This is a genomic window from Chryseobacterium sp. FR054, from assembly GCF_056844565.1.
This window is the reverse complement of sequence record NZ_JBXDSA010000006.1, coordinates 173,015-230,685: the sequence shown is the minus strand read 5'-3', so window position 1 is coordinate 230,685 and position 57,671 is coordinate 173,015. Positions and strand designations below refer to the sequence as shown.

The following is a 57,671-nucleotide window of genomic DNA, read 5'->3' as shown; positions in this document are numbered from 1 at the left end:
AGATTTCCAGCTGAATCCTGAAAATGAGTTCGATCCCGGAAATCTTTATATGAACGGGCCTGAGATCTTTAATTTCACTATTGAAAATATTCCGGGACTGGTAAAAGAAACGCTGGAAACCAACGGGCTTACTATGGACGACATAGACTATTTTGTTTTTCACCAGGCCAATTCTTTTATGCTGAACTATTTAAGGAAAAAAACTAAAATTCCCGCAGAAAAGTTCTATATTAACATGGAGAATACAGGAAATACCGTGTCGGCTACCATTCCGATTGCGCTGAAAGATATGATGGATAAGGGAATGCTGAAGCAGGGAGACCGTGTCCTGTTGGCCGGTTTTGGAGTAGGATACTCCTGGGGAGCCACTATTATTGAAATTTAATGATAATATATAAAGCCATAAAATAAAAAATATGAAGACATCCGTTTTTTTAGAAAAATTACAGGAAGAACTGGAAGAAGACCAAACGCTTACATTGGATACCAATCTGAAAGAGCTGGAAAGCTATGACTCTATCAGCCTGCTTTCCGTTATTGCATTTGTTGACGAAAATTTTAACAAGAAAATTGATACCAAGCAGTTTAAAGATATAGAAAAAGTATCGGACCTGGTAGACATCATCGGTAAAGAAAATTTCGAAGATTAATGAATCGGTTTTCGTTAAAAGATAAAACAATTCTTATTACAGGGGCTTCTTCCGGAATCGGGAGAAGCTGTTCTGTAGAATGCAGTAAGGCCGGGGCAGATCTTATCCTGATCGCAAGAAATGAAGAAGAGCTTCAAAAAACGGTATCCATGCTTTCTCCTGACATTAAAGCAGAAATTATTATCGCAGATATTACCCTGGCAGAAAATCTGGAGGAACTGATTGCCGGGAAAACAGCTGTTTTAGGAAAAATTTCAGGATTTATCCATTGTGCAGGAATAGAAAAAACACTGCCGCTGAAAAAACATACGCCTCAGCTTTATCATGATATTTTTGCAGTGAATGTGATCTCCGGTTTTGAAATTGCCAAAATTCTGTCCCTTAAGAAATATAAAAACGAAACCTCTGCTTTTGTATTCATTTCCTCGGTGGCCGGAATGGTAGGGGAAATAGGTAAGGCTGCTTATTCTGCCAGCAAAGGAGCCGTTGTTTCCGGGGCACGCTCCCTGGCAATGGAACTTTCAAGAAGCGGTGTGAGAGTAAACAGTATCAGCCCTGCTATGGTAGATACCCCTATTTTGGAAAAAATGTTCGAAAATATAGGTGAAGAGGCAGCGGAAGAGATCCTTAAAAAACATCCGCTGGGAATAGGAAAGCCTGAGGATGTAGCCAATGCCTGCATTTTCCTGCTATCAGATGCTGCGAAATGGATTACAGGAACCAATATGGTGGTAGACGGAGGGTATTCTGCCCAGTAATTATTTTTTTACCAGGCCTTCAATGATTCCTTCCACGGCATCAAAAATTTTCTGATTATCAAACTGATCTTCTATGGTTTCAAGATTTTTTCTGATTCCGGCAACAAGCTCTGGGTCAGTCAGGAAAACTTTCATGGCTTCATACATTTCATTTGTATCATAACTGATGAGGTATCCGGTTTCACGGTCTCTGATCATAACTCCTACATCTCCGGTATCCGTAGCGATAATCGGTTTTTGCAGTATCAGGGCCTCGGCAATCACCAGAGGCCAGGCTTCAGATTCGGAAGGAAGAATAAAGTAGTCGGCATTTTTAATGTACGGATAAGGATTCATTCTGTTGCCACCTAAAATAAAGGTATTCTGAACGTTATTAGCCTGAATCTGTTCCGTCAGGTTTTTCATTTCCTCACCATTGCCCAGGATAAGGATACTGTGATGAAACCCTTCGTCAATAAGCCTTTTATGAGCGTCGATAAGTTTATGGTAGCCTTTTCTGCCGTGAAGCCGTCCTACGGAAACAAAGACAGGTCCTTCAGGAAGGTCTTCAATTTTTTCTTCGGCCTTCTTTTTTATTTCTTCAATAGGAATGGCGTTGATCACTACGCTTTCAGCCGGGTAGGGCAGGTCCGGGTAAGACCGGTGCATAATATCTTTGATTTTCTGGGAACAGTAGATCATGTGATCAAACTGCGGGAAATTTTCAAGAATATCAGGAACCAGAGGTTTCATCCCGGGGATATTGATCTCCGAGTGAAACCATCCTATTTTTTTGGAGTCTTTATTGCTGGAATGGATCACTGATGAAAAAGCCGAGTAAGTAGGAGCAATTTCCACATCGAATCTTTTATTTCCCAGAATACGGTCGGTTATTTTATGATTTTTCTGTGCTTTGGCAAGTTTCAGCCTTCTGCGGATCAGCTGCAGTTTGTGAATCAGAGGATTTTGAGAGAAATCTTCTCTGCCGTCTGCAAGATATACCTTTCTTACATGTTGCGGAAACTCATCTCTGAGCTCGCCCTGATTGAGATTCAGGCATACCGTAATGTCGAACTTTTCAGGATTGAGATTCCTGATGATACTGAGAATTACTTTTTCCACTCCGCCCATTTCCATGGAACGGTGTCTGAAAAGGATGTTTATTTTTTTATTTTCTTCGGGCATTACCTGAAAATTTTCTGTAAAGTAATGGAGATTTTTCTTTTTATCCTATACGGAATGGTATTCTGATATTCCAGAAGAGCGAAAATTTCCTGATGACCGGAATAGGTTTCAGGTACTTTTTTACCATTGATTGTCCTGATTTTTCTCCTTTTCAGTGCATTAAATACAACCTGGGCAAAATATTCGTAGGATCTGGATTTGTTGTCGTTTTGGGAAATACCTCCTGGATGGGTCCTGTAAAGATAATTGGTGTCATCAATGAAGTAAACATCTCCCTTTTCGTACATTTTTAAATAGAGATCCTGATCTTCTGAAATTTTAAGCTCAGTATTCATCTTTTCTGTCTGCTCGTAAATATCTTTCCGGAAAGTCACAAAATGGGCAATCTGAATAGGATAATTGAAAAAATAAGGATCCTTATTCTGTACCTGCATGGCAGATCTGAAGGGAGCGATAGGTTTAAGATCTTTATCACAGCTCATAAAACGGGAATAGGCCAGGACTACATTTTTCTTTCTTGCGAATACCTCCACGGCTTTTTCGATCGCGGTAGGGAGAATAGCGTCATCAGGATCTACAAAACCACAGATTTCGCCTGTTGCCAGTTCTATAAGTTTACTCTTGGTAACCCCTACGCCGCAGTTATTTTCATTTTCAAAAAAACGGAACTGTTCATCTCCGGCAATTATGGTACGGATCTGTTCTTTTTCTTCTTCGGAGGAAGCATCATCCAGAATAACCGCCTCCCAGTTTTTATAGGTTTGCTTTTTCAGGGAACTGTAACAGTCTTTGAAGAGAGCGGCATTGTTGTAGTGAGCAATAAGTACGGAAAATTTCATTTTACAGTGTATTGAAAACAAGATCCTGTTTATTGACCACCTGCGTATTGGCAGGAATGTCTTTATATATGGTGCATCCGGCTCCTATAATGCAGTTGTCTCCGATCGTTACACCTTTCAGTACGGTAACATTGCTTCCGAGCCAGCAGTTATTTCCTATTTTTATAGGAGCTTTTGTAAATTCTGAAGGGTGTACTTTGAACTTGGGAGAGGTTTCATAGGTATGATTATGATCGTAAAGCTTTACGTTTTCGCCAAATAAAGTATTTTCACCTATTGAAATATGTTCCAGGCAATTGATCGAGCAGAAATTATTCATGAAAAAATGATCACCAATCTCTAATGTGGCGTTTTTCAGTACAAGCATACAGGTGTAATTCCTGAACTCTACCGATTTTCCGATACTTACTTTTTTCAGATCCTGTGCAAGAACAAAGCGCCCTCCAACGCCGAGTCTGATATTTTCAAAAAATACGGCAGGGTGTTTTTTCAGGATAGAAAGCTGCTGCCTTCTGTATATTTTCTCGAAAAGATTGTAAAACATATATGGTTTTTATTTTTCTTCATTTCACTTGGGTATCACAAATATAATCTGTTTTTAGATAAATGAAAAAAAATATTTATTTTTGCGGTATTAAAGACAACACAGTGAGCGAAATAACAAGAGTTCTCAAAACATTTATAGGATACCTGAAAAGGCCTGATCTTTATCCGGAACTTGGCCGGAAAATCATTAAGAACACCGTGAACAGAAGCAACGCATTCAAAGGAAAGGAAAAAACCAATTCCTGGGCTGCGGAGAAGGCTGTTTCCCAGAAAGAAGCGGTCTCAAGGCTGTTCGGACTTGATATTGAACCCTTCCGTACCGATTACCGTGAAGCACTGGCAACAGCAGAGCATAGGGAAAAGGAATGCCCTGTGAAAATGGGAGGTCCGGGAGCTCTGGAGCTGATCTATTATGCCTGTGAATTCACTGCTGCTGAAAATGTGGTGGAAACGGGCGTAGCGTACGGCTGGTCTTCACTCGCATCACTTCTTTCATTGGTGAAAAGAGACGGTACGCTGTACAGTTCAGATATGCCTTATCTGGCGCAGGATGGTGATCAGTATGTAGGTTATGTGGTTCCGGAGCAGCTTAAGAGCAGCTGGAAACTGTTTCGTTTTGCAGACCGTGAATCGCTGCCGAAAATCTTTTCTGAAAATCAGGTTTTCGATGTGCTGCACTATGACTCCGATAAAAGCTATAACGGAAGAATGTGGGCCTACGGTGAATTGTATCAGCATCTGAGAAAAGGCGGGGTATTCATCAGTGATGATATTGGCGACAATTCCGCTTATCAGGATTTCTGCGAAAAAAACAGTATAGAAACCACTGTTGTGGAATATGAAGGTAAATACATCGGTGTTTTCATCAAATAGATTTCAGAACTATATTTTTGTCCGGCAGATGATCTGTATATTTTATTTTTAATGGTATGCTATTTTAGGATGTCCTGAATATTTTTTAATGCTAACTGAAAATAGATCATACTGTTGAACAATTTTTTTGAATGAAGATAAGTCAGATTACTTTTACCCGGTTTCTTGCGGCTATGGCAATTGTCATTTCGCATTTCAATAAAGATATGTTTCTGTATAAGCTCAGCTATATTTCAAACATTTTTCTGAAAGCCAATGTAGGGGTAAGTTATTTTTTTATCCTGTCCGGATTTATTATGATCATTGCGTATCATAAGAAAGAGAAAATAGCGTATTTTGATTATTATAAGAACAGGTTTGCCAGGATTTATCCGTTGTATGTACTGGGATTACTGCTTTATCTGGTAACGCGGTATTCCGGTTTTAATAGTACAGATGCGGTTCTTTATCTTCTGGGTCTGCAAAGCTGGATTCCCGGTAAAGCCATGGTCCTGAATTTTCCCGGATGGTCTATTTCTGTGGAGTTTCTGTTTTATCTGCTCTTTCCTTTGCTGTATAATCATTTGTATTCAAAAAAGAATAAAAGCATCTGGGTGGCTGCCGGAATAATCTGGGTGACAAGCCAGGTGTTTTCCCATCTTTATGAAGCTTCACCTTCTTATCAGGGTCCTCATACCGGAAGCCATGAGTTTCTGTATTATTTTCCCCTGATGCACATCAATGAATTTCTGGTGGGAAACCTTGCCGGAATTTTCTTTGTAAGGAATTTTAAACAGAAGAACTATGATATTCCGGTGATTCTCATCTTTACGGCTATACTTCTTGCCCTGATCTTTGTTCCGCTTTTTTATCATAACGGGCTGATGGCTTTGCTTTTTATCCCTCTTATTGTTTTAATTTCTATGAACAGCGGCAGACTTACAAAGCTGTTTTCGTTAAAGCCACTGGAATATCTGGGTGAAGCGAGCTATGCTGTCTATATCACCCACATTCCCATATTGTATATTCTGAGAGAGATTCTTAGAAAATATTATCTGGACAGTGATACTATATTTATGATTTATATTCCTGTTCTTATCCTGACCTCCATCCTGTTTTATCAATTTATTGAAAAACCTTTGAGAGATTATCTGAAAAGAGTGAAAATCTGATAAAAATCTTTATTTTTGTAACAAAGCAGACACAACTATGAAAATTGAAAACAATCCCAATCTATATCCTCCTATTTTCAATGAAATTCCGGTACCGGCAAGTACCTGTTTAAAGAATAAAAAAATCAATCCGGTGGAGTTGGACGAAGAAAGGTACATTAAGAATTAATATCATATCACTTATGTACAAAACATTTTCTGAACTCAAAAAAGAACTCCGCAAAGAAAGAAAAGGACTTAAGAAGATTAAAGTGGCGCTGCTGGGCGATACCGCTACCCAGTTTTTGAATATTGCTTTAAAGGGTACTGCTTTAGATGAAGGCTTTGATTTCGATATTTTCGAGGCCGATTTTGGACAGATATCCCGTCAAATTCTGGACCCGACTTCTGAATATTATGATTTTAATGCAGATTACACTATTATTTTTGAGTCTTCTCATAAATTATTAGCACAGTACTATAAATCCTATGATTCTCATTCTGTTTTTGCAGAAAGCAAAATCTCTTATATTGAAGAGCTTTACCGCACAATCCAAAACAGGACAAAAAGCAGGGTAATATTCTGTAATTTTCCGGTGATTGATAACCAGGTTTTCGGAAACTTTTCCAATAAAGTGGAGTCTTCCTTTGTTTTTCAGCTGAATAAGCTGAACTATCTTCTTTCGGCGGAACTTGCTGTGAAAAATGATAACTTCTTCATTGCTGATTTTCTTTCCATTCAGAATAAGTGGGGCAGAAACTTTATGTTTTCTCCCAGCATTTATGTGAATACAGAGATGGTGCTCTCGCTGGACTCTCTTCCTGTTGTAGCCCATCATCTTACCGGCATTATTTCTTCTCTGGAAGGGAGATTTAAAAAATGCCTGATTCTGGATCTGGATAATACAACCTGGGGCGGAATTATTGGAGATGACGGTCTGGAGAAAATTCAGATCGGAAGTCTGGGAATTGGAAAAGCATTCACCGAATTTCAGTATTGGGTAAAAGCGCTTCAGAAAAGAGGGGTGATTTTGGCAGTCTGCAGCAAGAATGATGAAGACAAAGCAAAAGAACCCTTTGAAAAACATCCGGATATGGTTCTTAAACTGGATGATATCGCTGTTTTCATAGCCAACTGGGACAATAAAGCCGATAATATCAGAAAGATCCAGAGTATATTGAATATAGGATTTGATTCTATGGTATTTCTGGATGATAATCCGTTTGAACGAAATATTGTCCGTGAAAACCTTCCCGAAGTCTGTGTTCCGGAACTTCCGGAAGATCCGGCCGGATATCTGGAATACCTGTACAGCCTGAATCTTTTTGAAACAGCAAGCTTTTCTGAAAATGATGCGGAACGCACAAAGCAATATCAGGTAGAAGCGCAAAGGAAAACCGATCTGGACAGCTTTACCAATGTGGAGGATTTCCTGAAAAGTATGGATATGATTTCTGATGTTCAGGCATTCAACAGCTTTTCAAAACCACGGGTATCACAGCTTACCCAGCGCTCCAACCAGTTCAATTTAAGAACCGTGAGGTATACGGAACAGGATGTAGAGAATATGATCGGCTCTGATAAGCATTATACACTGTCCTTCACTTTAGAAGATAAATATGGAGATAACGGATTGATTTGTGTCGTTGTTCTTGAAAAAGAAACTCCTGACACCTTGTTTATTGATACCTGGCTGATGAGCTGCCGCGTCCTGAAAAGAGGAATGGAAGATTTTACCCTGAACACCATTGTAGATATTGCGGAAAAAAACGGCTATCAATATGTGGAAGGAGAATATATCCCGACGGCTAAGAATCAAATGGTAAAAGATCATTATGAAAGACTGGGATTTGTACAGCAAAACAAAAGATGGGTTCTGGATGTAAACCGCTATCAGTCTAAAGAAGTATATATTAACAATAAATAAACACACTTATAATATTATGAACAAAGATGAAATTTTAGCTAAACTCACAGGTATTTTCCATAATGAACTGGATAATGACGATATTGTCCTTCATTTTGAAACAACAGCCGATGATATTGAAGAATGGGATTCCCTCTCTCATATCCAGCTGATTGTAGCTGTTGAGAAAGCATTTGGAGTACGTTTTACCTCTTCAGAGATCCAAAGCTGGAATAATGTAGGAGAAATGATAGACTGTATACTGACAAAATAATGATACTGAAGGAAAATCAGACATTTCAGCACCAGTTCAGAGTGAACGGGCATGTGTACAGAGGTTTTATCTCTGTTTTTGAGGACCGGAACGCCCTGCATACCGATGAAGAGTTTGCTAAAAACAAAGGGTTCCGCTCCAAAGTGATGCACGGCAATATTCTGAATGGTTTCCTGTCCTTCTTTATCGGAGAACTGCTTCCCACAGAAGATGTTATGATTCTTTCACAGACCATCAATTTCAAAAAGCCGGTCTATCTTGATGATATTTTACATTTTGAAGCGGTAGTTACTGAGCAGTCAGAAGCCGTTCAGGTGAATACCTTTAAGTTTAAATTTGTGAATGAGGAACTTCAGACCGTTGCTTCAGGTAAAATTCAAATCAAAGAACTGTTGTGAAAAAAGTGGTATTAACCGGAGGTTCATCCGGAATAGGAAAAGAGATCAATACCTTTCTTCTTGAGAAAGGATATGAAGTACTGTTCACATATTGCCGCTCTGAAGAGGCTGCAAAGGAGATCGAACAGGCTTATACCGGGGCAAAGGCTTTTCAGATAGATTTTACTTCAGAAAGCAGCATGCATGATTTTTTTACGGCAATAGATGAATTTGATCCGGATATTCTGATTAATAATTATTACAGCGGAACTTTTATTGATACCTATTTTCATAAAACGGACGCAGAGAAAATTCTTGAAGATTTCAAAAACAATGTGGTTCCCACCCTTCAGGTTACTCAAAAATGCATCCATATTTTCAGGAAGAAAAAAGAGGGAAGAATTATTAATATTCTTTCTTCATCATTGGTTTCGCCTGCCGTGGGAACTTCGGTATATAATTCCAATAAGGCTTATCTGCTGCAGATGAGTAAAAGCTGGGCATTGGAAAATGTGAAATTCGGGATTACATGCAATTCTGTATCTCCTTCTTTTATTTCTACGGATTTCCACCGGAATATGGATGAAAGGATGAAAGACATGATCCTGTCAGGCTACCCGCTGAAAGATAAACTGGAAGGAGGAGATGTGGCACAGGTGATTGATCTTTGTATCAACGGGGGAAAGCATTTTAACGGAAACCACCTTTTTGTGGATGCTTCTCATTTCTAATGACGGATTTTAAATAATAACCATGCAGTTTACCTCTATTACTTTTTTACTTTTCTTTAGTGCCGTTTTTGTGCTGTACTGGCTGTCTGGTAAAAAGAATCTCAGGCTGCAGAATTTTATATTGCTTGCGGCAAGTTATGTTTTTTACGGATTTTGGGACTGGAGGTTTCTGATTCTGTTGGCAGGAAGTTCAGCTATGGCCTATTATATGGGTCCCAAGATTAAAGAAAGTGAAGGACGAAAAAGAAAGATATATCTGAACTCAGGGATCATTCTGGCTTTAGGAACACTTTTTTACTTTAAATATTTCGGTTTTTTTGTCGATTCTTTTGCAGATTTGTTCGGAATTAAAAATAAACTTACACTGGAAATTATTCTGCCGCTGGGAATCAGTTTTTATACCTTCAGGATCATCAGTTATTTTCTGGATATTAAAAACAATAAACTGAAACCGGAAAATGACGCGCTGGCATTCTTTAATTATATCGCATTCTTTCCGAGTATGACCTCAGGCCCCATAGATAAAGGAGGTCTGTTGCTGCCACAGCTGAAAAAGGAAAGAATTTTTACCTCTGAAACAGGGGCCGATGCCGCGAGACAGATTCTTTTAGGTGCTTTTAAAAAACTGGTTGTAGCCAATACGATTACACCCGTTACACAGGGTATTTTCCAGAATTATGAACATCTTTCAGGAAGTACAATAGCTTTCGGAGCCATCCTTTTCCTGTTTGAACTGTACGCAGATTTTTCCGGGTATTCCGATATGGCCATAGGATTGGCCCGGCTTCTTGGTTTTAAAATCACTAAAAACTTTGCTTTTCCGCTTTTTGCCCAGAATATTGCAGAATACTGGAGAAAGTGGCATATGTCTCTTACCTCCTGGCTTACAGAATATGTATTTACTCCTTTGGTTATCCAGTTCAGAGATTATGGTAAAAAAGGGCTGATTGCAGCTATTATTCTGAATTTTGTTCTGATAGGAGCATGGCATGGCCCAAAATTTACTTTCGTTCTGTTCGGTTTACTGCACGGGCTGTATTATATTCCCCTGATTGTAAAAGATAAACTGAATAAAAAGAAAAAGTTCTCTGGATCGGTTCCTACAATAAAAGAATTTGGGAATATAGTACTCACGATGTTTTTAGTATGCTTTGCACTGGTGCTTTTTGCTTCCCCAGACCTGAAAGCTGCTCTGGGTATGTATGGGAAAATATTCAGTCTGTCCCTGTTCTCCGTTCCGCAGTTTATAAAAATCAAAATTTTAGGACTGATTGGAATTCTGGTGGTTATCGACTGGATCAACAAGGACCAGGATCATGGACTTGATATTAAAAGATTTCATCCTTTCACCAGAAGAGCGGTCTACATTTTTTTGATTTTTCTGATCATGTATTTCGGAGTATTCGGTAACGGTAATTATATCTATGAACAGTTTTAATATGGGAAAATTTTTATTTAAAATATCATTCTATATCATAGGAATTACGGCTGTTCTCCTTATTCTGGGTTCTTATGCGGACGGGAACACGGATGATGATTATATGCACTTTGCCGTAGAAAAACCGCAAAATATTATTCTGGGTGATTCCAGAGGAGCGCAGGCAATAGTTCCGTCCGTTTTGAAAGAAAAACTGTCCGTTCCTTTTGATAATTTTTCTCTCAATATTGTGTATTCGCCGTACGGACAGATTTATTTCAACGCTTTAAAAAGAAAACTGAATCCGGCTACGAAGAACGGAGTCTTTATTCTTACCGTAAATCCGTGGAATCTTTCCCTGAATCATATTGTAAAGAAAAAAGAAGATTTCCCGGAAGAAAATTCGCCGCTTAAGGATATGTATTTTTACGATATGTCGCCTAATTATGAATATCTGCTGAGAAACTATACCAAAAGCTGGTTTAAAATTTATAAAGACCGCGAAGAGGCCGGAAGATCCAATACCTTTCTTCATAAGGATGGCTGGATGGAAGTAAATGTAGACATGAACAAAGATTCAGTAGCTGCACGAACGGCTGTGAAAACAAAGGAATACAGGGCCATGATAGAGAACTATGATCTTTCGGATGAGCGGCTGAAGGCTTTGAATGATATCATCAGTTACCTTAAAGATAAAGGAACGGTTTATCTGGTACGTATTCCCGCCTCAAAAAATCTTATAGAGATAGAAAATGAAAAATTCCCTGAATTTAATAAGGTTATCAAAGAGATTTCACAGAAGCATCATTTGAAATACTATAATTTTGCGGATCACTGTAATGAATTTCAATATACAGACGGCAACCATATGTACCGGGAGTCCGGTAAAATTCTCAGTGCCCGTATCGGGGATTCTATCCGGGCAGACCGAAAAAATTAAAGCAGATAATTCCTGAAATTAATATTATACAGGCCGGAACGGATACTGGGATAATCGGTAACCATATACTTTAAGATCATTCCCCATTTTTTGAATACAGGGGCATCCGCAATCTGAAAGCTCCGGTACATTCTTCTGATATGCAGTTTTATGGGGACCGGAATATTGTCCTCGGCAGAAGCCCAGTCATTGACTTCTTTCCACAGCAGTACTTTGGTTGTGGAAGGCTTTACCGCTTTTGCTTCCACTTTTGTGATCCTGTTATCCTCATGTACTCCTCTTATTGCCACAGCTTTATCTAAAATACCGGGATAGAGATCAAGATAAAAAGAAAGCCGGAACAGAAACTCAGAGTCCTGATGAAGCCTTAAAGAGGTTTTGAATAATGGATTCATTTTTCTGATTAACGCCTCTTTCCGGATCGTGAGGGCATCAATACTGAATAAGCCAAAACTGCCACGCATATGAAGCTGTCCGGGAAAAACCTCTTTGGGGCTGTGTTTTTCATACACGGTAGTCAGCCTGTCCTTATAAACATTATAATACTGCTCTTTTGCTTTTTCAGAGTAATACTGTACCCCAAGAGCTCCGTAAACCCCTTCAACTTCAGGGTTTTTAAACAGTTCTTTCTCTGCGTCAAAACGGTTGGGAAGATAATAATCGTCGGCATCCAGGAATGCAATAAAATCTCCGGTGGATTTTTCTATCCCCAGATTTCTGCTGGGACCGGCTCCGTGGTTGCCTTTGTCAGGATGCTGGAAAAGCTTTACTTTCTCATATTTCCCGGCAAGTTCCACACAGATCGGAAGTGCGTTATCAGGAGACTTATCCTCAATAAGAATCACCTCATGCACTTCTTCAAGCTGAAGAACAGATTCTACGGCCTGGGTTACAAACTTTTCCGCATTGTAAACAGGAATAATAACTGAAATTTTCATTTTGTGTGTTAGCTTTCCAAAAGCAAATATAATAAAGTGTAGAATATTATACAGATTCTTTATTTTATATTTTATTGTAGAATCTTATCTACATCATGAAAACAGAGAATGCTTGAAATTGATGTTGTAAAGTCCGGATCTGATACTCCTGTAATCTGTAAAAAGATACTTGATGACCATTCCCCATTTGTGCATTCTGGGAGCGTTGGCAATTTTAAAACTCCGCTGCATCCTTTTGATGTGAAGTTTTACATTTTCCGGAATCGTATCTTCACTTTGAGACCAGCGGTTCACCTCATCCCAGAGAATGGCTCTGGAGATGGCCGGATCTACCATACCTGCATCTACTTTGGTGATCCTGTTGTTTTCATGTACCCCTCTCATGGCAACAGCTTTATCAAGTATTCCGGGATGAAGATCCAGATAATAGGACAGCCTGAACAGGAATTCAGTATCTTCATGAAGTCTTAAGGCTGGTTTAAAGAGCGGATCCATTTTTTTCATTAAAGAATCCCTGCGGATAGTAAGAGTATCAATGCTGAAGAGCCCGAAACTGCCAAGCATATGGATCTGTCCCAGAAAAACTTCATCGGGGCTGTGTCTTTTATAAACCGTTGTAAGCCTGTCCCTGAATAACTGGTAATATTGTTCTTTTGCTTTTTCTGAATAATAGTGTACCCCAAGAGCTCCGTATACGCCTTCTACTTCAGGGTTTTTGAAAAGTTCTTTTTCTGCTTCGAAACGGTTGGGAAGAAAATAATCATCGGCATCCAGGAATGCGATAAAATCGCCTGTTGCCCTTTCCATTCCCAGATTTCTGCTGGGGCCCGCACCATGATTTTCCCGGTCCGGATGCTGGTAAAGTTTTACTTTGCTATATTTTTCTTCAAGTCCGCGGCATACTTCAAGAGCATTATCCGGAGACTGGTCTTCAATCAGAATGACTTCATGTACTTCCTCGAACTGCAGAGCCGACTCAACTGCCTGAGCTACAAATTTTTCTGCATTATACACGGGAATGATTACTGAGATTTTCATTTACTGTTGTGGGAATTTGAATGATTTGTGTTTTATTCTTTTTGTGATCAGTTAATATTAAAATTCATTTTCTGAAATATGGTCCTTGATGCTGGTGCAGAGTTCTTTTTACAAAATAATATAAATAATCCGGCAACTGCAACTGAAATAGCAATTTTTAACATATGAAAAAGTCTTCATTTCTTTCGTTTTTAAAAGTAGTTAAAAATAATTTTAAATTTCCCGTTTTTATGAAATATTATGAATTGGAGTTTAAAATATTTTCAAATATTAAAAAACTTCGGAAGATATTTTATAATGACTGTAAATCTAAGGATGCATATAGGTAAACCTGTATTTTGTTTTCAGTATCCGTGGATCCCTGAGAACAGCAGGGAACAGTCCTGAAATTTTAGACCATCCTTTTTTTCCGGATAATTCAAACGCCTTTTTCTGAAGTTCAATGTGCCGGGCCGCATCCTTATCAGGCCGTACACTCTGTGACCATTGAAACAGGGAATTCCAGAAAAGAAACTGCCTCTGGTTATACTGGGGAGAATATTTTACAATTTTGGTAATTCTGTTATCATCATGCATCCCTCTCATCGCGACAGGCTGATCTATTATTCCGGACTTCAGATGACAGTGGTAAGCCAGCTTAATAATAAAATCCGAATCCTGATGAAGGCGCAGAACTTCATTGAAACGCAGGTTTTCAGATTCCACAGATGATTTTCTTACGGTAAGGGCATCCAATGTGAAAAATGAACCGAATTTTTCCGGAGTAAGACCCAGAAGCCCTCTGAAAACTTCTTTCCCTTCCGCATGATAATTAACCGTTAAAAGGTAATCATCATTAATATTGGATAAACATTCCTCTTTCCCTTTTTCCGTAAGGTATTCTGTACCTATGGCATTGAAGACTCCTTCAATTTTAAGATCTTTGAAAATTTCTCTTTCCGCATCAAACCGGTTGGGAAGGAAATAATCATCTGCATCCAGAAATGCAATGAACTCTGATTTCGCTTTCTCTATTCCCAGATTTCTGCTGACACCGGCTCCGTGATTTCCCTTATCCGGATGCTGATAAAGATGTACTCTTTCATATTTTCCGCTAAGTTCCCTGCATATTTCCAGAGCATTGTCCGGAGACCGGTCCTCCACAAGAATAACCTCCTGAACCTCTTCAAACTGCAGGGCAGATTCTACGGCTTTGGAAACATATTTTTCCGCGTTGTATACGGGAATGATTACAGATATTTTCATTTCATCAGTGATAATAAGTAAAGCGGTATTTCGTCTTTACTATTTCAGGGTTTTTCATAATCTCCAAAAGTATGCCAATATATTTATTCACACCCTTTTTTAAGGAAAGATCAAAAGATTTATAGATAAGATAAATTCTCTTTTTATAGCTGTACGGAAGATTCCGTGATGCCGCCCACCGATATAAGGATGTCCAGTAAAGAAGCTGCCGCTGATTATATTCGGGGGTGTATCTTATGATCTTGGTAATTCTGTTGTTGTCATGGATGCCTCTCATGGCAATTGCCTTATCAATAATTCCGGTTTTCAGACGGCAGTGATAGGCAAGCCTGATGATGAACTCCGAATCCTGATGAACCCGCAATGCTTCATTAAAACGTAAATTTTCACGGTTCAATGCAGCTTTTCTTACTGTGAGGGAATTCAGGTGAAAAGAAGTACCGAAAGTTTTAGTCGACAAACCCAGCAGTCCGCGGAAGACTTCTTCGCCTTCAGCCGGATAGTTGACGGTACTGAGAGATACTTCTTTAAATTTAGACTGGAATTCATTTTTTCCTTTCTCCGTTAAATATTCTGTTCCGATGGCTCCAAAAACCCCTTCCACTTCAGGATCTCTGAAAACTTCTTTTTCGGCATCAAAGCGGTTGGTCAGATAGAAATCATCTGCATCCAGGAATGCAATAAATTCCCCGGAAGCATGATCTATTCCCAGATTTCTTGAAGCTCCGGCACCCCGGTTTTCTCCGTTGGGATGCTGTAATAATTTCACTTTAGGGTTTCCGGCTGCCAGTTTCCGGCAGATATTCAGCGAGTCATCGGTAGAGCGGTCTTCTGCAAGGATAACTTCTTTTACTTCATCAAACTGAAGTGCGGAGCAGACTGCCTTTTCCAGAAATTCAGCTGCATTATAGACGGGAATAATAACAGAAATTTCAGTCATTACAATACGGATTGGTTATGATCTGCCCAAAGAGCCAGCTGTAAAAGGTTCCAGTGTTTTTCATCCTTATCCAGAAACTGCTGCGCGGCTTTAAAGTCTATATAGCTGAAAACTTTATGGTTGGGATTTTTCAGCAAGTCATCAGAGAGCTGCATCAGGTTATCTTCTGCAAACCAGTTTTTCACCCCCAGTCCAAAGCCCTGTTTGTGGCGTTTTCTGATAGTTTCTGTCCAATAAGAGCCCATTGCTTCACGAAGAATGATTTTGTCGTTGGTGTCATCCAGTTTCAGCTGGTCCGGGAGCTGAATACAGAATTCTGCAAAATCCAGATCAAGGAACGGAGTACGTACTTCCAATGAATTGGCCATAGCCATCCGGTCTGATTTTACCAGCATATTAGCCGGTACATAATTTTCAAGATCCACCCGCATAATATCATTCAGAGAGTCCGGATCAGGGATAAAGCTGTAATCCTGCAGATAATCTGAAGTAATTCCCAGCTGATAACGTTCCTGTTTATTGAAGGCATTTCTTACGGAATTCAGATGAAAATCCATGATGGATGAATACTCAATGTTTTTCCGGGTAAGATAAGAAGTGGTTCTTACTTTTTGATATAATTTCAAACCAAACTGTGCCACAATATTCTTGTAGCTGAAATGATTTCTTAATTTATTTTCAACGGTATAGAAATGATAGCCACCAAACAGCTCATCACCTACATCTCCCGACAATACTACGGTGAGTTTTTCCCGCGCATATTTACAGATTTCATAATGAGGGATGAATGAAGCATCGGCAAAAGGCTCATCAAAAAAAGGAGAGATCTTTAGAAGTGATGCAACAAGATCTTCTTTCTTTTCATGAACTTCTATATGATTGGTGTTGTATTTATCAGCAATTTCTTTGGCATATTTCAGTTCATTGTCTTTATGGTCATACCCGAAACTGATAGTCGTCTGATGCGGAAGAAACTCATCCACTAGAGCCACTACGGAAGACGAATCCAGGCCGCCGCTTAAGAAACTTCCTACTTCTACATCTGCAATAAGCTGTTTTTTTACCGCATTTTTAAGCAGATAAAGGAACTCATCTTTGGCATCGGAAAGACTGATCGTTCTGTCTTTTGCAGGAATGCTGTAATACCGGGAAACTGAAACCTTTCCATCTTTCCAGATCAGCTGATGAGCCGGAGGAAGGGTGGATATATTGCTGTAAATACTCTGATACGTACTTACATAGCCGTATTGAAGATAGTGGGAGAGAGCATCATTGCTTACTTTAGGTTTTATAAGTCCGGAAGCAAGAATGGCCTTGATCTCTGATGCGAAAATAAACTCATTGTTGTTTCCTATGGCGTAATAAAACGGTTTTTCTCCAAACCGGTCTCTTGCGCAGAACAGCTGCTGTTTCCGATCGTCCCACAGGGCAAAAGCAAACATCCCCGGAAGATCATGGATGAGGTTTTCCTGTTTTCTCTGATACATAGCAAGAATAACTTCTGTATCTGAACCGCCGTGGTAAGGATATTCGGCGTAATTTCTCTTGAGATCCTGATAACCGTAGATTTCACCGTTAAGAACGATACATTCATTCCGGGTATTGGAGAACATGGGCTGTTTTCCATTGTCTGAAAGGTCGATAATGGAAAGCCGGCGGTGGCCGAGGGCTGCATGATCATAAAATTCATAATGGGAAGAGTCGGGGCCACGGTGGATCATAGAATCCGTCATCCTCCGGATTTCTTCCTGGTAATTTCTGGCATTGCTGCTTATGATTCCTGCTATTCCACACATACTGTTTTATTTTTCATCATTAATTTTTTCGTTTATGTCTGTGCTAATTTACGACAGATTAAGAAAAGCAGGCCCCTTTTGGATCACCTGATTTCTGAAACCGATCAGTCGCTTTTCATCGGAAGATACTTTTTTATACTTCTGAAGTAAGATTTTATACTGGGATATATTGCCTAAGATAAAATTCTTGATCATACTCTGTCTGAGTGCTTTTTTTTCCAGACGCACAGCATCGGGAAGATTGGGATTCATTGCATTAATCTCAACCCTTACGTTTTCAAATTTTGTATAATCTATTTTATGAAGATTCTGTACACCATCATGTACGGCTCTGCTGCCAGGCGCCAGCAATACTTTCATCCGGTGAAAATGAATGCGGTTTACATATTCGTCATCTTCGCCGTAATGGAAAAAATAAGGATTGAATCCTCCTACTGTTTCTATGGTTTTTCTGGGAAGCAGCCAGTGGGCGGCATTCACAAATCTGATTTCGTAATAAGGTTTCAGGGTCTGAAAATACAGATCAGAGATCATTCTTGTTTTTTCATAATTGCCGGCAATATACTGATCTAAAAATATATCGAGATATTTTTCCGTACCGTCGATATGGATCGGGCTTATAATGCCAATACTGCTCTGATCGGGATGATGATGATATACATCAAGCATTTTTTCCATAGTATCCCGGTAGAGCCATGCATCCTGATTCATCAGGTAAAAGAAATCCGCTCCTTCTTTATATGCTTTTTCAATACCTATATTATTTGCTTTCCCGAATCCGAGGTTGGTTTCTGACTGGGTAAAATCTATTTCGGGAAAATGGGTTCTGATATATTCCTGGGTGCCGTCCGAAGATCCGTTATCTATAACAAAACATTTTACGGGAAGTGAGGAGTTCCTGAGACTTGTGAAACACCTTTCCGCCCATTTCATGGCGTTGTAGGTAACAATAATAATGTGAATCTTTGGCATTTTCTGTGGTTTTAGGTTCAGACCGTTTTTATTCCGGATGGAAGTACAAATTTAAAATAAGTTAGCTATTTTAAAATAAATAAAATAGTAGAGTCTTTTGATCAGCGCATCAACAGCCGGAAAGGTTACAAATCCGCTGTTCAGAAGCATCATGCTCCACAGGGAGTTGAATATGATAATTCCTGCGGCGGTTATATCTTGTTTCAAAGTCGTGTTCAGCTGCTTTTCTCCGGCAATCCATATGGTGAGAAGGGTAAAGAAAATATTGATCCATCTTCCCCAGTCATAAGCAATATAGAACAACGGAGCAAGGAAAATAATCTGTACAATGATGAACCATCTATTCATGCTGATCCTGTTGAATCTGCAGTATACGATAAAGGTAAGTGAGGCCAGGAAGACACTGATCAGATAGGTCTGATAAGCATATATCCGGGCTTTGTAAAAATTCAGAACGTTGTAGTTCGGGTCGTAATCGTAGATTCCGGCCTGGCCCAGTGTCAACCCGTGATCTTTCAGAAACAGTATTGAGTTTTCCGTACGTATTGAAAAGCCCAACTTATAGAGTATCACCATTACGATACCGGCAGGAATGATCTGATAGACCATTATATTTTTTATCTTATCCGGTGCGGAAGCGCTCGTATTGATGAAATAGGTAAAGCCCAGAAAAGGAAGATAAAAGAAAGCTGCTTCATGATTAAGGATGGCAATGATAATGAACAGCGTTATTACCCAATTCTTTACTGCGGATTTAGACTGTACATGCAGGAAGTAAATAAGGTACAGAAGAAACAGAAGGACTTCCTTTTTTGCTGCAATGGTAGGATCTTTCAGGATCATTCCCATGCCGGCCGGCATAAGCAGAAGACTTATGGTGAGAAGCGTATTGTTTTTCTGCCGGAACAGTTTTATCAGAAGCAGAAAAAGCCATACATACAGAATGGAGATAAAGCTGAATACAAGATATTCAAGCTTAATTCCTGTAAGCTCGTTGATGAATATGAATAAAGTTCCGAAAAGGCCTCTCCGTTTGAAACCTCCATCCTGATAATTAATTACCCATTCGCCGAGATACCAGCCGTTTTTATGAAAAATGATCTGCAGATATGTATTCCAGATACTCACTGCACCATATACAATGAATATAAAACTGATGATATAACTGATTATTTTAGATTTCATCCTGATTAATCGAAATTTTTTGAATTGATATCCTGACCGGAGATCCGGTTCTGCCCGGGTTCCGGTCTCAGGAAATTTTTAAGCAGCATGTAAGAGAGAATAGAGATTAACCATTAATAAAAACACTTTTGAATTGATCCATGACCGGATGAGGCAGGAATTTTTCATACAGTTCCTTCGCGGAAAGATCAAGGCTTGCATCGAGGATAATATCTCTCAGTTCTGCACTGTTCCGGTAATAATAAGCCTGATCCTTCAGGTGCCGGATATGGGCTTTTTCCGGGGAACCGGCAAAGGTGATGACCGGCTTTCCTTTGATGGCAAATTCAGCAACGGTAATGCCGAATGTCTCTCCTCTTTCCCGTGCATGAAGCAGGGCATTGCAGGTATTGATGAATTTCAGCTTCATCATCACATCCGAGCTGGGCGGCAGGAATAGAATATTGGATGGTACGGACTTCCACCATTTCTTTTTGATGAAAGGATCTACTCCCATGAAAATAAAATAAATGTCTTTGTACCGGGAGGCTATTTTCTCCACAGTCTGCCGGGCAAATGCGATATTAAAACTGATGTGCCCGCCGTAGTAGCCGAATACTTTTGCATGAGCCGGAATATTCAGTTCTTTTCTCAGGTCCAGATCCGTATCTGTTTCAAAATTAACCATATGGGGAACATAAGGGTATTCCGAACCCGTCATTTCTTCACTCAGCCACTCGGAAACATAGGCATATACGTCTCCATGAGGTTCAAAATGTTTAAACACAGTATGTATTCCGGTTTTGCATTCCTGGGTGTCTACGTTGTCTATATCACCGTTTTTAATAGCGTAAAACAGGTCGATATTATTTTTACGAATGATCTGATCAACCTCACTGAAATCCGAATACCCGAATACCTGAAACCGCCTGGCAAATTTTTCAATTCCCAACGGATGATTGGTCTTTGAGTTTTTATCATAAATGATCAGAGATTCATTTCCCAGATATCTTTCGTTGAAATCGGCATAATCGTATAATGCGATGGAAGTTCCTCTGTAATTGAGTTCGTTTTCATGGAAAAGAATTTTCATTCTGCTGAGTTATTTAAATTTATTTTTCAATCTGTTCAGGATCTTCTGAAGAATAGTTCTTCTCGGATACTTGTTGAGATCATTGTGTTTAAAAAGTCCTTCGCCCTGTGCAATCTTAAAATCCTGCTTTACCCACCAGGCGGCTATATTTCTTTCAAGTGATGCAGACTCTCCTGAAAAAGGGATAATGGTTTCCAGGAGGAATTTTTTACGGACCAGATAAGGATTATTGGTCCAGTTTGCCCAGCGTGAGGTGGTGGTAAAATATTCTCCCTGCTTCTGAATCTTATCCGGGAATTCCTGTGCCGGATCCAGCCAGTGCAGCGATTCCAGAAGGTGAGGGGAAGTGCACTCGTGCCAGTCGTCATAATAGTTCAGTTCATTTCCCTTATGTCTTATGGAAATGAGGGGGTAACCTGGATTTTCCCTGCTCCGGTAACGGACTACATCGAATCCGTTCTGAAGAAGTTCAAGTCCGCTTTTAAGCCGTGAAAAGGTCAGTTCTTTATTTTCGATAAGCTCCCAGTCGTGTTCCAGAAAAAGAAGGTATTCACAGGTGGCATTCTCTGCCAGCTGTTTCATTCCTTTTCCGATTCCTATGTTTTCCGGAAGCCCGATATATTTCACATTATAGCGGTCTGCTGTTTTTTTATCCTCCTCACTTACTGCCTGGAAAAGCACTGTAATATCATCGGCCATATCCAGAAGACCGTATTTTTTGTAAGATTTTAAAGTGTTTTTTAATGCAGCTCCGCTTTTCCATGAAAGGATACAGATACTGATGGGAAGTTTTTCCATGCCGTTACCGTTTTTAAAGATTCAGAAATGGATGTGGGGCCGTCATTGATGTTTTTCTGGCCGCCTCTATTTCTTTAAATTTCCCTGAAAAATAGCTGTACTGTTCCATATAAAATTTAGATTCACTTATATTTCCCTTAGCAGCCATTTTTGCAATATACGATAGAATGGCGGTTTTCTCTCTTCTGATATTATAATCATAACGGGGATCCAGGTATCTGGTTTCCCGCTGCATTCTCATCGAAAGTCTTGTATTGGCAAGCAGTTCAGCTTTGCTTTCAGGTTGTTTCTTGTGAAAAGACTGTACTGCATCATGTACCACACGGCTTTGAGTGCAGGCCAGTATTTTTAATCCGAAATAGGCAATTCTGCTCACATATTCATAATCTTCGGCACCATAGAAAAAATAAGGATTGAACCCTCCCACTTTTTCAATAATATTCCGGGGAATGAACCAATGGGCCGCATTCACAAAACCTACTTCATAGTAAGGCTGTGCTTCACCCAAATAAATATCGGAAAGAATCCTGTTATTCCGGGCATCTTTAGCCAGGTAATTCTCAAAATGAAGATCCAGTTTCTTTTCCGTTCCGTCCAGATGCATCGGACTTAGAATCCCGATTTTGCTCTGATCCGGAAAAGTGCCGTAAACATCCAGCATTTTCTGAAAACTGTCCGGGAAGATCCATGCATCCTGGTTCATCAGGTAAAAGAAATCAGCTCCCTCTCTGTAAGCTTTTTCGATTCCCTGGTTATTGGCTTTTCCAAAACCGGAATTTTCCGGCGACTGGATAAAATCAACTTCCGGGAAACGGGTTCTGATGTATTCCTGGGTTCCGTCCCCAGATCCGTTGTCTATCACAGTACAGCGTACCGGAACGGAAGAGTGCCTTAAACTTGTAAAACACCTTTCAGCCCATTTCATGGCATTATAAGTAACGATAATAACGTGAATGTGAGCCATATTAAATGTACTTTCGGGTTAAGTTTTCCAGATAATCCTCAGGGCTTATTCCTGTAAAAAATGTGGTGATATTTTCATCGAAATCTACCTGATAGAAATCTCCTTCACCGGTTTCTGAGTAACTTGCCTTTTGGCCGGTCTCTTTTTCTATGGCATTCACAATTTCTTTCAGATTATAATAGTATGGGAACGCAAGATTGATGGTGGTATTGTGTACCTCCAGACAATGCCTGCCCAGAAATCCTGAAATATCATCAATATCAAGCAGCAGCCTTCTCGCCTTGAGGTGCATGGCAAACTCACGGCGGTCAGCGATCTGTTTTTTCAGGAAATTAAAAAGGGTATTCGGGTTGCCGCCTTTTCCCACAATATTGCCTACCCTCAGAATCAGGAAGTTTCCGGAGTTTTCTTTAAGGTAATTTTCAGCCGTTTTTTTATGCCGAACATACGGGCTGTCCTGCTTAGACTGATCGTGGATGCTTAATGTGGAAAAATAAACGATCTTTTTTTCTTTGTTTTCTTCGTGAACTGATCTCAGGAGAGAAAGTTCTCTTTCAAATTCTGAGACTCTCGTTTCCAGGGAATTGGAAACTCCGGAGGCGAAAAAAACAATGTCTTCCCTGTCATAGGGTCTTACAGCATTTGCTATGATACCATTACCGATGATCATGGGTTAAATATTTTCATTAATTGTGTTATATGTGGGAACAGTACTTTCATATCTTTTACGGCTCAGGAGCCGGCAGTTTTATTTAAGGTAATCAAAGATATGAAAATAGTATTTCATTTTTATTTTGGTTATTAATCGTTGTAAGGGAGAAAGGCTTTTCAGGTAATTCCTGTAATACCGGAGACAGTATTCTCTGTATCCGTTTTTCAGTGAGGGGGTTAGCTGAAGGCCGGAAACTGTTTCTTTTACAAAAGTATTTCTCTGGAATACCGAAAAAAGAGTTTCCCTGGTGACCGGAGTATTTTCGGAGGTATTAAGCTTTGAAAATGTGTTAAAACCGATGCTTTGCTTAGGATGGATCCGGTATTCTCCCAGAATGGCTGCATCTGTCCGTACCGAATTTTTATCGGCAGCCAGAAGCAGAAGTTCATAATCGTGGATAATGACGGGGTTTATTTTCTTTAAAGGAAGATGTTCTTTAAGAAAGGTATTCCGGATGGCCATGCTCATCCCGGGGAAGATATTTCCCTGAAATAAAATTCTTTTGATGATGTCCTGATGTCCGGTAAACTGATCCGGCCCGTTGGTGTCAAGATCCCAGTAGGTTATTTCTTCAGCACCGTTCACCGTTTCACCGAAAAGTTTAATATTGTGGCATACGATATTAATAGAATTGTTATTCTCAAAAATCCGGGTCATGTATTCGTTTTTATGAGGATACCAGCGGTCGTCCTGGTCACATAGGAAAACAATATCACCTTTACACAGGGACATGGCTTTTTCAAAGTTTCCTACATAACCCAGATTTTCAGGGTTTTCATAGATTTTAATGATGTCCGGATATTTTTCTGAATAGTCTTTCAGGATCTTTACGGTGCCGTCTGAAGACCGGTCGTCACAGATGATGATCTCAGATACCGGAAGGGTCTGGCTCAGAATGCTGTCCAGCTGTTCGGCAATATAGGTTTCACCATTATAGGTGCAAAGGGCTACGGATGAGGTCATTTGTGTGGGGTCAGGGATCAGTTCTTTTTTTGAAAAAGGCGGTAATAATACTTTTTTAAAGCCAGGTATCCGGAAACAGCCCGTCCGCCTGTCACTTTATTGAATTCATTTCTCTGCTGGATATACTGCGTGGAGCGTACTTCTATAATGTGATACACCAGCCTGTCGTGAAGATCATCACCATACAGTTTTTTCAGGATGGGAAATATTCTGATTCTCTGCTGGAGGATCTTGTAAAGATCGGAGGACATGCTGTTGTTATTGTCTTCTTTGCGGTAATGGGCCAAAGGTTCATCTACCAGAAGAGCTTCAGGGTTGTTCTGGGTAATGTGGATCCACATCAGCCAGTCCTCACAGCTTGTCAGTGAAGTGTCAAACCGGAATCCTTCCAGAAGCTTCAGGGAAACCAGGGCACAGTGGATTGGAATACTGAACTTCAGGTCCCATCCGAATACAATGCCTTCAAACGTTAAAAAATCCTGTTCAACGCGGTTGTATCCGGAGAGGTGCATCCCGTTTTTATAAATGGTGAACTGGCTTACGGCCAGCGGATATTCTTTATCCGGGGAAAGACTTTTTGAAAATTTGTCCCTGTGGATCGTATCATCCGAATCCAGAAACTGAACATAGTCTCCGGAAGCTTTTTCAAGGCCTGCGTTTCTGGCAGAGGATAAGCCTCCGTTTTCTTTATACACGTATTGAAAACGGCTGTCCTTTTCGACCCATTTTCTGGCCACGGCTTCCGTATGATCTGTTGAACCGTCATTCACAATAATGCATTCCCAGTTCTGGTGGGTCTGGTCAAGAACCGACTGCAGGCACTCGTCCAGATAGACGGCCTGGTTGTAGCAGGGAACGATGACGGATACCTTTTTATGATTCATTACAGGTGTTTATAAAATTTACAGAATCCTAGTAAACGTCCCAGTTTTATCCAGCGGGACTGTTTTAGTTTGTTTTTAAGATTGTTATTTTGGTCTATTTCTTTATCATATTCTTTTCTGCGTACAAAATTTTCAAGAAACAGACTTTCAATGTCAATATTTCTTCTTTCTGCCATTTTTATCAATGCAAGCCAGTGCCAATAATTTGCCTGATTCTCACTTTTATTCGATATTCCGCCGCCATGTATCCTGTAAAGGTAAAGATCTTTGTCTATATGCTTTACCGGGGCGACTTCACATATTTTCATATACCAGTCTTTATCTTCAGCCATTTTCAGATAAGTATCGATGCCTGATGTTTTATCGTAAATGGATTTTTTGAATGTGGCAAAGTGTGAAATCTCAGCATTAAAGTTCAGGTATTTTTCGTCTAAATCATTGACTTGAGTAGCTTTGTGAACTTTTATCTTATTGAGCTGATGATCACAGAAAATAAAGTTGGAATAGATAAGTCCTGCATCAGGATTTTCCGAATGGGCTGTAAATACGGTTTCCAATGCCTCTTCAGCCAGTGCGTCATCAGGATCCAGGAATCCGCAAATTTCGGAACTGCCTAGTTCTACAAGTCTTCTTTTTGTGTAGCCCACTCCTTTATTGGTCTCATTGGCATATATCTTAAAACGGGAATCATCCTGAATTATATTTTTAATGAGTTCAAGAGAATTATCTTTTGATGCATCGTCGAGAATAACAGCTTCCCAATCTGTAAATGTCTGGGCGATAAGACTGTCAAAACATTCTTTGAAAAAATGTCCGTTATTGTAATTTGCAATCAGAATGCTTATTTTACTCATAGCTGTCCTTCTTTTGATAAAATCTTTTTAAGAGCATTCAGATATCCAAATCCGTTTTTATGGTCTGGTTCCAGGATATTTCCTTCTGCCCATTCATTCCATGATTTTACAACTAAAAAATTTTCAGGGTAGTGCTTATTTTTCAAGAAGTCTACCGCTTTTTCTATCTGTTTTTCAAAAAGTTCAGGACTGTTATTTCCTAAAATAATTCCACGGCTGCCACTTCTTGGAGTATTATCCCAATTAGGAATAAGGCATGGGAAGGTAGCCACATCAGCCTCATCAAAATGCAGATCATTCACTACATCGGGTGCATTCTGAATATCAACAGGTTTTTGAAAGCTGACTGTTTTAAGTCCTAAAAGTCCCTTGATTCTATTCGTATAATATTGTTTTGCTGAAATAGGAGGTCTTTTATTCATATGAGGCCGCCATGCTCTCATAAAGGCATTCGATATTTTAGCCTGATATCCCAGGTGGTGATAGCCATAGTTGTCTTCAGTTTTGTTGCTGGCAATAAGATAAAGTCCGCTGAATCCGTTTTCTTTTGCAAGAGTATTGAATTTTTCAAGGTATTCCGGGGCTTTGTCCTGTAGGTGAATAGGATCATATACCACCAAAACAGGCTTATTGTCTACTTTGATATATCTGCTGTCTTTAAAAAAGGGCAGGAGGTATTCAAAATGAGCTATAAGATCTTCATCAGAATATATTTGTTCGGCCAAAACTTTATCTTTTAAACCGTGCCATATTCCGGACCAGGTTTCATTGGCCCAGCAGAAGCAGAATGGGAAGTCCGGTTTGCCGGATTTCAGTACTTCATGGACTATACGTTCAAGCAATTGTTTTCCGTTTCCAAACCAGTAATGATAATAAATAAAGCCATAAACTCCATAGTCACGAGCCATTTGAGCCTGCTGTTCTCTTACTTCGGGAACACGTAGGTCATAATACCCCAGGTCAGCAGGGTAAATGGGTTGTTCATGCCCTTCAAATAAAGGTTTTGCCTTACCTACGTTGGTCCACTCTGTAAATCCTTTTCCCCACCATTCATCATTTTCCGGAATGGGATGATATTGAGGGAGATAAAATGCAAGTGTTTTTATTTTTTTCATAAATTATTTTTCTAATGTTTTTATCAGTTTAGCAGGGATTCCTGCAATTACCGAATTTTTTGGAAAGCTTTTATTAACTACCGAATTAGCCCCTATGATGCAGTTTTCACCAATAGTAACTCCCGGCAATATGCAGACTCCTTCACCAATCCATACATTATCTTCAATAATAACGGGGCCTTTGGAATATAGTGGTCTTTCTCCCGGAGTTTTATCCAGGTCCTCAATACTGATATTTCCATGTGAGTGGTCGGAAATATATATTCTGCTAGCCATTAATACGTTATTGCCAATACTGATTTTATTGATGGCTCCAATATGAACATCAGAATTAAAAATGACATTATCCCCGATCATGATTTCAGGGTGAAAAGATTCTCCGTAAAAATTATCCCATGCTTCCAGTCTTAAATTGAATAATGAGCTGAAGTTATCCCCAATTGCTATATATTTAGGGTTTTTGATCCAAAAAATCTCCGGAAGACTTGACTGTTTTCCAAAGGCTTTGAAGTTGTTTTTCGCCCAGTTGTCATTCTGTTGCTGCTTATACTTTTTATAAGCGTCTGAATGCAGGATTTTGAATATGAATTTAATAATATGTTTTTTTATGAAGCCCATATTTCCTGTTGCTAATTTTCCAGTGTTGAATAATACTCAAGAATGAGACTGATGATGTTTTCCTGTTCTGTTTTTTTCAGCTCGTAATAGAATGGCAGTCTTAAAAGACAGTCTGTAAAATGATCTGAGTTGGGAATATCAATAGGGGAATTGTCTTTCAAAAAGAATTCACTTTTATTCAGGCTCAGGTAGTGAAAAACGGGATGAACATCTCTTGTTTTCAGATATTGGATCAGGTTTGACCTTTCCCCGTAGTTTCTGCAGATAATATAGAACATATGGGCATTGTTCGTTGCATAACCCGGAATTTCCGGTAGTTTTATCAGTCCTTTTTTCTGTAAATCAGATAGGCTGCTGTAATAATTCTGCCAGATGCTGATTCTTTTAGCCTGTATAGTCGGGAGGTTTTCAAGCTGTGCATATAAAAATGCTGATAATATTTCTGATGGAAGAAATGATGAACCAAGATCTACCCAGCCATATTTATTTACTTCTCCTCTGAAAAAAGCACTTCTGTTTGTTCCTTTTTCCCGGATTATTTCAGCGCGTGTATTGTATTTCTGATTGTTGATGACAAGCATTCCTCCTTCTCCGCAAATGATATTTTTTGTTTCATGGAACGAAAAGGCAGAGAAATCTCCGATGGATCCCAATGCTTTTTTTGTACCGTCAGAAAATGTATAGTAACTGTCAATGGCCTGTGCTGCATCCTCCACAACAAAAAGGTTGTGCTTTTTCGCCAAATTCATGATGGCTTCCATATCGCAAGCAACTCCCGCATAGTGTACGGGAACAATAACCTTTGTTTTTTCTGTAATACATTTTTCAATTTCCGCAGGGTTAATATTGGGATTATCGGCATAAGAGTCTGCAAAAACTATTTTAGCACCCCGCAATACAAAAGCATTGGCAGAGGAAACGAAGGTATAGCTGGGAACAATAACTTCATCACCTTCCTGAATATCACACAATATAGCCGCCATTTCCAAAGCATCGGTACAGGATGTGGTAAGCAGTACTTTCTGAAAGCCAAATTTTTCTTCAAAAAAAGCATGACATTTTTTTGTGAAAATTCCGTCTCCTGAAATTTTGCCGCTTTTTACCGCTTCTTCAATATATTTAAGTTCGTTTCCTACTATAAACGGCTTATTAAATGGAATCATAGTGTTTTAATTTTTTGAATCTTGAATTTACAAATTTTTAAAATTTTGATACAAAGACAAATTTACATTCTTATAGTACAATCTCCGCAGGATTTTCTGGATTTAGTTTGTTGTATTAATGGCTGATAGTAATTTTTAGGAGTGTTATATCCTTAATAATTTACTTTTTCGGCATTTAAACCTGTCTTTTGTAGCAGAGAGCATCATGCTAATTCTTTTATTCGATCCCAAAATTTTTCATTAATATCCGAGATATCAAAACATAAAGAAGGAGAAAATGATACATCAGTATTATGTATTTTGATGAAAGAGAATTCCTTTTTATTGGAATCATCGAATAATAAAACGTTCAGCAGGCACAAACATGCCGAGCGGAATACAGTATCTTCCACTAAACCGGCTGTATCCCAATCTACAGGAAAGCAGCTTTGTGCCAAGATTTCACCATGATCCACAATCTCGTCTACCTTATGTACAGTGGCTCCTATGAATTTTGAGTTTGCCTTTTTTGCCGCTTCTACTGTTTTCATTCCTATAAAACCTGAAAAAGAGGGGAGAAGTGAATAATGAAGGTTGATCAACTTCGACTGAAACAAATCTACAATTTCCTTATCAATGATTTTATGAATATTGGTTATAACAATATCCGGCGAAATTTGTAGTAATATATTTTTAAGACCGGCATTATTTTGCCTGCTGTACTCTATCTGATGGGAAGGAATATTGTTTTTTTGGGCATAATCCAAAGCATTACAGCTCCTGTCGCTTATTACACCTACTATTTTGATGGGAAGCTTTAATAGGGATGCTATTTCATTGATGAATATCAGAGTTCCACCTCCTCCAGAAACAAGGAAAACAACTTTTTTCATAATAAATCTATTCTTTTATCTGCCTGATAAATGAGATAACCAGACCGGTCGTTACTGCTTTTTACATCTTTCAGTTCATCGTTTTGAATCTCTTTTTTTATAACTGAGAAATCATCATTGATCGGATCATTTTTAAAATAATTCAGAATTATTTCTGTGTTTTTTGATAAGAAATACACTCCTGAATAATGCTGTCCGGAAAATGTCATATTCTTTTCTTGATATTCATTCATCGCAATATCAATTACAGATTGTACGTAGTCAAATCCTGTTGATAATTCTACAAGATCAGAACCTATAAAATCGCCGCCCATTCTGCTGCCTATTTCAACAACATATACTTTTCCTTCTGCTGTTATTTTGAATTCTATATGAGATGCTCCGTACTCAACTTCTGTAACCTTTAAGACTTCCAGGGTGATCTTTTTTATCTGGTTTTGGATGGATTGCGGTAGGTTACTTGGCTGATGATGGGCCAGTTCTACAAAATAGGGTTCCTCGGTTATGATTTTATCTGTAATGGTAATGATGTGGTGACAGCCTTGCCAGCTGACCGTTTCCACACTAACTTCGCTGCCCTCGATAAACTCTTCAACAACGCAGGTTTTACTGAAGGAAACTTCAATTGCTTTTTCAATTGCTTCCTGACATTCGCTTTCATTAAAAACTTTCACGACGCCAAGACTACCAGAACGGTCTGAAGGCTTTACTACCAAAGGATAATTCAAATGTTGAATTGAATCTTCCATATAGGATCGTAGTGTTGTAAATCTTGGTGAAGGAATACTGTTTTCATAAAAACATTTCCGCATGGCAGATTTGTTTGTGGTTAACAGGGCGCATTCTTCGGTATTGGAAATAAGATTCAGATGAGAGGCTACATATGAAATGGTAGGAATGCAAATATCTGTTGCAATAGTAATGATACCATTGATATTAACTTTTTCACAGGTTTCAAGAATTTTTTCTTTATCTAAAACTGAAATGTCATAAAAAAAGTCGGAAACGTCTTTACAAACCGCTTTGCCATCATCCCAGGCAAAACAATGAACTTCCAATCCGTTTTTTTTTGCTTTCTGAACAAGTGGCAGTTGTAAGTAGCTTGCTCCCAATATTGCAATTTTTCTCATTGTTTAAATATTTAGATGATCCGGAAGAAAACTTTGTCAAATTTCAATTTTTGAAAACCGGAATCTTTTTATAGAGTTTTTCCGCTCTTATTTTATTCCAGAATTTTAGTGAAAATATTTTCAACATATCCATATGATGAAAATTCCTCTACCTGCTTTACTGCATTTTTTGAGAAAACAGAATATTGGTACGGATCAAGTTGAAATATCTTCAGTATTCCCTCTGCTAGCTTTTGGCTGTCTTTCATAGGGATTTTATATCCGTTGTAATCATCTATGACCATATTGGTTACTACTCCAGTATCAAACCCAACAACAGGGGTTCCACATGCTAGTGCTTCAGAGACCATCATGGGGCCGGAATCTTCAATAGATGAATTGATAAAAACATCTGTAGCCTGATATAGCAGTGATAATAGTCTGTAGTCTTTTATATAATCTATTTTTTGTTTCTTAAATGTAACCCTTTCAAACTCTTTGTTGATGCTATTGGAAACTACTAAAAGACAGATTTTTTGTTTTATGTCCTCAGGAAGCTGCTGATCCAGTATTTCCAAAGCCTCAATGAGATATTTAAAACCCTTTCTCGGATCGTCCATGTTCTGTGCTCCGGTAAGAATATAGAAATGATCATTGGCTAAAGAAAAAATATTTTTAGCAATATTTTTGTTCTTGTCGTTAAGAAGGGTGGTGTCTATTAGGCTGTTAACATTATATATTATCTCCTGATCTCTATATATTTTTGATTTTTTCGCCTGTTCAAGGGTTAAACCGGAACCTGCTATAATTTTGAAAAAAGCTTTCTGCGCATTTTGATATTTTCTTTCCAAATTATTCTTTGCAATCAGTTTCTGAGATTCATCCTGGATTGCAGGGCAGTGATCACAGTTGTTTGTATAGCCTTCGCATCCCCAGGAAAAATGACATCCTCCTGTAAAGTGGTTCATATCTACTGTGATATTATATATTTTTGCCCGGGTAGCATTATATATATTGAGAAGATCAGTACTGTTGAGAAAATCAATGGTCATGCCTGTAAAAATGAAATCAGGAGTAAATCCAACTGATTTTAGCAGGCTGTCTACATTGATGTTTTCTGTAATTTCATCTTTGCTTAAAAAAGAATATTTACTGTCTGTGACTAATTTTTTTTTAATGGTTTTATCAGGCTCCTGCTGTGTGAATTTTTTCTTTATTTTTCGGATGATTCTTTCCAGTAAAGAAGGATTTTTAACAGAAGGTTGGTGCTGTACGTGGATATACGGCTTTATGAAATCATCGGTTTTTGTTTTATTCTTGACACAAAGTACTACTTCATGACCCATATTTTTCAAAATCTGAGCCACCTTGTACATCGCTTCATACGCACCGTTTACGTCGCCTGTTGACAAAACCAATATCTTTTTTTTCATGCTTACATCCATATTACAGGAGGATTTATTATTCCGTTATCTGTATCTCCTGTAAGAAAGTTTTCATGTCCTGTTTCAACAATATTGATTTGGATACCTCCTTTTATATAATCATAAAGTTCAACCGCCGGGGTATCTAATGCAACGGAAAGTATGTAAGTGTTGGGAATGAGCTTGTTGCCTTCAATCTGTATTGATAAGCTGTTCTCATGCAGGTTGTCAAATGTTTTCCGGGTAATGAAGATCACGTTTTCAAACTTGTCAAGAATAGCGATATTAACGCGGACTCCTTTTGTAACGCTTCGGTTGATATAATCTATTTTAACATTGATGTCATCGGTATGGCTGAATTCAGTGGTTTCAACATTTTTGTTATTGAAAATTTTGACATTATGAATCTGGGCTTTTTTACTTAAATCTTCAATGTACTGGAACTCTGAATTCGGCGAAAGTTCATTAACAATATAGTTTTCCATAACACTATTGATACTTCCCTGATCGGCAAGCTGCCCATGCTTCAAAAGGATGCCGGAGTTGCACAGTTGCTTTACAGCAGCCATATTATGGCTTACAAACAGGATTGTGCGTCCTTCTCCTTTGGTTACATCTCCCATTTTTCCCAGACATTTTTTCTGAAAGTCAGCATCTCCCACAGCCAGTACTTCATCCACAATCAGGATTTCGGACTCCAGGTGCGCGGCCACTGCAAAGGCAAGACGGACATACATTCCTGAAGAATATCTTTTAACCGGCGTATCAATGTATCTTTCAACGCCTGAGAAAGCGACAATTTCATCAAATTTTCTGGTGATTTCTTTTCTGGTCATTCCCAGAATAGCACCATTGAGGTAAACATTTTCCCTTCCTGTCATTTCCGGATGAAATCCCGTTCCTACTTCCAGTAAAGAGGCTATTCTTCCGTTAGTGCGTATTTTTCCAGTAGTAGGTTTGGTTACTTTACTGAGGATTTTAAGCAGGGTAGATTTTCCAGCACCGTTTCTGCCGATGATTCCTACCGCACTTCCCTGTTCGATTTCGAAATTGATATCACGCAGTGACCACACATATTCGGAATTCCCTTTTGTGGTACGGTCATTGGCTTCTCCAATTTTCAGATAAGGATCTTCTTTTCCTCTTACTTTATGCCAAAACCGGTTCAGGTCATGAGATAAAGTACCGGTTCCCACTTGTCCCAGTCGGTATTGTTTTGATATATTTTCTGCTTTTAAAGCCAGCATATTGTATTGATTTAGAATTAATATGTCCGTTATACAGTATCCATGAAAGTTTTTTCAACTTTATTGAAGACAACAACTCCTATCATAAGAAGGATCATGATAATTACAGAGCTGATTCCCAGCATTGCAGGAGAAAAATCTCCCACACCAAGCCATGCATATTTAAAGCATTCAAAAATTCCTGTCAGGGGATTGTAGTAAGCCAGCTTTCTGAAAATGCCCTCCAATGAAGATACAGGATAGATTACCGGTGTAGAATACATATATAAACTAACTCCAAATCCCAGTAGCATACTAAGGTCCTTATACTTTGTTGTAAGTGACGAAAAAATCATTCCTACTCCTAAGGCGAAAAAAGCCATAAGAAGTATCAGAAAAGGAGTGGCGATAATCCAGATGTTGGGTTGAACTTCCCCTTTACTGAGATAATAGGCCCAGACCACAATAAATAAAACAAATTGTACCCCAAACCGCATAAGATTGGAGATAACTATAGAAAGAGGGGTAACAAGTCTTGGAAAATATACTTTTCCAAATATTCCCGCATTCCCTGTAAATGTATAGGAGGTGGCTAAAAGTGAGGTTGAAAAATAATTCCAGAGGGTAACACCGGCAAGATAAAATAAAAGAGGGGGTGCGCCGTCAGTCGGAAGTTTTGCTATTCTGCCAAATACGACAAGATATACGATCGTCGTTAAGATCGGATTAATAAAAAACCAAATCGGTCCTAAAATTGTTTGCTTGAAACTGGAAACAAAGTCTCTTTTTACAAACATATAGATCAGATCTTTATACTTCCAGACCTCTTTAAGCTTCAGGTCAAATAGAGAATGGCTGTCCTCAATTGTATCTGTCCACTTCTGTTGTGGCTCATTCATTTGTGTAAGTTTTTGCAAATTTAAAATATTTAATTTTATCCCGTTATTCTTAATAAGTGAATATTTGTTCACATAAACTGAAAACAGCAACTAATATATTAATATTCATTATTATGAGCAAAAAACTATTAGCTATAAAGCCAATAGTTTTTATATTTTATAATAAGCCGGATGTATTAAAACTCGTTTACTGCTTTAATGATGGCCTGAATCTCTTCTTCCTCCAAAACTGAAGAAATCGGAAGGCTCAGTACTTCTTCGTGCATTTTTTCGGTAATGGGGAAGGACAGATCATTGTATTCTTTATACGCTTCCTGCTTGTGTGGAGGAATAGGGTAGTGGATGATCGTGTGAATTCCTTTTTCCGTGAGGTGAGCCTGAAGCTCGTCTCTTTTTTCGGTTCTGATTACGAAAACATGCCATACGTGCTCTTTTTCGTCGGCAGGATTTTCCGGAAGTATGATCTTCGGGTTGTTGATTTCGGAGATGAACCTTTTGGCGACTTCTCTTCTGGTGTCATTTTCATGGCTGATGTATTTCAGCTTAACATCCAGAACGGCTGCCTGAATTTCATCCAGTCTTGAATTCAACCCTTTGTAAATGTTGACGTATTTCTCGTTTGAACCATAATTAGCCAATGCGCGGATAGCCTCATACAGTTCTTTATCATTGGTGGTTACCGCTCCCGCATCTCCTAAAGCACCTAAATTTTTACCAGGGTAGAAGCTGAAACCTGAAGCATCACCCAGATTTCCGGATTTAATGCCTTTCCATTCTGCTCCAATGGCCTGTGCATTATCTTCTACGATCTTCAGATCATATTTCTGAGCTATATTTTTAAGTTCTTCGGAGAAAACAATTCTTCCCTGAAGGTGAACGATAAGAATCGCTTTAGTTTTGGGAGTGATCTTTTCTTCGATCTTTGAAATATCGATATTGTAAGTGCCTGCATCCGGCTCTACAAAAACAGGAACCAGCCCGTTGTCTGACAAAGCGAGTACGGAAGCGATATAGGTATTGGCCGGAACAAGAACCTCGTCACCGGGCTTCATTACGCCCATTTCAATATATCCGCGGAAGATAAGACGGAGGGCGTCCAGCCCGTTGGCTACCCCTACGGCATATTTTGCCCCGATATATCCGGCTAAATTGGTTTCGAAGTTTTTAAGTTCGCCTCCAAGCAGATACCAGCCGCTTCGGAAAACTTCCAGCAGTTTGTTTTCTATTTCTTCCTGATACCGTAAATTGATCTTCTGAAGATCAAGAAATTTTACCATAGTATTATTTTTTTTCAATGATAACGCCCCTGGAAAGGGAAGTTATGCCCATTATTTTTTTCTTAAACACACGGCTCCCCATGAGTAGCCTACTCCAAAACCTACCAGCATGATGTTTTTTAAATCTCTGGAAGCGATTGAGTTTTTAAAGGCAATAGGAATTGTTGATGATACGGTATTTCCGTAGTCCAGCATATCGATCACGAAATTTTCCTGGGGAATATTGATTCTTTTTCTGAGGAAATCAAGCATGAATGTATTGGCCTGGTGGAAGATAAAAGTATCAATGTCGTTTTTTTCAAATCCGTTCTTTTCCAGGTTTTCTTTCACAAGACCCGGAATGGCTTTTGACGTGAAATCGAAAATTTTCGGACCGTTCATATGAAGATAATTGTCTTTATCTTCTTTATCGTTGGTGTTCTTATTTCTTACAGCGCCGTTTTTTACGATGAGGTTTTTGGCGCCTTCACCATCGGTTCCTACTGAGAATTTCAGGATTTCAAAATCTCCGTCTCCGGAGATCAGGGTTGCAGTGGCGGCGTCACCGAAAAGGCTGATATTTCCTTTGTCATCCTCATGAATGTGTTTGGAATAGGTTTCTGCCGTTATTAAAACCACATTTTTCATCATTTTAGCCTCAACAAGTGCGTTGGCCAGAGATAATCCGTAAATATATCCCGAGCACCCCTGGTTGATGTCAATAGCTCCGCAGCTTGTATTCAGGCCGGCCTGGGACTGAACAAGGCAGGCGGTAGCAGGCAGGAAGTAGTCGGGGCTTTGGGTACAGACGATAAGATAATCGATTTCAGATTTATCAATGCTGTATTCTTCAACCAGTCTGTTGAGGGCTTTCACCGCGATGTCGGAAGTATATTCGTCCTCACCGGTAATATTCCTGTTCCTGATTCCTATTTTTTCAAGGATCTTATCGCTTTCCCAATCCGGAAATTTGGCTGAAATTTCTTCATTGGAAATCACCGTCCCGGGGATGTATGTTGAAATATGTTTGATAAAGGCCATTGTTCAGTATTTATTGTTTTTTCTCAGAAACAAATGAATACAGAGCGTTTATATTACTTAAAGCGGTGATCTGCTCAGGCTCCATATCAACACCGTATTCGTCCTCAATCATTACTTTGATGACCATTGCCGTAAGGGAATCCCAGTAGCTTTCTTTACTGTATTCTGTTTCAGGGGCTACCGTTACGTCTGTATTTTCCAGCTGAGACTGAAATTTTTCAATGAATTCGTTAATTGACATATGTTTAAATTTTAAATTTTTTAAGGATATCCGGAAGTACGGAATTAAAAGTTTCTCTGTTCAGGAGATAATAATTGTTTTCCTCATCGGTTTTTACCAGCTCAGGTTTGAAAAGCCTGTGATAGCTGTTGACGGAGGTATTCTGTTTTCTCACTTCGAACTGGATCGTATCGAATTTCAGTTCATTCAGGACATAGTCTTTTACAGCCATGTCTACTTTTATGGAGTTTTTGATGTTGGCGTAATCAGGTTTTGAGACCCAGCTTCCGATTTCCGGCAGCCCGGATTCTATTTTGTAGACCCTGTATGTTGCGAAATCTTCGTTGTTTTCGTCATAGGCTATAAAATAATATTCTTTATGTTCCTGCTCACGCACTTTATAGTTTGAAATCCACTGTTTTTGGGCATCCACATCCGGGGACGTTTTTGAAATGAACCTCGATTTTTTTTCATTGTTCCTGATGGAAACGATAAATTCGGCATCGTCTGTATCCACCAGTCTCAGTTTAATTCCTTTATATTCAATGATCATTTTGATGAATTTTTATAGGTTTTTACTGACTGTTTCCCTGAAGCTTTCATAATCTCTGAAATAATCTTCTTCGTCATAGATTTCTGAGGCAAGGCACAGCAATACCGCATTATGGGAGAACTGAATATCCCTCCATACCAGTTTTGGAATATAGAGCCCTTTGGTAGGATGATCCAGAACAAATGTTTCTTTATTTCCATCCTTATCTTCCGTATTAAAGGTAATAATTCCGGAAACAGCAAATATAACCTGCTGAAGTTCTTTATGGGCATGTCCTCCACGCGTCACATCATGAGGGGTGAAGTAGGTCCAGTATACACGCTGGATATCAAAAGGGATATTCTTCTGAGCTTCGGCGATGGTAATGTAGCCCAGCTGTGACGATCCTATTTTATCGAAAGTTATTATCTGTGGTTTATTGTTCTCCATTAATGTATTTAAATAGTTCTTTAAATTCCTCAAAGTTAATTATAAAATTACTATCAGAGAAAATCTGATATTTCTACTGTGATTAAAATATATATCAGAATATAAAGAGCACGGTGATATGATCCATTAAAAAACTATTGGCCATAAGACCAATAGTTTGTAAATTATGTAAGATTGTACATCTATTTTTTGATCAGTTGCTTCAGGTATTCACCGTAGCCGCTTTTACCATATTTTGTTGCCGTTTCAAGAAGTTTCTCTTCGTTGATGAATTTATTTCTGAAGGCGATTTCCTCTATACATCCGATTTTGAAGCCCTGTCTTTTTTCAATAACACTTACGAATTCTGAAGCATCGTGAAGAGAGTCGAAAGTTCCGGTATCCAGCCAGGCAGTTCCCCTGTCAAGTACCCCTACTTCAAGTTTTCCTTTGCTTAGGTAAACGTTATTCACGTCGGTAATTTCCAGTTCTCCTCTTGCGGAAGGCCGGATGTTTTTGGCGATCTCCACCACTTCGTTATCGTAGAAATAAAGTCCGGGAACGGCATAGTTTGATTTGGGCTGTAAAGGTTTTTCTTCAATAGAAACGGCTTTTAAATCAGCATCAAATTCTACCACTCCGTATCTTTCCGGATCTGAAACGTGATAGGCAAAGACCACCCCTCCGTCCGGATTGGTTTTGTTCTTCAGGAGTGTTCCCATTTCTGAGCCGTAAAATATATTGTCTCCCAATACCAGTGCGGCGGAATCATTCCCGATAAACTGTTCTCCTAAAATAAAGGCTTGGGCAAGTCCGTCCGGGCTTGGCTGTACCACATATTCTATATTGCATCCGATCTGGGATCCGTCTCCTAATAATTTAATGAAACCCGGCTGATCGTGAGGGGTTGTAATGATCAGGATATCCTTGATTCCTGCCAACAGTAAGGTGGAAAGCGGATAATAGATCATCGGTTTATCATAAACAGGCATCAGCTGCTTGCTTACGGCAATCGTAAGAGGGTAAAGTCTGGTTCCGGAGCCTCCGGCTAATATGATTCCTTTCATCTTTTATTTTGTAAGTTGTCCCCGCTGCCCGTTAAGGTCAAAAAAATGACAGAATGTGCACAGCAGAGCGTGTTTTGTTATATTCTAGTTATATTGTTTTTCGTAATACTTCTGGTAATCACCGCTGGTTACGTTTTCAAGCCATTCTTTATTTTCAAGGTACCAGTCGATGGTTTTGCCCAGTCCTTCTTCGAAGGTTACAGATGGTTTCCATCCAAGATCTTTGTTGAGTTTCGCTGCGTCGATAGCATAGCGCTTATCGTGTCCCGGTCTGTCTTTTACAAACGTGATGAGTTTTTCAGAATAGCCTTCAGGTTTTCCTAATTTGGCATCCATCTGTCTGATTAATTCTTTTACAAGATCGATGTTCTGCCATTCGTTGAATCCTCCGATGTTGTACGTTTCTCCAGTTTTGGCTTCATTGAAGATCTGGTGGATCGCTTTGGCGTGATCAATCACAAAAAGCCAGTCTCTTGTATATTTTCCGTCACCGTAAATAGGCAGAGGTTTTTCATTGATGATATTGGAAATACAAAGAGGAATCAGCTTTTCCGGGAAATGATTCGGCCCGTAATTATTAGAGCAGTTGGAAACGATGAACGGCATTCCGTAGGTATTTCCGTAAGCTCTTACCAGGTGGTCTGAAGCTGCTTTTGATGCTGAATACGGAGACTGCGGATCGTATGGTGTGGTTTCCAGGAAAAACCCTGTCTCTCCTAAACTTCCGTATACTTCGTCTGTGGAAACATGATAGAACAGGTTGTTTCTTTTTTCATCCGGAAATCTTCCGTGGGTGTGATCAGGATTCAGGGTCCAGAATTCTTTACACAGATTCAGGAGATTGGCGGTTCCGTTCACATTCGTGTTGATAAAAGCCATAGGATCTGTAATGCTTCTGTCTACATGACTTTCGGCGGCTAAATGAACTACGGCATCAGGATTGTATTTTTCAAATACTCTTCTTAATTCTTCAGGTTTTGTAATGTCGGCCTTTTCAAAGATATAATTGGGCTCGTTTTCTATATCCTTCAGATTTTCCAGATTTCCGGCATAGGTTAATGCATCAAGGTTGATGATTGTCATGTCCGGATTGTTTTTTACAAATTCTCTTACAACATGAGATCCGATAAATCCGGCCCCTCCGGTAATGATTACATTATTCATTGTCTGTACTTTTATAATTGTGAGTGTGTAATTTAATAATTGTTTTTAGTCTGTTTAAACTAAAAATACTTCCTTTCGAGATGATATTAACGTCATCGTAGAGCTCCGCTATATTTTTATCCTGCAATACATTTTTATTCAAAAGTACGGAATCAAAGAGTCCGATTGCTTTTAAATGATCAATATTTGCAAAATAATGCCCCGGTCTTTCTCCCTGGCTTCCGTAATTCTTTATATAGTAGGTAATAAAAGGGCTGGCCAGACCCACCGGATCTATAAAATAAGCATTCTGATTTCCGGGCAGCAAAGGGGCATGAAGCATTTGTACGTCGGTGTTAATAGCTGTTACTTTTCTTACCGGTTTATTGTAGATGAAGTGAATATCTGAAAACTTCCTTGTATAATACTCTCTTTCGTTCATTAAAAGGAAACGTCCTTTTATATAATTATCCGCATGCAGCTTTACTGCCGGAGGAAAGAAAAAAATAACGGCGAATAAGATCAGGGAAAATGAAGATATTTTAATGAAATTCTTTTTATAGGCCCGGATTTCTTTTGTAGAGATAAATTCTATAACTGAAATGATGGAAACAGGTACCAAAACAGTAAAAAGTCTTCCAAACATATAATCACGTACGATGAATATATAAACCAGATAGAAGATGATCCCGAGAAATATTTTTTTATTGGTAAAATATGAACTGTATAATCCTAAAGCTATCAACAGAAACATGGGTTTGCTTTTGAACAGGTTTTCCTTATAATAAAATAAAGACTGATAAAGATTGAAATTATTGGTTTTAAGATAAAAGCTGTTAGGAAATATGCTCCCGAAATAAAAGAAAGAAAATGCAAGCCATCCCAATATAATGATACACATTACCATAAATCCTTTTGTGAATTTATGTTTGTAGAAATAATAGAATATCGTTGGACAGACTATCAGAAAAAAATCATATCGGGTAAGAAAAACCAAAGCAACAGCAACAGGAAGCAGGAAAACTGTTTTCGGAGCTTTTTCATTCATACTGAGTATTGTAAACCATGCAATGACCAAATAGGACAATGAGTTTTCTAATCCGCTGGTGCTGAAGTCAATATAAAAACTTGAAGTGAGTAACAGCCCAAAACCGGACAGCAGTATAATAATTCCTTCAGGTTTAACTGTTGCGGTCTTTAAATACAGATATCTCAATATCATCGTGACTGATGTAACTGAGAATATCATATTAATAATAATGGGGATGCTGAATATTTTATTTTCTGAAATATGAAATATACTGAATAATACATCAAAAATGTAGGTGAGAGGAATAGACACAACCGTAAAAAGAGGAGAGGTAGAAACATAGGTTCTTTCTCCTGAATTCCAGACTAATCCTAATCCATTCAAGACATTGTATGATTGGTATGTAACTGAGAGTCCGTCTGAGGACACCCATCTGTAATAATATATCAAACCAAAATAAATCAGTCCTAAACAGGCTATGAGCCAAAATTTGAAATCTTTTACAATTGGCATAATTTAGGAAATCGTTTTTCTTCCTATGCTTTTATAATAAAACCCGTTTTGTTCAGGAACTTCCAGCGGGTACATATTTCTTCCGTCAAAAATAACTTTGTTTTTCATTTTTTTAGCCATGAGCTCAAAATTCGGATTCTTGAATTCCGGCCATTCGGTAGCGATGAATAAAGCATCTGCATCCTCTAGGGCATCATACATTCCTTTGGCGTACTGAATGCTGTTGCCTAAAAGTTTCTGTACATTATTTTCAGCTACGGCATCATAAGCTACAATTTCTGCGCCTTTTTCTAAAAGAAGAGCAATATTGTCTAAAGATGAAGCTTCCCTGATGTCATCCGTATTGGCTTTGAAAGCTAATCCCCACATGGCAATCTTTTTACCTTTAAGGTTTCCTCCGAAATATTTTTCAATTTCTGAAACCAGGATGACCTTCTGTGACGTATTCACATTTTCTGTCGCCTCCAGAATCTGGAAATTAAAATCTTCCTGCTTTCCGGATTTAATCAATGCTTTCACATCTTTAGGGAAACAGCTTCCGCCATATCCGATTCCCGGGAATAGAAAACGGTGCCCGATTCTGTCGTCACTTCCCATTCCCAGCCTTACTTTATCTACATCTGCCCCTACTTTTTCACAGTAATTGGCGATCTCATTCATAAACGTGATCTTTACGGCAAGAAAAGAGTTGGATGCATATTTGGTAAGCTCCGAAGATTTTTCATCCATAAAGATGATCGGAATTCCCGTATTGGTAAATGGCTGATAGATTTTGGACATAACGTCTTTGGCTCTTTCCGAACTTGCTCCTACCACAACCCTTGACGGGTTCATAGAATCTTCTACGGCAAAACCTTCCCTTAAAAATTCAGGGTTCGAAACTACATCAAAAGGAATGTCGGTTTTAGAGGAAATGACTTCCCTTACTCTATCGGCAGTTCCTACCGGAACGGTACTTTTATTAACAATGACCTTATATTCTGTCATGAGTTCCCCAATGTTGTTCGCAACGTTAAGTACATAGGAGAGATCTGCAGAACCGTCTTCTCCCGGAGGAGTAGGAAGAGCCAGATAAACCACTTCGCTTTTGTCTAAAGCCTCTTTAAGATTGGTGGTGAAAAACAGCCTTTCAGACTGTATATTCCTCAGGAACATTTCTTCAAGGTTCGGCTCATAGATGGGAACAACGCCGTTTTTCATACCTTCCACTTTTTTTTCATCAATATCAACACAGTATACTGAATTGCCGAGTTCTGCCAGGGTAGTTCCTGTAACCAGCCCTACATAACCCGTTCCTACAATCGTTATATTCAAAATGTCTGTTTTTAAAAATTTCTATCGCAAAAGTAATAAAAATACCTTCATCCGCTTTCTTAATTTCCTGTAATAAAATTTTCGTGTTATTTACTTGATACTAAGTTCATTTTGTATTTGTAGAAAAAAATACGTATATTTGCACTGGATTTACGGAAAAAAATGGGAAGGCTTCGGAAGAAAGCCTTTTTTCGTACGGGTAAATCAAGATTAATCATATGGAGTTTAGAAAAAAAATTGAAGAATTATTAAATGAATTCCTTGAAACCAGAAACGATTTATTTCTGATCGATTTAAAGATTTCTGCAGGGGATGATATTACAGTGATTTTAGATGGAGATAACGGAGTTACACTGCAGGACTGTCTTGATGCCAGCCGTGCCGTGGAATTCAATATGGATCGTGAAGAGCATGATTTCAGCCTTCAGGTGATGTCGGCAGGATTAAGCGAACCGCTGTCTACACCAAGACAGTTTAAGAAAAATATAGGAAGAGAAGTTGAAGTGCTTTTAGCGGATTCTTCCAAAATTGAAGGCGAACTTGCCAAAGTGGATGATGATAAAATCACCCTTGTTTTACGCTACCGGAAGCCGAAAGATATCGGGAAAGGGAAAGTGGATGTGGAGGAGGAAAAAGAAATTCCTTACTCTGAAATAAAGAAAGCATTAGTAGTAATTAAATTTTAAAAAGAAAAAAGAATAAATGGATAATATAGCGTTGATTGAATCCTTCGGTGATTTTAAAGACGAAAAAGGGATCAGTAAGATTGATCTTATGGCAATTATTGAAGATTCACTGAAAACTCTTTTAAGAAAGAGATTTGATTCGGATGATCATTTTGATGTAATTGTGAACCCTGATAAAGGAGATTTTCAGATATTTCTAAATAAAACCATTGTAGAAGACGAAATGTCTGAAGACGATGATCTTGAAATCGAAATCTCAGAAGCAAAGAAAATCGATCCTACCTTTGAAGTGGGTGAAGATTTTACAATGGAGATTCCTGTTGCCCAGTTGGGAAGAAGAAATATTCTTACACTGAAGCAGATCTTAGCAACGAAACTTCAGGAGCATAACAATGCTATGCTTTATGAACAGTTCAGAGATAAGATCGGGGAGATTGTTGTGGGAGAAATCCACCATATCCGTCACAAACATGTGATCCTGTTGGATGATGAAGGAAACGAATTCATTTTGCCGAAAGAAAATCAGATCCCATCCGATTTCTTTAAAAAAGGAGAAAATATCAGAGCTATTGTAGAAACAGTAGATTTTAAAGGATCTAAGCCACAGATCATTATTTCCAGAACTGCTCCGAAATTCCTGGAGAAATTATTAGAACTGGAAATTCCTGAAATTCAGGACGGAACCATCATGCTTAAAAAAGTAGTGAGAATTCCGGGTGAAAAAGCGAAGATCGCAGTAGATGCTTATGACGACAGAATAGATCCTGTGGGCGCCTGCGTGGGTGTTAAAGGATCCAGAATTCATGGCGTTGTAAGAGAGTTGAGAAATGAAAACATCGATGTTATTCAGTGGTCTAAAAATCCTGAGATTTTAGTAAAAAGAGCTTTAGGAAACGTTACCATCAACAAGATCGACATCAACGAGGAGCAGAACTATGCATTAGTATATACTCCGGTTGAAGAGATTTCCAAAGTGATCGGTAAGCAGGGACAGAATATCAGACTGGCTTCTTGGTTGACAGGTTATGAAATTGATGTATACAGAGAGTCCAGCGAGGATGACGATGTTGAATTGAGAGAATTTAATGACGATATCGAGCAGTGGATTTTGGATGAATTTAAGAAAGTAGGTCTTACAACTGCAAAATCAGTATTGGATAAAGATACCGAAAGTCTTTTAAATATGGTTGACCTTGAAGAAGAGACGATTGAAGAGGTAAAACGTATTCTGAGAGAAGAATTTGAAGATTAGGAAATAAATCTTTAATAAACAGTAAAAAGGAAATACTTTAATTTTAAGAATTAAAAAAATACGTAAATATATAGATGCCAAAAATTAGATTAAATAAAGCGGTTAAGGAATTCAATATTTCGATGTCCAGATTAGTAGAGTTTTTACAGTCAAGGGGTTTCGAAGTTGAAAGCAATCCTAACGCTCAATTAGAAGAAGCGGCATATTCTGCATTGGAGGCTGAGTTTGCCAAAGACGGTGAACAGCGTAAAGCTTCCCATGAGGTGGTGATCACGAAAGTTCCGGAAGAAAAACTGGAAATTGAAGAAAAGAAAACCCCTGAAGTAATAAGAGCTAAAGCTAATAAACCGGAAACTAAAATTTTAGGTAAAATAGATCTGGATTCTACCAAGCCTGAAGTGGAAGAAACTCCTGAGGCTCCGGCAGCTGCTCCGGCACCGGCACCGGTTGAAGAAAAGAAAGAAGAAGTTGTGGCTGAACCGGAAGTGAAAGCAGCTCCTGAAAAACAGGAATTTAAAGTTCTGGATAAAATTGATTTGTCTCAGATAGAATCCAGAAACAGACCAGTGAAAAAAGACAAACCAAAAATGGAGGAGAAAAAAGAAGAGGAAAAACCGGCAGAACCAGTAAAAGAAACTCCTAAGCAGGCAGAACCTGCGACTGAAGTGAAATCTGCTGAACCTCAAAAAACTGAGCCGGAATCTCAGGAACCTCAAAAAATTGAGACTGTTTACCAAAAGCTGGACGGTCCTAAAATTGTAGGTGAAAAAATTGACTTAACCCAATTTGCACCTAAACCGGGCTCAGGAGCCAAAAAGAAAAGAAAGAGAATTGAAAAACCGGGCGGGCAAAATAATCAGCAGGGCCAGGGGAATAATCAGAACTCAGGAAATAATAACCAGGGCGGACAGGGTAACCGTCCTCAGGGTCAAGGTGGCCAGGGCGGAAATCGTCAGGGTCAGGGAGGTCAGGGTAACCGTCCTCAGGGCCAGGGAGGCCAGGGTGGAAACCGTTTCGGAAATAACCAGGGAGGAAACCGTCAGGGTGGACAAGGTGGTGGATTCAAGAAAGGCGGTCAAAACAACAGACCTGGTCAAAGAGTTATGCCGGTTGAATTAACAGACGAACAGGTTAAAAACCAGATCAAGGAAACCCTTGAAAAACTTACCAATAAAGGAGGTAAATCGAAATCTGCCAAACACAGAAAAGATAAGAGAACATTCCGTAGAGAACAGGACGAGCGTCAGCAGGAACTGGAAGCACAGGACAGAACACTTAAGGTGACAGAATTTATCACAGTAGGTGAGCTGGCAAGTTTGATGAACGTTTCTCCGACTGAAGTAATTTCTGCCTGTTTCTCATTAGGGGTAATGGTTACCATGAACCAGAGACTGGAAGCCGATACCTTATTATTGGTAGCAGATGAATTCGGATATAAAATTGAATTCTCCGATGCTGACCTTGAAGATACAGATTCCGAAGATGAAATCGATACAGAAGAAAGCTTATTGTCAAGAGCGCCTGTTGTTACGGTGATGGGGCACGTTGACCACGGTAAGACTTCATTGCTGGATTATATCAGAAAGACCAACGTAATTGCCGGTGAATCCGGAGGTATTACACAGCATATCGGTGCTTACAACGTGAAACTGGAAAACGGTCAGAGAATCACCTTCTTGGATACGCCGGGTCACGAAGCCTTTACCGCGATGAGAGCGAGAGGTGCACAGATCACCGATATTGCAATTATTGTAATTGCTGCCGATGATGATGTGATGCCACAGACGAAAGAAGCTATTGCTCACGCTCAGGCTGCACAGGTACCAATGATTATTGCAATCAACAAAGTAGATAAACCTAACGCGAATCCTGACAACATCCGTCAGCAGCTTTCTGGCTTAAACCCTCCGGTTTTAGTGGAAGAATGGGGTGGAAATGTTCAGGCACAGGAGATTTCAGCTAAGTTTGGTAATAATGTGGATGTGTTATTGGAAAAAGTTTTATTACAGGCTGAAATGCTTGAATTAAAAGCGAATCCTGACCGTTCGGCAAACGGTGTTGTTATCGAGGCATCTCTTGATAAAGGTAGAGGTTACGTTGCCACCATGTTGGTACAGACCGGAACTTTAAGAGTAGGTGATTACGTAGTAGCAGGTAAAAATCACGGTAAAGTAAAAGCTTTGCTTGATGAAAGAGGTAAAAATCTTGCTGAAGCAGGTCCTTCAATTCCGGCAACCATTTTAGGTCTGGACGGAGCACCGACTGCCGGAGATAAATTCCGTGTATATGCAGACGAAAGTGAAGGTAAAGCTATCGCGAATAAGAGAGAGCAGCTTCAGAGAGAACTTTCCATCAGAACGAAAAAACATACAACACTTGAAGAGCTGGGCAGACGTATTGCCTTAGGAGAATTCAAAGAATTGAATATTATCCTTAAAGGTGACGTGGATGGTTCTGTGGAAGCACTTTCTGATCAGTTACAGAGATTATCCACAGAGGAAATCAGCGTGAAGATTCTTCACTCAGGAGTAGGACAGATTACAGAATCTGACATCAACCTGGCAGCAGCATCAGACGCTATTATCATTGGATTCAACGTGAGGGCCGGTGCCAATGCAAAAGAATTGGCAGACCGTGAGGAAATTGAAATCAGAACCTACTCTGTAATCTATAAAGCCATTGATGAGGTAAAAGAAGCAATGGAAGGAATGCTTTCTCCGGAAATTCAGGAGCAGGTAATTGGTAATGTAGAGATCCGTGAGGTATTTAAGATTTCTAAGGTTGGAACTATCGCAGGATGTATGGTTCTTACCGGAAAAGTAACAAGACAGTCGAAGGTACGTTTGCTGAGAGATGGTATTGTGAAATTCGACGGGGAGCTTGAGAGTTTAAAACGTTTCAAAGATGATGTGAAGGAAGTAACAAAAGGTTACGAATGTGGATTGAACCTGAAGGGATATAATGATATTGAAATCGGGGATATTCTTGAAGTCTACGAAGAAGTAGCAGTTAAGAAGAAACTGAAATAACAGATTTCTCTATAAATAGAAAGCTGTCTCATTTGAGGCAGCTTTTTTTTGTGCCTTCTTCTCTATAATTGGCAGTTTAGTATTCATCAATTAGTTAAATTTTTAATTTATAGTAAATATTAATTTATAATTATTGTTAATTCACATTTTTTTGACGTAATATTTATCATAAAATCAAATATGAATTGTTGCAATTTTATGATGAATTCAATCCGATGATGTTTAAAATGATACATATAATTTTCAGCTGTTAAGTGACTGCTGATAAGATGTATAGCATTTGTTGTTTAATGTGGGGTATAGTATGGCAACAGGGAGAATTGGGAATTAATCGGTGAAATTGCTTCAAATTTGCTTTTTTTATTTTAAAATAAAATAGAATTTTATTCTTTTAAATATGTGAAATTCACTTTTTTATAAATGTATTTTTAGGTAATGAATTATATTTTTATAATTTATATTGATTCTAAATAATATTTTTTACATTGGCAATAATGCGTTAAAAAAAAATAGAGACGTAAAAAATTTATATTTTATGAAATAAAAATTAAGTATTATTGTTAAATCCTGTTTATTTGATGTAATTTTTATACTAAAATGTAAAAAAAAGTGTTGCAGATGCTACTTAAAAACTTGCAAGTGTTAATATTTATTAACATATTTGCCCATTAAAATATATTAAAATTTGTTAATATGAATGTTAAACTACGTGTATTAAGTGCCGGGGCTGTGTTCTTCTTAGGAGCAGTGGCTTTTGCGCAAACAAAAAAGAATGATACATTAGCTACTAAAGCAACTCAAATTGATGAAGTAGTAATGGTTGGTTATAGCAATAAAAAGAAAGAAGCTGTAACAACTGCTGTAGGTACAGTAAAAGCTGCTGAATTGAATAATGTGCCTGTTGGTAACTTTGTTCAGAATTTAGGAGGACGTATTGCAGGGGTAGATGTAATGGTTGGATCCGGACAGCCGGGTACCGGAGGTAATATCATTATTAGAGGTGCTGGATCAATCAATGGAGGTACTACTCCTTTATATGTTGTGGACGGTGTTCCTTTGAATTCAACAGCGTTCGCTGGTCTGAACCCAAATGACTTTGAAGAGGTTTCCGTATTGAAAGATGCAGCCGCAAAAGCTCAGTATGGAGCAGCCGGTGGAGCCGGGGTGATTTTGGTGAAAACTAAATCAGGTAAAAAAGGTGCTCTTCGAGTTCAGTATACAGGTCAAACGGGTATAGCAATGAAAGGTAAATATAAATACCAATTAATGAATGCTCAGCAATGGCTAGACTGGAATCATAAATGGGGGAATTTTGATGATAGTGATGTAGCATATTATGCAGATAAGCCGGAGCTATACACAGACTGGACTAAAGTATTCTTTAGAACAGGTAGAACCAGTTCAAATGATATCGCAGTTTCAGGTGGTAGTGATAATACCAGCTATTATGTTTCATTGGCACAGTTTAGCCAGGATGGTATTGCACTTAATTCCAGCTTAGACAGATATACATTGAATACTAAGATTAATTCCGGTAATGGTAGGAATTTTAGATTTGGTGTTAACTCATCATTGAGTTTCAATAAAACAGCCAATATCACTGGTGAAGCGGGTGTATTTACCAATAACCCTTTCTTTGCAGTGAACACAGCTCCTGTATTAACACCATATAACCCGGACGGGTCTTATGCGGTTAACCAAGGTTTGTTTGGTTCAGCGTCTTATGCATTAAATTACGGTGCAAGAGCTCTTGAGCAGACTATGGAAGGTGCAAGAGGAAGAAAACAAATGAAATTGATTTCGAGTGTATTTGGTGAATATGATTTTGATGATCACTTTACTGCAAGAGTAATGGGTGGGGTGGATTTTACTCAAAATAACAGTACTACCTACAACAATCCTGCTACTTACTATGGTTCTACTACGAACCCAGGTAGAAACGGATCTTTAACAAGATCAATTTCCAACTGGACTACTCTTACTTCGAACGCCAGATTATCTTACAAAAATACCTTTAATGATGTGCACAATTTTTCTGCATATATCTTAGGAGAATATGTTGGAAGATTCAGAGAGAGTCTTGGATATACTGGTTATAATGTTGCAGCTAATACACCTGCTTCTATTATTACTTCAGCTACCCTTATTCCTGTTCTTAGCGGCGGATCTACAAGATTTACTACTTTAGCTGCATTAGGATCTATTTCATATAACTATGATAATAAATATTTCTTTGATGCCAACATAAGAAGGGAAGCCAGCTCTCAGTTCTCAAAAGCTGAAAAAGCAGGTACTTTCGGAGGGGTATCGGCAGCTTGGGCAATTAATAAAGAAAACTTCATGTCCGATAGTATTTTTAACGAATTGAAGTTAAGAGGTAGTATCGGTTGGACAGGTAATACCGGTGATCCAACTACACTATACCCTTACAATGATTTGCAATACTATTCATATGGTTCTCTATATGATACATCAAGATCTTTGGCAGTTGGAAGCCCTCTTAATGAAAACTATAAATGGGAGAAAGAAAGACAGGTTAACCTTGGTTTAGATTTTGGATTGTTTAAAAATAGACTTTGGGGATCCGTAGATGTTTACGACAGACAGACAAAAGACTTATATGTAACTTACAGCCTTTCCGCAACTTCAGGATTTAGCGCAATTGACAACTGGAATGCAGGTAAAATGAGCAATAAAGGGGTGGAAGTTGACTTACATGGAGATGTTATCAGAAACAAAGATTTCAAACTTTCATTATTTGCAAACTTTGCATATAATAAAAATAAAATTACAGATTTAGGTCAGGTTAATCAGTTTGAGCAGGGAACTTCTATTATCAGAGTTGGAGAAGCTTTAGGTAGCCACTTCATCGTAGGCTGGACAGGAGTAAACCCACAGACAGGAGCACCGATCTATCAGGATGTTAATGGAAATCCAACAGAGGTTTATGATGCGATCAATAATAAAACCGGATGGGGTACTTTCTATGCACCTTATATGGGAGGATTTGGTCTTGACCTGAATTATAAAGGATTCTCATTATCTTCTCAGTTCCAGTGGAAATCTGGTTTCTCAAGATTTAATAATCAGAGATTCTTCCAGGAAAACCCAAGTTTCTGGTACCTGAATCAGAATGTAAACCAATTGGATGTTTGGACAACTCCAGGACAGATTACGGATGTACAGGGTGGTGAATATAAAGTGGAGTTCTCCTCTAAATTCATAGAAAATGCATCGTTTATCAGACTGAAGAATGTTAGATTAGGTTATGATCTTCCTAAAGACATGTTACGTGGTGTAGTTAGTGGTATTACAATCTTTGCAGAAGGAACGAACCTTTATACTTGGACTAAATGGACTGGCTTTGATCCGGATGATGATAATAATATTGCACAATATGAATATCCTACTCCAAGAGTAATTTCATTAGGAACTACGATAACTTTTTAATTCTTAAAATCATTATGAAAAACTATATAAATAGAATACTTTTAGCTTCTGTGCTAGGACTTACAACTGTAAGTTGTACTAATCTATTGGAGGATGTTAATCCGGACGCTCTTCCGGAAACTCCTGAGACATTAACAGATATTCGTAACTTACAACAATTGCTTAATAATACCTATCAGACAATGCCATTGGCTAGTGAAGGTTTTATTCAGGCTCTAATGACAGACGAACTTAAAATTGCTACTACGAATAATGGTAGTGGAGTATTTTTATGGGGAAGAACATTCACATCACAGGATGGAGATGTTGAAGGACTATGGTATAGTGCTTACAGAACTATATTTACTGCAAATAAAGTTTTAGATAACATTGATACTGTTAATAATGACGGAATCACTTGGAACTCTACTGTTTTATCAAAAAACCAGATTAAGGCGGAAGCTTTGGGGATGAGAGCTTTTAACCATATGCTGATTTTAGAGAACTTCTCACCAAAATATAGTGCAAATGCATTAGGGTGTGTTTACATGAAGACAGCAAAAGATATTACTTATGGTACTCCACCTAGAGATAATATGCAGACTTCTTATCAGAATGTTTTAGCTGATCTTAATGCGGCGTTAGCTTTAAATCCAAGTAATACAAATAACAAGTATATTAGCAGAGATGCATTAAATGCAATGAAAGCACAGGTATACCTGGAAATGAATGATTATCCTAATGCTATTACTGCAGCTAATTTGGCGATTGGTTCCAAAGTGTTAAAAGGTGCTTCCGTTACATATGATAACGTTACAGGGGTGCCGTCAATGGTCAATAATGTTGCTCCGGTTTGGGCTGACCCGATTGCTGGTGCAGGTACTATGAATGGTGCAGTAGACGGTTCAGAGGTGATTTTCCAGCAGATTAATATTGTTGGAGCTGCAAGTGTGAATATCGGAGGTTTATATACTTCACCTTCTTTAGGAACATTTTGGTCGCCATCTACTACTTTACTTCCAAAATATAACGCTGCGGATTTAAGAAGAGCTGCATATTTAAATAGTAATACAGTTTTCAAAAAATATTATGGAACTACTCAGAACAGAGGTATTGCCAATGTTAAAGCGATTAGAACTGCTGAGATCATTTTGTTAAGAGCTGAAGCTAAAGCTAAAGGTGGTGATCTGCCAGGAGCTTACAATGATTATCTATTAGTTCGTAAAGCAAGAAACGGAAATGGTACTAATACTCTTGTTCCTGTTCCTACCGGAGGATATGCTGTTCAGTATACCAATGATGCTGCCTTTACAAGTGCAACCGATGCTATTGATAAAATTCTGGAAGAAAGATTCAGAGAATTCCCGTTAGAAGGAAAAAGATTGTCTGACCTGAAGAGAAACGGTAAAATTGTAACCAGAGCTGCAAGTGATGCAACTGCTGCTTATCCGAATACTACTTTCCCTAATGTAGACAAAATGACTTTACCAATTCCTTATTCTGAAATATTTGCTAATCCGAATATTCAGCAGAACGTTGGATGGTAAGATTTAATTTTAAAAATTAAATGAATCATATAGAAGGCAGGATAACATTTTATCCTGCCTTTTTTATTTAAAATGGTACATCAAAATAATGCAATTCAGCTCTACATCTTTTTGAATCAACATTTATAAGAGTCTTTTATACGATTCAGGATAAGAAAATGTTTATAGACCATTATTTTGACATTATTTCTTATTTTTGCTTTACAAAATCAGCACCCTGCCATGTCTCGGAGATCTTATGATTTTGTGATAATATATAGATACATGAAATACTTATTTCTTATACTTGTTGCCTTCAGCGGTTTTACAAAAGCTCAGATCGTCAATACAGCAGATCCAGCCAATCCGGTTAAAAAAGCAGAAGACACCCTGGTCATTGATACAGGGAAAAAAGACTCTCTGAAGATTTTTAAACCTACAATTAACGATTATCTGTATCAGACCCAGTTTTCTGAAAAGAAAGTATTTGATACCGTGATGACCTTTGATAAGACCCACATCTTCTCACAGTACAATAACAGAGACAATTTTGGTAAAGTTCAGCCTGCCAACATAGGAGCTGGATTCAATCCTCTTGTATATGAAGTGAATGCCGAACAGAACCTGTCTCTTTTGCCTTCCAATAAGTCCTATATGATCTTAGGAGTTGATGACGTTAAATACTACGATGTAAAAACACCAACGGCATCTTTCATTTACCATACCGCTATGAAAAACGGGGCCGCTCTTAACTCAACCTATACCCAGAATATCGGTAAAAGATTCAATTTTGCAGTTGAATATATGGGACTGCGCTCTCAGGGATTTTACAGGAATTCATTAGCGGCTAATAACAATACCATTTTCTCAGGACATTATGTTTCCAAAAGCGGGAACTATGAACTCTTCGCCCATTACCTTCACCAGAATGTCAATAATCAGGAAAGTGGAGGAATCCAGGATGATGATAAATTTCAGAATGGTGACAGCAACTACAAAAACAGACAGAATGCCCAGGTAAATCTGGCATCATCAAGCTCGCAGTTCTCCTACAGAAGATATTATCTCAGCCATCAGTTTACCCCTTTCAATGCAGAGAAATTTCCTTTCAGTATAAGACATACCGTTTTCCACCAGGGAAATAAATATTATTATAACCAGGGACAGCTGGAATCTTACTGGTATACCGATGCCGCTACACAGGTGATCAGCGGTTTTCCTCTGACAACAAAAAAATATTCAGATAATTTCAGTAATACGGTAAGCCTTGTTTTCGATAATGAAAAATTCAAACTTGATGCAGGAGTTCGTTATCAGATGCTGAAATTTGGAGTAAGAGATCTTGCTACGGTCAACGGGACAACCCTGCCGGGAGAATTGAAGGAAAACAGAATAGGAGCCGTAGGAAATCTTCAGGTAAAACTTTGGGATAAAATCCAGTTGAAATCCTTTCTGGAGTTTTCAAACGGAAGCCAGTTCGGAAGTTATCTCAGAACAGCTAATAATCTTAAATTTGAACCCATCAAAGATTATTTTGTCAATGCCAGGGTAAACTTCCAGAGTGCTTATCCGTCATTTAACTATTTACTGAATACTTCCGCTTATAATGGGTTCAATTATTATCTTGAAAATGCTAAAAATCAATCAGTCACTGAGATTGGTGGGAGCATCAACCTGAAATGGTTCAAAACCGAGTTATTTGCCAATTATTTCAGAATAGACAACTATGCCTATTTTGACAGCAGTGCCAATCCAAAACAGAGTGAGAGTTCACTGAGTATTTCCCAGATCGGAGGAGATGCCACATTCAGTTTTAAGAAATTTCATTTAAATACAAGACTTCATTTCCAGAATGCATTAACGAATAAAGACCTTCTTCCCATGCCGGGTTTTATCGGTAGAGCCAATTTTTTCTATCAGACCCGGGCATTTAAAAAGGCAGCTGAAATTCAGGCCGGAGTGAAAGTCTATTATTTCTCCAAATTTGCATCGAGAGACTATTTCCCGATCCTTAACGAATACATCCTTCCTAATGCCGATGCATTCTCAATCGGAGGACAGCCCATTGCCGATCTTTATATCAATATGAAAGTTAAAAAAATGTTCTTTTATGTAGAGGGACAGCAGATAGGAACGGTAATTTCCAACAATAAAGCCTATGCATTCCCGCATTATCCGGTTTATGACTTCAGACTGAATATCGGGCTTGTATGGTATTTGTTCAACTAAAATCGAAACAGGTTGAAAACAATCAATAAAATATCCTTTAACGATATAGACAGTATCCCTCAGCTGGTGAAAGACTTTCTGAACCAAAAAATTGAGGGATTTGAAGAAAATACGTTTTCTTTAGAACATTTCAGAAACCAGATTCATCTTAAAAAAGATTCTTTTACCCGGGACCATAGGAATGTTTTATCCGGTGAGCTCATGAGGCAGATGGAACACCTATCCCTGTCTTCCAGGCAGAGAGAAAATCTGGATAACCTGAAACTCCCCGATACATTTACCATCACAACAGGACATCAGCTGAACCTGTTCTCAGGCCCCGTTTTCTTTATCTACAAGATTTTGCAGACGATTAAAACCTGTACCTGGCTGAAGGAAAACTTCCCCGACTTCAATTTTGTTCCGGTATACTGGATGGCCTCGGAAGACCACGATTTTGCTGAGATCAATCATTTCAAAACAGAGAATAACTACTACGAGATCAACGAAAAATCCGGAGGGGCGGTAGGCCGGATAAAGATCAGCGATACCTTTTTTATCTCAGAATTTGAGAAAGAATTCAAAGATTCTGTTTTTGGAACAGAACTGATCCTGATGTTGAAAGAAGCCTATAAAACAGGTAATACGCTTACCCAGGCAATTAAAACCCTCGTCAACCGTCTCTTTTCCGAATTCGGACTGCTGATGATAGACGGAGATTCCGGAGCGCTCAAAACACAGGTCAGAGATATTTTTAAAGAAGAATTGCTTCATTTCAGCCTTTACAGCAATTCAAAGGAAAAAGTAGACTATCTGACAGAGAAATATGGCAAAGTCCAGGTTAATCCCAGGGAAATAAACCTGTTCTATCTTTCAGAAACCAGAGACAGAATAGATTTTGACGGCAAAGTTTACAGAATCGTAGATACAGATATTCAGTTTACCCGGGAAGAAATCTTGGCTGAACTGGAAAACTGTCCTGAAAAATTCAGCCCTAATGCTCTCATGCGTCCTGTTTATCAGGAAAAAGTGCTCCCCAATCTGGCCTATATAGGAGGAAATGCAGAAATCATGTACTGGCTTGAACTCAAAGATTACTTTTCAGCAGTCAGTATACCGTTTCCTGTTTTGATTCCAAGAAACTCAATGCTCTTTCTCAAGGAAAAAACATTAGGAAAAATTGAACGGCTGAATCTTAAAATCGAAGAATTTTTCGGAAACTTTACCGATATTACCAGGCAGAAAATTTTAGAGGATAGTAATGTTTTAAAATTGCTGGAAGAAAAAGAAATGCTTCTGGAAAAAGGATTCTCAGAATTGAAAGCTGTTGCCGAAACTACGGAGAAATCTTTTGGAAATATGGTGAAAGCAGAAGAAGTGAGACAGCTGAAATCTTTCAGAAGAATGAAAAAAAGACTTCTTCATGCTGAAAAGATAAAACAGAAGGAACTGCTGGAAAGACTGGAAAACCTGTTTTTAGACGTACATCCATCGAAGACCTGGCAGGAGAGAGTCTGTAATTTCAGCGTATTCTTTTCAGATTATGGGTATGCATGGCTTGAAAATTGTTTGGAAGAAATGGTGGTTCAAGAATCCAAATTAATAATTGTTGCCATTTAATTTTAAAGGAGTATTTTTGTAAATTATAAGTATCTGATATGATAAAGAGGTTTTTTATTCTGTCCGGTTTATGTATGGTTTTGGGTGTCTCTGCCCAGAATTCACACACCGTTGCCAAAGGAGATAATCCTTACAATATTGCTAAAAAGTACGGGATAACTGTAGAGGAATTATTAAAGTTGAATCCTAAACACAAAGACGGAAAGCTGGCTATCGGTGATGTTCTTACGGTGAAAGCTGAAAAACAGACTGCCCCGGTATCCAAACCTGCATTCGTTGAAAAACCTGCACCCAATTTTGGAAAACCGGTAGGTAAAATTGTATTACAGCCTAAACAGACCGTCTACGGAATTACAAAACAGTACCGTATATCCGAAACAGACCTTCGGAAGCTGAATCCTGATCTGGATTCTCACACAAAGATCGGTGATGAGATTGTACTGCCCCTTGAAAGTATTAAAAAATATGGCGGCGGACAGCAGACTGTGCCTGCCACTAAGCCAGCCGAAACATCCGTTGAAAAGCCGGCGGCCACGGGATCATCCGATCAGGGAACTTATGTCATTCAGGCCAAAGATAATTATTACAGAATTTCAAAACAGTTTGGTATCAGCCAGCAGGAGCTTTTTGCTATAAATCCGGGATTGGAGGCAAAAGGTCTGAAACCCGGTGAAACCATCAACATTAAAAAATCAAATACGGAAACCCCTTCTGAAGCGGTAAATCCGAAAGCAAAAATAGACTCAGGAAACGAAAGATCTTCAGCCGGATCTGTTGCCGCAGCAGGTGATGATTACGTTACCTATACCGTTCTGCAGGGAGATACCGTTTTCTCCATCGTCAATAAGTTCGGAATCTCAATTGACGAGCTTATTGCGCTTAATCCCGACCTTTCTCACGGGCTGAAAGCAGGAATGGTTTTAAAGATAAAAAAACAGGACCCCGCTTACGTAAAGAAAAACGGAGATGCACTAAGCGTCGTG

Annotated in this window: 53 protein-coding genes (2 of these 53 running past the window's edge); 19 read left to right on the top strand and 34 right to left on the bottom strand. The window is 38.7% G+C overall.

The window, feature by feature from the left end:
• The 3 genes in view from AC106S_RS21850 to AC106S_RS21840 are tightly spaced (at most 31 nt apart) and all read left to right on the top strand, a layout consistent with a single transcriptional unit that may run on beyond the window.
• Window positions 1-385 carry the 3' end of a 3-oxoacyl-ACP synthase III family protein gene (locus AC106S_RS21850; RefSeq protein WP_482441930.1) on the top strand. The gene continues 590 nt to the left of window position 1, outside the view, so the window shows 385 of its 975 coding nt (coding positions 591-975); its start codon lies beyond the left edge, outside the window; its stop codon occupies window positions 383-385.
• 31 nt (window positions 386-416) lie between these two features.
• Window positions 417-650 (top strand): phosphopantetheine-binding protein, encoded by a 234-nt coding sequence (locus tag AC106S_RS21845; protein WP_482441929.1) that lies wholly within the window; start codon window positions 417-419, stop codon window positions 648-650.
• Window positions 650-1,408, top strand: a complete 759-nt coding sequence (locus AC106S_RS21840) for an SDR family NAD(P)-dependent oxidoreductase (protein WP_482441928.1) — start codon at window positions 650-652, stop codon at window positions 1,406-1,408. Before AC106S_RS21845 ends, AC106S_RS21840 begins: the two co-directional genes overlap by 1 nt.
• Here AC106S_RS21840 and AC106S_RS21835 read toward each other — a convergent pair whose 3' ends face one another.
• The 3 genes from AC106S_RS21835 to AC106S_RS21825 are packed head-to-tail and all read right to left on the bottom strand — an operon-like array spanning window position 1,409 to window position 3,955.
• Window positions 1,409-2,572 (bottom strand): glycosyltransferase, encoded by a 1,164-nt coding sequence (locus AC106S_RS21835; protein WP_482441927.1) that lies wholly within the window; start codon window positions 2,570-2,572, stop codon window positions 1,409-1,411. It abuts the gene before it with no gap.
• Entirely contained in the window at window positions 2,572-3,411 is an 840-nt protein-coding gene (locus AC106S_RS21830; protein WP_482441926.1) for a glycosyltransferase family 2 protein, read from the bottom strand. The genes AC106S_RS21835 and AC106S_RS21830 overlap by 1 nt, the downstream gene beginning before the upstream one ends.
• Window position 3,412: 1 nt before the next feature.
• Window positions 3,413-3,955 carry an acyltransferase gene (locus tag AC106S_RS21825; protein ID WP_482441924.1) on the bottom strand — a complete coding sequence of 181 codons (543 nt, stop codon included), beginning with the start codon at window positions 3,953-3,955 and terminating at the stop codon, window positions 3,413-3,415.
• A 62-nt stretch (window positions 3,956-4,017) separates the two neighbouring features.
• Here AC106S_RS21825 and AC106S_RS21820 point away from each other — a divergent pair, with 62 nt between their 5' ends.
• From AC106S_RS21820 to AC106S_RS21785, 8 genes are all read left to right on the top strand, one after another.
• A complete protein-coding gene (locus AC106S_RS21820; RefSeq protein ID WP_482441923.1) occupies window positions 4,018-4,830 on the top strand; it encodes a class I SAM-dependent methyltransferase in 813 nt (270 codons plus the stop codon).
• Between the two features lie 131 nt (window positions 4,831-4,961).
• Window positions 4,962-5,981: an acyltransferase family protein gene (locus tag AC106S_RS21815; RefSeq protein WP_482441922.1), complete on the top strand. Its 1,020-nt coding sequence runs from the start codon at window positions 4,962-4,964 to the stop codon at window positions 5,979-5,981.
• A 182-nt stretch (window positions 5,982-6,163) separates the two neighbouring features.
• Entirely contained in the window at window positions 6,164-7,888 is a 1,725-nt protein-coding gene (locus AC106S_RS21810; RefSeq protein ID WP_482441920.1) for an HAD-IIIC family phosphatase, read from the top strand.
• A 16-nt stretch (window positions 7,889-7,904) separates the two neighbouring features.
• Complete coding sequence (locus tag AC106S_RS21805; RefSeq protein ID WP_482441918.1) at window positions 7,905-8,141, top strand: acyl carrier protein; 237 nt, start codon at window positions 7,905-7,907, stop codon at window positions 8,139-8,141.
• Window positions 8,141-8,539: a MaoC/PaaZ C-terminal domain-containing protein gene (locus AC106S_RS21800; RefSeq protein ID WP_482441917.1), complete on the top strand. Its 399-nt coding sequence runs from the start codon at window positions 8,141-8,143 to the stop codon at window positions 8,537-8,539. The genes AC106S_RS21805 and AC106S_RS21800 overlap by 1 nt, the downstream gene beginning before the upstream one ends.
• A complete protein-coding gene (locus AC106S_RS21795; protein ID WP_482441915.1) occupies window positions 8,536-9,249 on the top strand; it encodes an SDR family NAD(P)-dependent oxidoreductase in 714 nt (237 codons plus the stop codon). Before AC106S_RS21800 ends, AC106S_RS21795 begins: the two co-directional genes overlap by 4 nt.
• A 22-nt stretch (window positions 9,250-9,271) precedes the next feature.
• Entirely contained in the window at window positions 9,272-10,687 is a 1,416-nt protein-coding gene (locus AC106S_RS21790; protein ID WP_482441913.1) for an MBOAT family O-acyltransferase, read from the top strand.
• A 1-nt stretch (window position 10,688) separates the two neighbouring features.
• A complete protein-coding gene (locus tag AC106S_RS21785) occupies window positions 10,689-11,606 on the top strand; it encodes a hypothetical protein (protein WP_482441912.1) in 918 nt (305 codons plus the stop codon).
• On the opposite strand, the gene AC106S_RS21780 is transcribed toward AC106S_RS21785, so the two are convergent.
• From AC106S_RS21780 to AC106S_RS21630, 31 genes are all read right to left on the bottom strand, one after another.
• Entirely contained in the window at window positions 11,603-12,544 is a 942-nt protein-coding gene (locus tag AC106S_RS21780) for a glycosyltransferase family 2 protein (RefSeq protein ID WP_482441911.1), read from the bottom strand. The genes AC106S_RS21785 and AC106S_RS21780 overlap by 4 nt on opposite strands.
• Before the next feature lie 93 nt (window positions 12,545-12,637).
• Window positions 12,638-13,582: a glycosyltransferase family 2 protein gene (locus tag AC106S_RS21775; protein ID WP_482441909.1), complete on the bottom strand. Its 945-nt coding sequence runs from the start codon at window positions 13,580-13,582 to the stop codon at window positions 12,638-12,640.
• A 309-nt stretch (window positions 13,583-13,891) separates the two neighbouring features.
• Entirely contained in the window at window positions 13,892-14,827 is a 936-nt protein-coding gene (locus tag AC106S_RS21770) for a glycosyltransferase family 2 protein (protein ID WP_482441907.1), read from the bottom strand.
• A gap of 4 nt (window positions 14,828-14,831) precedes the next feature.
• Window positions 14,832-15,767 carry a glycosyltransferase family 2 protein gene (locus AC106S_RS21765; RefSeq protein WP_482441906.1) on the bottom strand — a complete coding sequence of 312 codons (936 nt, stop codon included), beginning with the start codon at window positions 15,765-15,767 and terminating at the stop codon, window positions 14,832-14,834.
• Entirely contained in the window at window positions 15,767-17,563 is a 1,797-nt protein-coding gene (gene asnB, locus AC106S_RS21760; protein ID WP_482441905.1) for an asparagine synthase (glutamine-hydrolyzing), read from the bottom strand. The genes AC106S_RS21765 and asnB overlap by 1 nt, the downstream gene beginning before the upstream one ends.
• A gap of 48 nt (window positions 17,564-17,611) precedes the next feature.
• Window positions 17,612-18,535: a glycosyltransferase family 2 protein gene (locus AC106S_RS21755; RefSeq protein ID WP_482441904.1), complete on the bottom strand. Its 924-nt coding sequence runs from the start codon at window positions 18,533-18,535 to the stop codon at window positions 17,612-17,614.
• A 51-nt stretch (window positions 18,536-18,586) separates the two neighbouring features.
• Window positions 18,587-19,720 carry a hypothetical protein gene (locus AC106S_RS21750; RefSeq protein WP_482441903.1) on the bottom strand — a complete coding sequence of 378 codons (1,134 nt, stop codon included), beginning with the start codon at window positions 19,718-19,720 and terminating at the stop codon, window positions 18,587-18,589.
• 106 nt (window positions 19,721-19,826) lie between these two features.
• On the bottom strand, window positions 19,827-20,792 hold the full coding sequence (locus AC106S_RS21745) for a glycosyltransferase (protein ID WP_482441902.1): 966 nt from the start codon (window positions 20,790-20,792) through the stop codon (window positions 19,827-19,829).
• Between the two features lie 9 nt (window positions 20,793-20,801).
• Window positions 20,802-21,590 carry a glycosyltransferase family 2 protein gene (locus tag AC106S_RS21740; protein WP_482441900.1) on the bottom strand — a complete coding sequence of 263 codons (789 nt, stop codon included), beginning with the start codon at window positions 21,588-21,590 and terminating at the stop codon, window positions 20,802-20,804.
• A gap of 13 nt (window positions 21,591-21,603) precedes the next feature.
• A complete protein-coding gene (locus AC106S_RS21735) occupies window positions 21,604-22,554 on the bottom strand; it encodes a glycosyltransferase family 2 protein (protein WP_482441899.1) in 951 nt (316 codons plus the stop codon).
• A gap of 1 nt (window position 22,555) precedes the next feature.
• The gene (locus tag AC106S_RS21730) at window positions 22,556-23,224 is read right to left on the bottom strand and encodes an NAD-dependent epimerase/dehydratase family protein (protein WP_482441898.1); all 669 of its coding nucleotides are present in this window, start codon (window positions 23,222-23,224) and stop codon (window positions 22,556-22,558) included.
• 78 nt (window positions 23,225-23,302) lie between these two features.
• Window positions 23,303-24,229 (bottom strand): glycosyltransferase, encoded by a 927-nt coding sequence (locus AC106S_RS21725; protein WP_482441897.1) that lies wholly within the window; start codon window positions 24,227-24,229, stop codon window positions 23,303-23,305.
• A 17-nt stretch (window positions 24,230-24,246) separates the two neighbouring features.
• Window positions 24,247-25,113 (bottom strand): glycosyltransferase family 2 protein, encoded by an 867-nt coding sequence (locus AC106S_RS21720; protein WP_482441895.1) that lies wholly within the window; start codon window positions 25,111-25,113, stop codon window positions 24,247-24,249.
• Entirely contained in the window at window positions 25,113-25,967 is an 855-nt protein-coding gene (locus tag AC106S_RS21715; RefSeq protein ID WP_482441894.1) for a glycosyltransferase family 2 protein, read from the bottom strand. The genes AC106S_RS21720 and AC106S_RS21715 overlap by 1 nt, the downstream gene beginning before the upstream one ends.
• Window positions 25,964-27,082: a glycosyltransferase WbsX family protein gene (locus AC106S_RS21710; protein ID WP_482441893.1), complete on the bottom strand. Its 1,119-nt coding sequence runs from the start codon at window positions 27,080-27,082 to the stop codon at window positions 25,964-25,966. Before AC106S_RS21710 ends, AC106S_RS21715 begins: the two co-directional genes overlap by 4 nt.
• 3 nt (window positions 27,083-27,085) lie before the next feature.
• The gene (locus tag AC106S_RS21705) at window positions 27,086-27,700 is read right to left on the bottom strand and encodes a DapH/DapD/GlmU-related protein (RefSeq protein WP_062697973.1); all 615 of its coding nucleotides are present in this window, start codon (window positions 27,698-27,700) and stop codon (window positions 27,086-27,088) included.
• A gap of 11 nt (window positions 27,701-27,711) precedes the next feature.
• Window positions 27,712-28,863: a dTDP-4-amino-4,6-dideoxygalactose transaminase gene (rffA, locus tag AC106S_RS21700; protein WP_482441892.1), complete on the bottom strand. Its 1,152-nt coding sequence runs from the start codon at window positions 28,861-28,863 to the stop codon at window positions 27,712-27,714.
• Window positions 28,864-29,066: 203 nt separating this feature from the next.
• Window positions 29,067-29,735 (bottom strand): formyltransferase family protein, encoded by a 669-nt coding sequence (locus AC106S_RS21695; RefSeq protein WP_482441891.1) that lies wholly within the window; start codon window positions 29,733-29,735, stop codon window positions 29,067-29,069.
• The gene (locus AC106S_RS21690) at window positions 29,732-30,865 is read right to left on the bottom strand and encodes an ATP-grasp domain-containing protein (protein WP_062697967.1); all 1,134 of its coding nucleotides are present in this window, start codon (window positions 30,863-30,865) and stop codon (window positions 29,732-29,734) included. The genes AC106S_RS21695 and AC106S_RS21690 overlap by 4 nt, the downstream gene beginning before the upstream one ends.
• Before the next feature lie 92 nt (window positions 30,866-30,957).
• The gene (locus AC106S_RS21685; protein ID WP_482441890.1) at window positions 30,958-32,277 is read right to left on the bottom strand and encodes a glycosyltransferase; all 1,320 of its coding nucleotides are present in this window, start codon (window positions 32,275-32,277) and stop codon (window positions 30,958-30,960) included.
• A gap of 2 nt (window positions 32,278-32,279) precedes the next feature.
• Window positions 32,280-33,515, bottom strand: coding sequence for an ABC transporter ATP-binding protein (locus tag AC106S_RS21680; RefSeq protein ID WP_082377041.1), 1,236 nt, complete (start codon window positions 33,513-33,515; stop codon window positions 32,280-32,282).
• A 29-nt stretch (window positions 33,516-33,544) separates the two neighbouring features.
• Window positions 33,545-34,393 carry an ABC transporter permease gene (locus tag AC106S_RS21675; protein WP_482441889.1) on the bottom strand — a complete coding sequence of 283 codons (849 nt, stop codon included), beginning with the start codon at window positions 34,391-34,393 and terminating at the stop codon, window positions 33,545-33,547.
• 176 nt (window positions 34,394-34,569) lie between these two features.
• A complete protein-coding gene (locus AC106S_RS21670; protein ID WP_482441887.1) occupies window positions 34,570-35,670 on the bottom strand; it encodes a DegT/DnrJ/EryC1/StrS family aminotransferase in 1,101 nt (366 codons plus the stop codon).
• A 51-nt stretch (window positions 35,671-35,721) separates the two neighbouring features.
• Window positions 35,722-36,690: a ketoacyl-ACP synthase III gene (locus tag AC106S_RS21665; RefSeq protein ID WP_482441886.1), complete on the bottom strand. Its 969-nt coding sequence runs from the start codon at window positions 36,688-36,690 to the stop codon at window positions 35,722-35,724.
• A gap of 10 nt (window positions 36,691-36,700) precedes the next feature.
• Window positions 36,701-36,931: an acyl carrier protein gene (locus AC106S_RS21660; RefSeq protein WP_482441884.1), complete on the bottom strand. Its 231-nt coding sequence runs from the start codon at window positions 36,929-36,931 to the stop codon at window positions 36,701-36,703.
• 4 nt (window positions 36,932-36,935) lie between these two features.
• Window positions 36,936-37,463 carry a GNAT family N-acetyltransferase gene (locus tag AC106S_RS21655; protein ID WP_482441882.1) on the bottom strand — a complete coding sequence of 176 codons (528 nt, stop codon included), beginning with the start codon at window positions 37,461-37,463 and terminating at the stop codon, window positions 36,936-36,938.
• Window positions 37,464-37,475: 12 nt separating this feature from the next.
• Window positions 37,476-37,892, bottom strand: a complete 417-nt coding sequence (locus tag AC106S_RS21650; protein ID WP_482441880.1) for a sugar 3,4-ketoisomerase — start codon at window positions 37,890-37,892, stop codon at window positions 37,476-37,478.
• 182 nt (window positions 37,893-38,074) lie between these two features.
• Complete coding sequence (rfbA, locus tag AC106S_RS21645; protein ID WP_482441879.1) at window positions 38,075-38,938, bottom strand: glucose-1-phosphate thymidylyltransferase RfbA; 864 nt, start codon at window positions 38,936-38,938, stop codon at window positions 38,075-38,077.
• Between the two features lie 84 nt (window positions 38,939-39,022).
• Entirely contained in the window at window positions 39,023-40,102 is a 1,080-nt protein-coding gene (gene rfbB / locus AC106S_RS21640) for a dTDP-glucose 4,6-dehydratase (protein ID WP_482441877.1), read from the bottom strand.
• Window positions 40,095-41,495, bottom strand: a complete 1,401-nt coding sequence (locus tag AC106S_RS21635) for a hypothetical protein (protein WP_482441876.1) — start codon at window positions 41,493-41,495, stop codon at window positions 40,095-40,097. Before AC106S_RS21635 ends, rfbB begins: the two co-directional genes overlap by 8 nt.
• A gap of 132 nt (window positions 41,496-41,627) precedes the next feature.
• Window positions 41,628-42,938 carry a UDP-glucose dehydrogenase family protein gene (locus tag AC106S_RS21630; protein WP_482441875.1) on the bottom strand — a complete coding sequence of 437 codons (1,311 nt, stop codon included), beginning with the start codon at window positions 42,936-42,938 and terminating at the stop codon, window positions 41,628-41,630.
• 218 nt (window positions 42,939-43,156) lie between these two features.
• On the opposite strand from AC106S_RS21630, the gene rimP reads away from it, so the two are divergent.
• The 8 genes from rimP to AC106S_RS21590 all read left to right on the top strand — a co-directional run.
• On the top strand, window positions 43,157-43,624 hold the full coding sequence (gene rimP / locus AC106S_RS21625; RefSeq protein WP_482441874.1) for a ribosome assembly cofactor RimP: 468 nt from the start codon (window positions 43,157-43,159) through the stop codon (window positions 43,622-43,624).
• A gap of 16 nt (window positions 43,625-43,640) precedes the next feature.
• The gene (gene nusA / locus AC106S_RS21620; protein ID WP_062697940.1) at window positions 43,641-44,876 is read left to right on the top strand and encodes a transcription termination factor NusA; all 1,236 of its coding nucleotides are present in this window, start codon (window positions 43,641-43,643) and stop codon (window positions 44,874-44,876) included.
• Window positions 44,877-44,950: 74 nt separating this feature from the next.
• Window positions 44,951-47,905: a translation initiation factor IF-2 gene (gene infB, locus AC106S_RS21615; protein WP_482441873.1), complete on the top strand. Its 2,955-nt coding sequence runs from the start codon at window positions 44,951-44,953 to the stop codon at window positions 47,903-47,905.
• A 693-nt stretch (window positions 47,906-48,598) separates the two neighbouring features.
• Window positions 48,599-51,355 (top strand): SusC/RagA family TonB-linked outer membrane protein, encoded by a 2,757-nt coding sequence (locus AC106S_RS21610; RefSeq protein ID WP_482441872.1) that lies wholly within the window; start codon window positions 48,599-48,601, stop codon window positions 51,353-51,355.
• Window positions 51,356-51,369: 14 nt separating this feature from the next.
• Window positions 51,370-52,881: a RagB/SusD family nutrient uptake outer membrane protein gene (locus tag AC106S_RS21605; RefSeq protein ID WP_482441871.1), complete on the top strand. Its 1,512-nt coding sequence runs from the start codon at window positions 51,370-51,372 to the stop codon at window positions 52,879-52,881.
• A 264-nt stretch (window positions 52,882-53,145) separates the two neighbouring features.
• Entirely contained in the window at window positions 53,146-55,089 is a 1,944-nt protein-coding gene (locus AC106S_RS21600) for a putative porin (protein ID WP_482441870.1), read from the top strand.
• 12 nt (window positions 55,090-55,101) lie between these two features.
• Window positions 55,102-56,688, top strand: coding sequence for a bacillithiol biosynthesis cysteine-adding enzyme BshC (gene bshC, locus AC106S_RS21595; RefSeq protein ID WP_482441868.1), 1,587 nt, complete (start codon window positions 55,102-55,104; stop codon window positions 56,686-56,688).
• Between the two features lie 38 nt (window positions 56,689-56,726).
• A protein-coding gene (locus tag AC106S_RS21590) for a LysM peptidoglycan-binding domain-containing protein (RefSeq protein WP_482441866.1) crosses the window boundary here: on the top strand, window positions 56,727-57,671 show its 5' portion. 984 nt of this gene lie beyond the right edge of the window; 945 of the gene's 1,929 nt are visible here — the first part of the coding sequence; its start codon is at window positions 56,727-56,729; its stop codon lies off the right edge, out of view.

What these genes read in the sequence shown, in the direction of transcription:
- AC106S_RS21715 (WP_482441894.1), bottom strand. Translation starts at nt 25,967, where the DNA reads ATGAGTAAAATAAGCATTCTGATTGCAAATTACAATAACGGACATTTT.
- AC106S_RS21825 (WP_482441924.1), bottom strand. Translation starts at nt 3,955, where the DNA reads ATGTTTTACAATCTTTTCGAGAAAATATACAGAAGGCAGCAGCTTTCT.
- AC106S_RS21775 (WP_482441909.1), bottom strand. Translation starts at nt 13,582, where the DNA reads ATGAAAATCTCAGTAATCATTCCCGTGTATAATGCAGAAAAATTTGTA.
- AC106S_RS21675 (WP_482441889.1), bottom strand. Translation starts at nt 34,393, where the DNA reads ATGAATGAGCCACAACAGAAGTGGACAGATACAATTGAGGACAGCCAT.
- AC106S_RS21820 (WP_482441923.1), top strand. Translation starts at nt 4,018, where the DNA reads ATGAAAAAAAATATTTATTTTTGCGGTATTAAAGACAACACAGTGAGC.
- AC106S_RS21725 (WP_482441897.1), bottom strand. Translation starts at nt 24,229, where the DNA reads ATGACCTCATCCGTAGCCCTTTGCACCTATAATGGTGAAACCTATATT.
- AC106S_RS21845 (WP_482441929.1), top strand. Translation starts at nt 417, where the DNA reads ATGAAGACATCCGTTTTTTTAGAAAAATTACAGGAAGAACTGGAAGAA.
- AC106S_RS21665 (WP_482441886.1), bottom strand. Translation starts at nt 36,690, where the DNA reads ATGGCCTTTATCAAACATATTTCAACATACATCCCCGGGACGGTGATT.
- AC106S_RS21720 (WP_482441895.1), bottom strand. Translation starts at nt 25,113, where the DNA reads ATGAATCATAAAAAGGTATCCGTCATCGTTCCCTGCTACAACCAGGCC.
- AC106S_RS21660 (WP_482441884.1), bottom strand. Translation starts at nt 36,931, where the DNA reads ATGTCAATTAACGAATTCATTGAAAAATTTCAGTCTCAGCTGGAAAAT.
- AC106S_RS21685 (WP_482441890.1), bottom strand. Translation starts at nt 32,277, where the DNA reads ATGAAAAAAAAGATATTGGTTTTGTCAACAGGCGACGTAAACGGTGCG.
- infB (WP_482441873.1), top strand. Translation starts at nt 44,951, where the DNA reads ATGCCAAAAATTAGATTAAATAAAGCGGTTAAGGAATTCAATATTTCG.
- AC106S_RS21785 (WP_482441912.1), top strand. Translation starts at nt 10,689, where the DNA reads ATGGGAAAATTTTTATTTAAAATATCATTCTATATCATAGGAATTACG.
- AC106S_RS21740 (WP_482441900.1), bottom strand. Translation starts at nt 21,590, where the DNA reads ATGGAAAAACTTCCCATCAGTATCTGTATCCTTTCATGGAAAAGCGGA.
- AC106S_RS21800 (WP_482441917.1), top strand. Translation starts at nt 8,141, where the DNA reads ATGATACTGAAGGAAAATCAGACATTTCAGCACCAGTTCAGAGTGAAC.
- AC106S_RS21680 (WP_082377041.1), bottom strand. Translation starts at nt 33,515, where the DNA reads ATGCTGGCTTTAAAAGCAGAAAATATATCAAAACAATACCGACTGGGA.
- AC106S_RS21670 (WP_482441887.1), bottom strand. Translation starts at nt 35,670, where the DNA reads ATGGTAAAATTTCTTGATCTTCAGAAGATCAATTTACGGTATCAGGAA.
- rfbA (WP_482441879.1), bottom strand. Translation starts at nt 38,938, where the DNA reads ATGAAAGGAATCATATTAGCCGGAGGCTCCGGAACCAGACTTTACCCT.
- AC106S_RS21830 (WP_482441926.1), bottom strand. Translation starts at nt 3,411, where the DNA reads ATGAAATTTTCCGTACTTATTGCTCACTACAACAATGCCGCTCTCTTC.
- AC106S_RS21690 (WP_062697967.1), bottom strand. Translation starts at nt 30,865, where the DNA reads ATGAGAAAAATTGCAATATTGGGAGCAAGCTACTTACAACTGCCACTT.
- AC106S_RS21810 (WP_482441920.1), top strand. Translation starts at nt 6,164, where the DNA reads ATGTACAAAACATTTTCTGAACTCAAAAAAGAACTCCGCAAAGAAAGA.
- AC106S_RS21705 (WP_062697973.1), bottom strand. Translation starts at nt 27,700, where the DNA reads ATGGGCTTCATAAAAAAACATATTATTAAATTCATATTCAAAATCCTG.
- AC106S_RS21835 (WP_482441927.1), bottom strand. Translation starts at nt 2,572, where the DNA reads ATGCCCGAAGAAAATAAAAAAATAAACATCCTTTTCAGACACCGTTCC.
- AC106S_RS21770 (WP_482441907.1), bottom strand. Translation starts at nt 14,827, where the DNA reads ATGAAAATATCTGTAATCATTCCCGTATACAACGCGGAAAAATATGTT.
- AC106S_RS21765 (WP_482441906.1), bottom strand. Translation starts at nt 15,767, where the DNA reads ATGACTGAAATTTCTGTTATTATTCCCGTCTATAATGCAGCTGAATTT.
- AC106S_RS21780 (WP_482441911.1), bottom strand. Translation starts at nt 12,544, where the DNA reads ATGAAAATTTCAGTTATTATTCCTGTTTACAATGCGGAAAAGTTTGTA.
- rffA (WP_482441892.1), bottom strand. Translation starts at nt 28,863, where the DNA reads ATGATTCCATTTAATAAGCCGTTTATAGTAGGAAACGAACTTAAATAT.
- AC106S_RS21730 (WP_482441898.1), bottom strand. Translation starts at nt 23,224, where the DNA reads ATGATCATCGGTAATGGTATCATAGCAAATGCTGTAAGACCCTATGAC.
- AC106S_RS21745 (WP_482441902.1), bottom strand. Translation starts at nt 20,792, where the DNA reads ATGAAAATTCTTTTCCATGAAAACGAACTCAATTACAGAGGAACTTCC.
- AC106S_RS21790 (WP_482441913.1), top strand. Translation starts at nt 9,272, where the DNA reads ATGCAGTTTACCTCTATTACTTTTTTACTTTTCTTTAGTGCCGTTTTT.
- AC106S_RS21605 (WP_482441871.1), top strand. Translation starts at nt 51,370, where the DNA reads ATGAAAAACTATATAAATAGAATACTTTTAGCTTCTGTGCTAGGACTT.
- AC106S_RS21805 (WP_482441918.1), top strand. Translation starts at nt 7,905, where the DNA reads ATGAACAAAGATGAAATTTTAGCTAAACTCACAGGTATTTTCCATAAT.
- AC106S_RS21710 (WP_482441893.1), bottom strand. Translation starts at nt 27,082, where the DNA reads ATGAAAAAAATAAAAACACTTGCATTTTATCTCCCTCAATATCATCCC.
- rimP (WP_482441874.1), top strand. Translation starts at nt 43,157, where the DNA reads ATGGAGTTTAGAAAAAAAATTGAAGAATTATTAAATGAATTCCTTGAA.
- AC106S_RS21750 (WP_482441903.1), bottom strand. Translation starts at nt 19,720, where the DNA reads ATGAAATCTAAAATAATCAGTTATATCATCAGTTTTATATTCATTGTA.
- AC106S_RS21650 (WP_482441880.1), bottom strand. Translation starts at nt 37,892, where the DNA reads ATGGAGAACAATAAACCACAGATAATAACTTTCGATAAAATAGGATCG.
- nusA (WP_062697940.1), top strand. Translation starts at nt 43,641, where the DNA reads ATGGATAATATAGCGTTGATTGAATCCTTCGGTGATTTTAAAGACGAA.
- AC106S_RS21840 (WP_482441928.1), top strand. Translation starts at nt 650, where the DNA reads ATGAATCGGTTTTCGTTAAAAGATAAAACAATTCTTATTACAGGGGCT.
- AC106S_RS21610 (WP_482441872.1), top strand. Translation starts at nt 48,599, where the DNA reads ATGAATGTTAAACTACGTGTATTAAGTGCCGGGGCTGTGTTCTTCTTA.
- AC106S_RS21755 (WP_482441904.1), bottom strand. Translation starts at nt 18,535, where the DNA reads ATGCCAAAGATTCACATTATTATTGTTACCTACAACGCCATGAAATGG.
- AC106S_RS21815 (WP_482441922.1), top strand. Translation starts at nt 4,962, where the DNA reads ATGAAGATAAGTCAGATTACTTTTACCCGGTTTCTTGCGGCTATGGCA.
- rfbB (WP_482441877.1), bottom strand. Translation starts at nt 40,102, where the DNA reads ATGAATAATGTAATCATTACCGGAGGGGCCGGATTTATCGGATCTCAT.
- AC106S_RS21655 (WP_482441882.1), bottom strand. Translation starts at nt 37,463, where the DNA reads ATGATCATTGAATATAAAGGAATTAAACTGAGACTGGTGGATACAGAC.
- AC106S_RS21735 (WP_482441899.1), bottom strand. Translation starts at nt 22,554, where the DNA reads ATGGCTCACATTCACGTTATTATCGTTACTTATAATGCCATGAAATGG.
- asnB (WP_482441905.1), bottom strand. Translation starts at nt 17,563, where the DNA reads ATGTGTGGAATAGCAGGAATCATAAGCAGCAATGCCAGAAATTACCAG.
- AC106S_RS21695 (WP_482441891.1), bottom strand. Translation starts at nt 29,735, where the DNA reads ATGAAAAAAGTTGTTTTCCTTGTTTCTGGAGGAGGTGGAACTCTGATA.
- AC106S_RS21600 (WP_482441870.1), top strand. Translation starts at nt 53,146, where the DNA reads ATGAAATACTTATTTCTTATACTTGTTGCCTTCAGCGGTTTTACAAAA.